The following is a 57,159-nucleotide window of genomic DNA, read 5'->3' on the forward strand; positions in this document are numbered from 1 at the left end:
GAATGGGCATAAAAAATCCGATACCAGAGGACTGGTATCGGATTTTCTAGAAAGCCCGGCTTGGACTCAAATGCTTAAGTGAACAGCATTACGGACTTTGCCGGGCTTTTCTGGAGAACATTCAGCGAGAGTCCATCTCTTGCGAGATATCGGCGGCTGATCTTCCCTTGCGCCTGCGAACCCAGCCAAAGAAAGCGTGAACTGGGTGTAGAGCGGCCGTAAGTTGTAAGCCGCAGGGTAGACGCGTTGATCATGATTGGGATGAACGTATGTTCATCCGCGATCGCCTGAATTGTGCTACGGCAGGGCCTGCCAAACGGGTCGATTCTGATTCGAAAGACCTGTAACGAAGTTCGCGAAACGGCGTGATAAAGTGCGCACGTTTTGGCCGACAGATGGCCTGGGTTCTACGATCAAGGAGCGTTTGAATGTCGTTGTTAAGGATGGCCACACTTTCACTGTGCCTGGCAGGGATGGGTTTTGCTGGCGGGGTCTTCGCGAATCAGCAAGATGAAAAGCATCAGGGAATGGTCGCATTGGTTGCCATGGAGCAGGTGTGTAACAAAACCAATCCAGGCCTGAACGGTGACGTGGAGAATGCTATGGCCGCTGATCCCAGGATCGACGAGGCGACCAGGGCGCAAGTCAGGAAGATAAAGTCCGATCCGGCTTATAAGTTTCAAGTGATGAGCATGGCGAATAACCTTGTCAATTCGCCGCTGGCTGGCGCCGCGCAGGGGATGTGCAAGGATTATGCGCCGAAGTAATCCGGTGCATCGGCGACCCTCATTCAGCCACCAACAACAATGATTGCGGCACCGCACGCTGAGGGTGTTGCGGTTCCTGCAGGCCCGTCAGCCGAAAGCCGGCCATGTCCAGGGCATTGAACCAGCTAGGCAGGGTGCGCAAGTACCACGGCATGGGCTGCCATTGTCCCTTGAAATCGTCGAAGTGTTCCTGCCGCCAGCCATCCTGATAGTCGCCCGCGGCGGCGACCCACGGATGCAAGGTCTGGATCACCAGGGCGCCGCCAGCGACGAGCAGAGCCTTGATGGTGGTGAGCAGGGGGATGATGTCCTGATGCAACAGCGCGAAGTTGGCGCAGACCAGGTCGTAGTCGCTGCCGATATCTACCTTCGCCTGAACCAGCGCTTCATAGCTTGCCAGATGCACGGGGGAAGAGCCGGCCGCCCGTGCGGACTCTACCAGCGTGGCATCGCCGTCCACCCCAACGGCCTGGATACCCCGTCCAGCCAGGGCACGCAATAACCAGCCTTCACCGCAGCCCAGGTCGAGCACGCGCCCGGGTTGGCGGCTGAGTATTGCCAGCAGGATGGCCTGATCGGTGACTTCGCGCCGGCTTGCGATGGCGCCGGTGCGCACGGCGTCGATCCAGGCCTGGGCGTTGTGATGCCAGCTTTGAAGGAGCTCTGATTCGTGGGGCATGTCGGTGTCCGGCGCAGGCCTGAGTGCAAGAATAGAATACATTCTCCAATCGCTTTTATTTTGGATTCGGCTTCACTTAGACCTACGAGTCGGCAAAATGTACTCCGGTGTACATTCTTCGGGCGGCAGGGTACATTCAGCTCACTTTTTTGAATAAGGTGAGCGAGATGTCCCAGTTGGGGAAGGCCCGTGGCAAGGCCCAGGACACCGGTTGGCGCGGGTCGCCGGAGGGCTGGCTGGAGGCTGCCTACGATGCCTTGAAGGAGTCGGGGATCGATGCGGTCCGGGTTATGCCGCTCGCCAAGCGCCTGGGTTTGTCGCGAACCAGTTTCTATTGGTTTTTCGAGGACCGTGAACAGCTGTTGGCCGCCTTGCTTTCCCGTTGGCGCGAGACCAATACGGGAGGCTTGATCCGGCAGAGCGAAAGCTATGCGCAGAGCATTTCCGAAGCGATCCTGAATGTCTTCGAGTGTTGGCTCAACCCGCAACTGTTCGATTCGCAATTCGAGTTTGCCGTGCGCAGTTGGGCGCTGCAGTCGGCTGAGGTGGCTCAGGAGGTCGCCACCGTGGACGAACAGCGTATCAGCGCCCTGACGAGCATGTTCAAGCGGTTTGGCTATGACAGCCAGGGTGCCGATACCCGGGCCCGAACGATTTACCTGACCCAGATCGGCTATATCAGCATGAACACCAGTGAGCTGATCACCACGCGTTTTGAGCGTATTCCTCATTACGTGAGCATTTTCACCGGCAAGGTTCCCAAACAGCGCGAGCTGGATCGTTTTTACGGAAAGTTCGGTTACGCGGAAAAAGAACCTGGGGTTTTCGTTCCCTTGACGGAAACTTTCGAAGAGGTCGTCGCAAAATGATCAGCGAAACGCTCGGTATCATTGGCGGAACGGGTTGGTTGGGCGGGGCGATTGCGAAAGCGATCATGGAGAAGTCCCTGGTGCCACCCGGCAATTTGATCATTTCAAATCGTTCAGGCAGTCATCCGTTGGCACAACAAGGCGTCTGTCTGGTCACGGACAACCAGGCGCTGGTTGCACATAGCGACGTAGTGGTCATCGCGGTACGCCCCGAACATTTCGCCGGCCTGGACATCGACGCGACGGGCAAGACCATCGTTTCTTTGATGGCTGGGATCACGGCGCAGGCGATTGCCGCACAGACCTCGGCTTCGGTGGTCGTGCGGGCGATGCCCAACGCGGCGGTGGAAATCCGGCAATCCTTTACGCCATGGTTTTGTTGGGGGGAGGTGGGCGCGGCGACCAGGGCTCTGGTGCAACGGCTGTTCGAATCCGTGGGCACTGCGGCTGAAGTTCAGGAAGAAGGCTTCATCGACTACCTGTCCGCGCTGTCGGGCACCGGCCCTGCCTTTGCGGCCTTGTTGATGACGGCTTTGACCAACCAGGCGGTAGCGACCGGCCTGCCTTCGGATATCGCGCATATGGCTGCCAAGAACGTCGTGGTCAACAGCAGCCAGCTTCTGCAAAACCATGATGCCTTGGCGATGATCGAGGCCTTGGTTGCTTATCGAGGCGTCACGGCTGCAGCGTTGCAATCAATGATCGACAGTCGCTTCGAAGAACACGTCGGCCGGGCATTGCAAGCCGGCGCGACGGTCGCTCGCAAAGGGCTGCATGCCTGATGGAAACACAGCCCCGCGCCATTGAATGACCTCAAATGTCCTTGAGCAACCGCAGCGCATCGTAGATGGCAGCATGGGTATTACGCGCCGACACGGCGTCGCCAATCCGGAACAACTGGAAACAGCCCTCGGGGTTGGTCACGATGTTCTGGGTTTTCCCGGCGATCAGATCATGTTGTTCAACCGCACCGTTGTTGCGCGAATGAGGACGCAGCTCGAAGTACAGATCGTCGAGGGGCAGGGTGCCGTGGTTGATGACTACCTGATCGACCACTCGCTGTTTATGGACCTGGCCATAATCGCTGCCGAGGTTCGCCACCAATTGCCCGTCGCGTTTCTCCACCGAGTCGACTCGATAGGTAACGGTGAAGGTGACGTTCAGGTCTTGCAGGCTGCGCATGTAGGGCACCAGGTTCATCGCCATCACCTCCGGCGCGAACGAGCGGTCTGGTGTGACGATCTCCAGTTTCGCCCCGCTGTGGGCGATGACCTCGGCCGCTTGTAGCGCCGCGTGGTCGCCCGCGTCGTCAAAAATCAGCACGTTCTGGCCGGGTTTGACGTCGCCGGAAATGATGTCCCAGGTCGACACCACCAGTTCATTGCCGCGCTCGAGCACTTCGGTGTGCGGCAAGCCACCGGTGGCGACGATTACCACGTCCGGGTTTTCCGCCAGCACTGTCTCGGCCTCGGCCCAGGTGTTGAAACGGAACTTCACGCCCAGCCGTTCGCATTGCGCCATGCGCCAGTCGATGATGCTGATCATCTCGCGCCGCCGCTCGCTCTGCGCCGTCAGACGGATCTGGCCGCCGGGTTGATCGGCGACTTCAAACACCGTAACGTCGTGGCCGCGTTCGCCGGCGACCCGCGCCGCTTCCAGGCCCGCCGGGCCGGTGCCGATTACCACCACTTTGCGCTTGACCGATGCTTTGGGGATTTCGTGGGGCATGGTGGTTTCGCGCCCGGTGGCGGCGTTGTGAATGCAGTACGCGGCACCGCCCTGATAGATGCGGTCCAGGCAGTAGTTGGCGCCGACGCAGGGACGGATGTCTTCTTCGCGCTTCTCGATGATCTTGCGCACGATGTGCGGGTCGGTCATGTGCGCCCGGGTCATGCCGATCATGTCCACCTTGCCGGAGGCGATGGCATGGCGCGCCGTGGCAACGTCGGGAATCTTCGCGGCATGGAAAGTAGGGAAGCCGGTGGCCGAACGGATCTCGCCGGCAAAATCCAGGTGCGGGGAATTGCGCATGCCCTGGATCGGAATCACATCGGTGAGGCCGGCATCGGTGTCGATGTGGCCGCGAACGACGTTGAGGAAGTCGACCAGGCCACTGTCCTTGAGCATGTGCGAGATCTGGATGCCGTCCTTGGCACCGAAACCGCCGGGCAGATCTTCATCGCCGGTGTAGCGAACCCCCAGCAGGAAATCCTCGCCGCAGCGCTGGCGGATGCCGCGCAGGACGTCGAAGGTAAAGCGCAACCGGTTCTCCAGCGAACCGCCGTAGGGGCCGTCAAGGTCGTTGGTCAGTGGCGACCAGAACTGGTCCATGAGGTGCCCGTAGGCTTGCAGTTCCAAGCCATCCAGCCCGGCGGCCTTCATCCGTTCGGCGGCGTCCACATAGTCCTTGATGATGCGATCGATGTCCCAGTCTTCCAGTTTTTTCGGAAAAGAGCGGTGCGACGCTTCCCGACGGTGTGAAGGCGAAACCACCGGTAGCCAGTCAGCCTTGTCCCAGCGCGTGCGCCGCCCCAGGTGGGTCAGCTGGATCATGACCGCCGCGCCGTATTCGTGGCATTCGTCGGTCAGCTCCTTCATCCATTTGACCACTTCATCCTTGTACGCCAGCACATTGTTGAACACCGGCGGGCTATCGCGGGAAACCGCGGCGGAGCCGGCGGTCATGGTCAGCGCCACACCGGCCTTTGCCCGTTCAACGTGGTACGCCCGATACAGGTCCTTCGGCATGCCGTCGACAGGGTAGGCTGGCTCATGGGAGGTGGTCATGATCCGGTTTCTGAGCGTCAGGTGTTTGATCTTGTAGGGCTGCAGCAAGGGATCGCTGGACATGGGTTGCGCTCCGGGAACAGAACATCAGGTTGGGTTTTGACATAACCGTATGTTCAATGTTCATGTGTGTCAATGTGGTTTGACACAGGTGTACATTTTTTCTTGCGTGACAAAAAAGCCAGGATTAGTATCGGTTCGCAACCAGGTGGAACGACCTGAATGCCTGATTCATTTGCATAACCAGATCCAAGCGTTTCCTCGAGGTGCAGGACCCTGCGCTTCATGAGGGAATATGAGTCTTTCTGCTGCCCTGCTAATAACTATTAATACAGACGCGGAGATGCATCATGATGACGTTACCCAGAAAAACGTGTATCGGTTGGCTCGCAGGCTTGGCGATGGCGTCCGGTTGCCTGACGGCTCACGCCGAGGAACCCACGCCCATCCGGATTGGATGGGTGAATTGGTCGGATACGGAAATCGCTGTAAAACTGGCAGACACGGCACTGCGGGACCAGCTGAAACAGCCGGTCAAATTGGTCCTGGCCGATATCGGTATTCAGTTCCAGGCGCTGGCGAACGGCAGTATCGACCTGATTCCGATGGTCTGGCTGCCGAGCACTCACAAGTCTTTTTATGACAAGTACAAGAACAAGCTTGAAGACCTCGGCTCCTTGTACGAAGGGCGAATCGGCATGGCAGTGCCGACGTCCATTCCCACCAGTGAGATCGCCAGTGTCGAAGACCTCAACAAGCCCGAAGTGCGGGAAAAACTCGGCGGCAAGATCCTCACCTCCGAAGTCGGTAATGGTCAGTACAAACTCACGGAGAAAGCCATCCGGGAGTACAAGCTCGATGGCTACAAGATGGTCGCTTCTTCCGAGTCAGGCATGCTGAGTGAGCTGGATCGTAATCTCAAGCGTGATAAATGGTCGTTGATCAACGCCTGGAGCCCGCACTGGATGTTCTCCAAGTGGTCGCTGCGCTACCTGGATGATCCGAAGCAGATTTTCGGTGGTGCCGAGCAGATCCACGCGGTTGCCCGCAAAGGTTTCAGCGCCGAACATCCCGATGTGGCCCGGTTCTTCGCCAACTTCAAGATCCCACAGACCGATCTTGAGAAGCTGATGGCGACTGCCCGTGACAGTTCTGCCGACGAGGTGGTGGCTGAATACTATGCTGCCAACAAGCCGCGTTTCGAGGCGATGTTTGGCAATCGAACGGCGTCCGCGACAACTGCTCAGCCATGACTGCTGCGGTCTTCCAGTGTTCGCAGGAGGTCGGGATCGCTGCTGGATGAGTGAGCAGCGTTCAATCCACTTCGGAGCCGGGCTCAGAACGGCGCATGATCAGCACCGATACCTCGTAGGTGAGAACTTTTCTAAGGTTGTCGGTAAAAACTTCAACCGCCAGGACGACCCAGCCTCGGTCATTTCTCCGGGGGTGGGACGTTGAGGTCAGCACCTTGGCGCCAATGCTGATCACATCCCCCGGTAGTACTGGGGACAGCATCCGGAGTTTATCGAACTGTCCACCCGCGACAATGCGGGTCCGCAGATACAAGACCTCGCACATGAGGCGTTGCACGATCGCGAAGGTTTGTATCCCGCTGGCACAGTGAACGCCGAGAGGGCTTTTGCGAGCCTGTTCTGGATCGACATGAATGTCCAGGGGGTCATATTCCGAGGCAAAGGCGATGATCTCTTCCTCACTCATCGCTTCAGACCGCGATGCCGTCCACGTATTGCCTGGTTTGAAGTCTTCCCAGAAGAGCATTGCTTGCATCATGGGGCCAATCCCGTCATTGATTTTCCATACCACGATTCTTCCGCACACGGCTCTGATCCTGGAGCGCGTACTTGACCGCGGCAATGTTCAAATACCTCAGCCCAAGTGAACGTTTTGGACGTTGACAGCAGGGCGCGGGCAACGGAACGTAGCGATGATCGAGCCGGCCAAGCCATGTAGCGCGGACCGCTGAAGGCAGTCTCGTCCGCACATGGCTTTAATGGAGAAGAGATGACACAGGTTCAATACAAGGGAACCACTTCAATCGGTTTGGTACATGAAGCGTTGTCCGGGGCGATTCGACGTGGCCTGGATGTACAACCGATTCTGCAGTTCGCCCGTATTGATCCTGAACTTCTGCAGGCCCCGCAAGCGCGAGTCGAGGCGTCCGCTTTTTCACGTCTGTGGATCGCCTTGTCAGACCAGTTGGATGACGAGTTTTTCGGGATCGATAGTCATCCGATGCGCAGGGGTAGTTTCCAGTTGATGTGTCATGCGGTCATCGGATGCCGCTCCCTGGAACAGGCTTTACAGCGCATGTTGGCCTTTCTTCGCAGCATCCTGGATGACATTTACGGGACGCTGGAGATCGAGGGGGACGAAGCGCGGATCATCATTCATGACCATGGGATCGAGCGCCGCCTATTCGCCTACGGCACCTGGTTGATCCTGGTGCATGGCCTGCTTTGTTGGCTAGCCAATAGACGAATTCCACTGCAAGAAGCGCGCTTTCGGCCCTCTCGTCCAGAGGACGACAGTGACTACCGGATGCGGTTTTGCGCCGACATTGAATATGATTCGGCGAGCACCTGGGTTTGCTTTGACCGTAGCTTTCTGAACCTGAAAATTGCCCAGAACAACAGTCATCTGTCCGCCTTCCTTCGAGAAGCACCGGCTAATCTGTTAGTGAAGTATCGCAACGATGAAAGCCTGAGTGCGTTGATTCGGCATCGTCTGCGGGAACAAAGCCCCGACGATTGGCCGGAGTTGGAGGCCATCGCCAAAGACCTTCGAATCTCCAGTTCGACACTCCAGCGCCGTCTCCAGGCTGAGGGCACCAGTTATCAACACCTGAAAGACGATCTTCGACGGGACATGGCCATCAATCTTTTGGGCCAGGCTGCGCTGAGTGTCAGCGACGTGGCGGCCCTCACCGGATTTCAGGAAACCAGTGCGTTTCACCGCGCCTTCAAGAAGTGGACGGGCGTCAGCCCTGGGGCCTATCGCAGTCATCCTGGCGCTCCCTAGTGGGGAGTGCGGCTGGAGCGGCGCGCTGCGTCATATCACCGATAGATAAATTGAACGGGGTCAACACCATCGAGTGCCCGGATCGGTCATGCACAACGATGTCTTCGGGCATGGGCCAACTTCATTTTGAATCTTAGGATGCGTCACAGGTAGCCCATCAGATCGGCCACCCCCTGTGCTCTTCTCCAATAAGAACAAGATCGAAGGAGATACCCTATGCAATCGGTCAATGTGTATGCGCTCACGGGCAACTCAACGTTCAATCGCTTCCATGGATTTATTCTGTTCTGGTGTGTGCTCATTCTGATTATCGATGGGTATGACCTTGCTGTCGTAGGTGCCGCACTGCCCGCGATCATGGCTGACATGAACATTGATCCGACCAGTGCCGGCGTCATGGCCGGTTCCGCTCTGTTCGGAACGATGCTCGGCGCAATCTTTCTCGGGACGCTGGCAGACCGGATCGGTCGGCCGAGGATGGTTGCCATTTGCGTGGCGCTGTTCAGCCTTTTCACCGCAGCAGCGGGCCTCACGAGCGATCCGATCAGTTTCAGCATCGCGCGGTTTATCGCCGGTCTTGGCATTGGCGGTGTCCTGCCGATCTGTACGGCGCAAATGGGTGAGTTCTCTCCCATCAAGCTGCGTACCCGCCTGGTGACGCTAGTATTCGCAGGTTATTCGATCGGGGGAATTCTGGTGGCCCTGACCGCCAAGCAACTCATCGAAAACCATGGCTGGCAGTCGGTTTTTTATGTCGCGGGTCTGCCGGTGTTCTTGATCCCATTCATTTTGAAAAGCATGCCCGAGTCCATCGCAAATCTGCTCAAGCAGGGGCGCCAGGGCGAGCTGCGTGCAATTGTCCGGAAAATCGATCCGGGGCTGGTGATCAGCGATGACGCGGTAATGACCGGTCATGCAGATGTCTTGGACAAGCAGGAGGCGCCGGTTCGAAATCTCTTTCGAGACGGCCGCGGGTTCAGCACCGTGATGATCTGGGGGGCTTTCATGACCGGCCTGTTCATGGTCTATGCACTCAACGCCTGGCTCACCAAGTTGATGGCCATGGCCGGGTTCAGCCTTGGATCAGCGCTGAACTTTGTCATCGTCTTCAACCTGGGGGCGATAGTGGGTGCGCTCGGGGGCGGCTGGCTCAGCGACAAGCTGAACATCAAGCATGTCCTGGTCGCGTTCTATCTGATCGGCGCTATCGCCTTGACGCTATTGGGTTACACCCGGTCCACCACCTTGTTATTTGCCGTTGTGTTCATCGTCGGTGCATCGACGCTTGGAACACAGCTTCTAGCGTATGCCTACGCGGGCGATTTCTACCCCTCCACCATTCGTTCCACCGGCGTTGGTTTCGCCTCCGGGGTTGGCCGGGTCGGCGCTATCGTCGCGCCGGTGCTCATCGGTTGGTTGGTGTCGATCAAGCTGCCCCTCGAACAAAACTTCATGGCGATCAGCCTGGCCGGTCTCATTGGCGCCGCCGCCGTTTCCCTGATCAATCAGACCCGCGCCGACTCGGCCCGCGCGCGAAATACCGCTGCGTTGCCTGGCTGACTTTACGATTGAAGCGCCAGCGTTTTCCTGAATCCGTCACCCATGGGACAAGAGCATGAACCGCTTATCACAGCCTCCACTCTCGCCTGAATTGTTGAGTCGAACGGTGGATTGGGCGATTACCACGCGTCGCAGCATGAGGGCCTATTTGCCGACCCCGGTGCCGCTTGAAGAGGTCGAATCGATTCTCGACATTGCTCGTTTCTGCCCCACTGGTGTGAACATGCAGCCGTGGCGGGTCCACGTGGTGACGGGGGAGGTCAAGGAACGGCTATCCCAGGTCATCGCCCAGCTCGATGACGACCCTGCGTTGAACCTTCGTCTTGCAGATGCCTACGAGTATTACCCGCGCCAATGGGTCGCTCCTTACATCGACAGGAAAAGACAGGTGGGCTGGGCGTTGTACGGCCTGCTGGGTATCGAAAAGGGTGACAAGCAACGCATGCATCAGCAGCACGGCCGCAATTATCGCTTTTTCGATGCGCCGGTTGGCCTGTTGTTCACCATCGATCGAGTGCTTTGCAAAGGGAGTTTGCTCGACTATGGCATGTTCCTGCAGAGCGTGATGGTCGCGGCCCGTGGCAGAGGGCTGCACACCTGTCCCCAAGCCGCCTTCTTGAAGTACCACCAAGTGATTGCCGAGTTACTCGCCATCCCATCCGACCAGATGCTGGTGTGCGGGATGAGTCTCGGCTACGCGGACGAGGCCAGCATAGAAAACAGCCTGGTGACTGATCGAGAGCCGGTAAGCGCGTTCGCAACGTTCCATCACAATAATAAGGAGTCAATGGTATGAGTCGTGAAGCCTATGAGTACGGTCTCGACCGGAGTTCTGCGAACCATCTGCCGCTCACGCCTCTCGGGTTCCTGGACCGCGCGGCACTGGTGCACCCGAGTCGGGTTGCGGTCGTTCATGGCGATCTACGAAGAACCTGGTCTGAAACCCGTGACCGTGCCTTTCGTCTTGCATCTGCGCTCGTTGCCAGGGGAATCGGGAGGGGCGACACCGTTTCCATCCTGTCTCCTAACACGCCCGCGATGTTCGAAGCACATTACGGCGTGCCTTTATCCGGCGCGGTTCTGAACTGCGTCAACTATCGGCTGGATGCGGAGGGCGTGGCGTTCATTCTCCGCCATGCGGAGTGCAAGGTGCTCTTTGTCGATCGCGAATTTGCCGCGCTGGCCGCGGCGGCTATCGAACTGCTCGCAGAGCGCCCGACAGTCGTCGATATCGACGATCATTTGGCGCCTGTGGGCCCAGCGATCGGTGAGATCGATTATGAGTCGCTGCTGCATGAAGGCGATCCTGGGTTTGCTGGCGTGTGGCCGGTTGATGAATGGCAACCCATCGCACTCAATTACACCTCTGGCACCACCGGCGACCCTAAAGGGGTTGTCGCCAGTCATCGGGGAACGTACCTGATGAGCCTGCTGCAACTCACCAACTGGCCGGTATCCAACGCGCCGCGCTATTTGTGGACGCTCCCCATGTTCCATGCCAACGGATGGTGTTTTACCTGGGCAATCACAGCGGCGGCGGGTACGCACGTGTGCCTTCGCAAGGTCTCGGCAGACGCCGTGTTCGAGGCGATCGACCGCCATGGGGTCGATCATTTCTGTGCCGCGCCCATTGTCATGGCAATGATTGCCAACTCGACGGAGCGACCACCATTGGCGTCTCCCGTTCGTGTATTGACTGCAGGTTCCCCGCCACCTGCGGCGGTACTGAACGCGGTCGCCTCTCTGGGTTTTGATGTCGACCACGTCTACGGCATTACCGAGGTCTGTGGCACGCCTGTCAGTTGCGTATGGCAGGACGGCTGGTCTGATCGCCCATCGTCTGAGCAGAGTTCGCTTCGGGTGCGCCAGGGCGCGCGAGCGGCAGCATTCGAAGGGTTGATGGTTGCGGATGCCGAGAGCTTTGAACCTGTACCGCACGATGGTCGAACCACCGGCGAGCTATTGCTTCGCGGCAATACGGTGATGATGGGCTATCTGAAAAATCCACGTGCCAATGAAAAGGCCTTTGCCGGCGGTTGGTTCCATACGGGCGACGTCGCAGTCGTGCATGAAAACGGTTATGTGCAGATCACCGATCGCTGTAAGGACGTCATCATCTCGGGCGGGGAAAATATCTCCTCCATCGAAATCGAGGACGTGATTCATGGCCACCCGGCTGTGTTGCACGCCGCAGTGGTTGCCCAGCCCGACGATAAATGGGGCGAGGTGCCTTGTGCCTTCATCGAACTGAAGGTCGGCGCAACGCCCCCCGACGAAGCGCAATTGATTGCCTTCTGCCAGGAGCGTCTGGCACGGTTCAAGTGTCCACGCAGGGTCATGTTCATGGAACTGCCGAAAACGGCGACGGGGAAAATCCAGAAATTCATTCTTCGCGAGCAGGCAGGAAGCCGGGAAGCGATTGTTCGACTGGCGTCGGGAGGGTAAGTCCTCGGCTGTAGAGCGAGAACCGATTCAGGGTTCGCGCTGCCGGGGACTGTTCAGAGGTAGGTGCCCGTTTGGCTGAAGGTGTCCTGAACGAGCCAGGGACGTCGCGACATGTTCAACCTTTGAGCCGTCCCTGGCTCTTTCAGGCAACCTTGCTTAGAACTTGAACCGTCCGACCAGGCCCCTCAGTTGACCGGAAATGTCCGTCAGGCGGCCCGAACCGGTCTGCGCCGAATGAGCAAATTCCTCGACCAGTTGCGCATCGGCATGGATCTGCGCGATGTGCCGGTTGATGTCTTCGGCCACCTGGTGCTGTTCCTCGGCGGCGGTGGCGATCTGAGTGTTCTGGTCGCGGATCGAGTCCACCGAGTTGCGGATCTTGTCGAAGCTGTCGCGGGCCTGCTGGATACGTTCCACGCTGGTTTGTGACACTTGCAGGCTGCTCTGCATCTGATGGGTCACTTCCTGGGTGCGGCGGGCCAGGTTACCGAGCAGGCTGTCGATCTCGCCGGTGGAGTCGGCGGTGCGTCGCGCCAGGGCCCGCACTTCATCGGCCACGACGGCGAATCCGCGGCCTTGGTCGCCGGCGCGCGCGGCTTCGATGGCGGCGTTGAGGGCCAACAGGTTGGTCTGCTCGGCAATCGAACGGATGGTGTCGAGGATGGTATTGATGTTCTTGCTGTCTTGCTCGAGCGCCTGCATGGTCTGGGTCGACTGCTGCAGGTCTTCGCTCAGTTTCAGCACGCTGCCGGTGGCTTCGCCGATGTGATGCTGGCCGTCGTGCACGTCACGGTAGCCGGTGTCTGCGCTGGCGGCGGCCTGGCTGCAGGAGCGGGCCACTTCGTTGGCGGTCGCGACCATTTCATTGAAGGCGGTACTGACCAGTTCCACTGCCTGGCGCTGGCGACCGGCGGCTTCGTTCATGTTGGTGGCGACTTCGCTGGTGTCGGCCGCCGCACTTTGCAAGTCGGAGGAGGCACTGCCGATTCGCTGTACCAGCTGAGCGATCATGCCCAGGAACTGGTTGAACCAGCTTGCCAGGGTGGCCGTTTCGTCCTTGCCTTGTACCGAGAGTTGACGGGTGAGGTCGCCTTCGCCTTCGGCGATTTCCTGCAAGCCGTTTGCAACGCCGCGAATCGGTCGCACGATGACGCTGGCAAAACTTGCGCCGACCACGGCGAAGATCACCGCCAGTACCGCAGCGATAATGGCGATCAACCAGGTCAGGCTGGAGGCTTCGGCCATGACTTCGTCGCTCTTGATCAGCCCGATGAAGCGCCAGCCAAGGCTCTTGGAGGTCACGATGTTGACCATGTAGGACACGCCATCGATCTCGACCTGGGTCACGCCATCGCTGCTCTTGGCCAGCGCGGCATAGTTGGGGCCGAGGTCGGCGAGGGGCTTGAAGTTGTGCTTGGCATCGCTGGCGTCGACCAGGACGTTGCCGTTCCCCTCGATCAGCATCAGGTAGCCGCTTTCGCCCAGCTTGATGTTCTTGACCAGTTCGGTCAGTTGCTTGAGCGACACGTCGAGGCCGACGACGCCTACCAGTTTGCCGGCAGCGTCGGATACCGTGTGAACGATGCCGATCAGCGATATATCATCCGGCGCCCAGTAATAGGCGTCTGTGCGCACAGTCACGCCAGGCGAGGCGATGGCGGCCTTGTACCAAGGGCGCACGCGCGGATCGTAGTTGGAGATCTTGGGGTCGTCCGGCCAGCTGGCATAGCCGCCATCGGCAAGGCCCACGGAAAGATAGGCCGTGGTCGGATGGCTCTTGGCGAAGCGGTCGAAGATATCCAGGATCTGTTTATTGGTTTCTGGGAGTGGCGTTTGCGCAGCGTCGGCGGAGGAATAGTTTTTCAGGTCCTTGGCCGCCACGATCCGCGGGTCCTTGGCGAAGAATTCGACGTTCTGGCTGATGCCATCGAAGAAAGTCTTCATGCCATTGTCGATCTGACGGATTTCCCGGCCGCTGCTGTCGAGGAAGTTGGTTTTCGCCGCGTCCCGCAGGTTCAGTACGACGAGCACTGCCACCAGGATGACCGGAAGGCAGGCGATGGTCGCGAACGCCCATGTCAGCTTCTGTTTGATATTCATGACTTCTCCCGCGGGTTTTATAAGTGTTGGGTCGGCGGAAACAATGGCAGTGCGCGTTGCGAGTGCTGGAAGGGAAAGCGCCCATGTCTACGTTCAGTCTATCGACTAAAGGCGTACAGACTTTAGAGCGGCAGGTATTTAGGGGGCGTCGATAGGCATCCGCGTCGCTAATCCATACGATAGCGACGTTCCCCATACCATGGCCCTTTGTCCGAGATGCGAGAGTGACGCCAGTCTGATCGTCTTCAGGAAGAGGCCCTATGCCAAGCGCATTCGAGAGCGTACTTAAAAACAAGAACATGGCTTATCGGCCACTCGGCTCGCCGGGGGTTGATCAGGCGCCGACCCGTGTCGCATTCGTGTTGATGGACAATTTCTCGATGATGTCCTTCACCGGTGCGGTGGACGCTCTGGTGACGGCCAACCTGATGTGTGATATGCCCCTCTACGAGATCCTGACGGTAGGGGTGTCGGGTAACCAGGTGACGAGTGACCTGGGTATTGTCATTTCCACCGACATCGAGCTGGCGCAATTGCCGGAAAACCAGGACATTCTCATCGTCGCCGGCGGCTTTCGCGTGAAGCTGCAAGGGGTGCCCCTGCTGCGGCGCAAGCTACGCGCCAATGCGGCATACGGGGCGATCATGGGCGGGCTGTGGAATGGCGTATTCTTCGTCGCCGATGCCAGCCTGCTGGACGGTTTCGAATGCGCCGTCCACCCGGAAAGCCGTGCGATGATGATGGAGGTCTTCCCCCATGTGAAGGTGTCGAGCCGGGCCTATGTCGTCGATCGCGGACGGGTCAGTTGTGCCGGTGCCAACAGTTCGCTGCGCATGATGCTCCAGCTGATCCGTCAGACGGGAGGGGAGGCCCTGGTGGGGGCCATCGAGGAAATCCTGCGGTGTGACGAATCGGGCGATGCGTCGGATCTGCCGCCGGTCTTCGTCGAGACGGACCCGCGGCTGCCGGAAAGCCTCAAGCTGGCGCTGGAGTTGATGTGGCAGAACATCGAAGAGCCGTTGACCATCGATGAGCTGGCGGCCTGCGTCAAAATTTCCAAGCGCCAGCTGGAGCGGCGCTTCTGCAGTTTTCTCGGGGCGACCCCGACGCGTTACTACCTGGAGTTACGCCTGACCCGGGCACGCCAGCTCATCCAGCAGACCAATCGATCGATGACAGAAGTCGCGGTGGCGACGGGCTTCGTCAGCTCTCCGCATTTCCAGCGGCGATTCCGGGATTTCTTCGGCGTTCCGCCTGGCAGCTATCGTTCGTCGTTTGGGCGAAAGCAAACGTCGGTGTGAGCGTCGCGGCTGGACGCCTTTTGCGGAGGGCGAAACCTGGCTCGCGCTCATCGGTGGGGCAAGCCAGGTGTTGTGCTCAGGTCCTGCGCATTTTCTGGGCTATGTACAAGGCAATGCAGCCCGTAGCGCACAGCCATATAATCGAACCGGCGGCGGCGAGGATCAATGAGAGGTCGGAGTCGTAATCGATCATGCCGGGAACCGCATAGACAAACCAAAGCAGCGTGACAAGGACGAAAGCCAACAGCGACATCAGGAACTCGAATATCTTTCTTGCGTGCATAAGTGTTTCCTACCCGCTGGTGAAGGGGCGGGTACTTCAGGTTGTCGGTCAGGGACCTCTTTCTGTCTACGCAGAAATAAAGGGGCTCAGCAGTGGAAGGCGAATCGCCGCAAGGCTTCGTCATCCACTATGCAGACATTCCATGTCCGAGAACTTCACTCAGCAGTGGCCTTCGCACGGAGGCGAAGGTGTAATGCGCGTTGGGCTCAGGTTCTATCGTCCGTTTGTTCTTCGGCAGGCGGATTATCGGCTTGCGATGCGCTCAGGGTCGTGCCTTTGCACAGCATCTTGCCCACTTCACCGGCGATGGAGCCTTCAACTATTCGCTCTTGCATCTGGTCGAACTGGACGTTTTCCAACCCCTCCAGGCTGTTGTACATCCCCGTGTGGCGAGCATTGCGATTGGCGCAATCGAGCTCCACTTTTGTATAACTGGTGAAATACGCGCCTTCCCTTTGCACGATGGCCTGAATGGCGGTACCACTCTCGACAAACGAAACAAGGGAGTATTCGGCGTCTGAATCATCGTAGCTGTACTGGATTTTCTGCATGTCCGCTGTCGCATGACACGCTACGCAAAAAGTAACGAGTGAGATAACCGTTTTCATGCTTCTTCCATGAATAAGCAATGCCAGAGATTAGTGGCCAAGTGAAATCATTTTGCTTGGCTTGTAACATTGAGTCAACATTGCGCAGCGAGCGCACAGTTCACCGCTGTTCAGACAGCCTTGGTTTGTAGGCAATTTCACCTACTTTCTGGTTGTCGGAAACGATCCTACGTTAGCGGTGCCTCTCAACGTTGGCTATCCAGGGCTTTATCGGCACCAGACATGAAAACGTGAGGCCTGATCATCATTGAAAGCGAGCCAGAAGGCTTGATGCAGGCAACCAGACCCCGGGTTTGTGAAGCTCCGCGGGTTGCCCCGCGGAAAAATCATGGCATTTGTGGCAACTCCCTGGGTCGCAGGTCGAATACCAGCACCTCGGCATCCTGGCCATTGCTCAGCGTCAGTACCTGTTCTTCCCGTACTCGCACGCCGTCACCTTCCTGTAATGACACGCCATTGAGCTCGACATTGCCCCGGGCGACATGCACGTAGGCATAGCGTTCAGGCGTCAATGTCAGGGTGGCGCTTTCGCTGCCATCGAACAGTCCGGCATAGACCCGTGCGTCCTGGCGCACTTCGAGGGAACCATCGGCGCCGTCCGGGGAGATGATCAATTGCAGGCGACCGCGTTTCTGCCCGGTGCTGAAATGCTCCTGCTGGTAGCGTGGCTTGGCACCGCTGACATTCGGCACGATCCAGATCTGCAGGAAGTGCACTGGCTCGTCCGCGCTGTGGTTGAACTCGCTGTGGGCCACGCCACTGCCGGCGCTCATCAGTTGCACGTCGCCTGGGCGAATGACCGAGCCCGTGCCCAGGGTGTCCTTATGCTCCAGCGCACCTTCGAGTACGTAGGAGAAAATCTCCATGTCCCGGTGGGGGTGTTGGCCGAAACCCTTGGCGGCGGCGACTCGGTCGTCATTGATGACCAACAGGTCGGAAAAGCCTTGTTGATTGAGGTCACGGTAGTTGGCGAAAGAAAAGGTGTGGAACGAGGTCAGCCAGCCGTGACGGGCGATTCCGCGGTCCGCAGCTTTGCGAAGGGTCAGCATGGTAGTTCTCCTGGTTCAGTGGGCGACGGCTTTGGCCGTTCGCCGGGGACAGAAGAAAGGTTAATGGTTATGCTGCTGATTAATAAGTAGGTGAAAAACGAAAGACTGTCACCTATAGGTGGACAATAGTAGAACCATCGGCCGGCGCGGTGCGCTAACATGTCGAAGCCGCGTCTGATGTCACATCGGACCTGTGGGCCTGCTCGCTCCTACAGGGCTCATCAGGCGAGCTAGAATTTTGCTGCGTTCCTCTGGATTTTTTGGCGTGTTAATTGATGAAAACCATTGCAATGGTGCTGTTCCCGGATTTTTTGCTACTCGACATGGCCGGGCCGATGGAGGTGTTCTCCATCGCCAACCGCTATCTTGAGCCGGACCAACGCTACCAATTGCTGACCCTGGGCACAGAGCGCGGCGCGTTGCGCGCGTCCAACGGTGTGGCGGTGGAAGCCGACATGCATATCGACCAGGCCTGGGCCGCTTATGATGTATTGCTGGTGCCGGGCGGGCCAGGGGCCTACAACGATCGGCATCCGGGGTTGCATATCTGGCTGCGCGCCGCGACGCAACGGGCCACGCGCTACGGCTCCATCTGCACAGGGGCCTTTGTACTGGGTGAGGCGGGGCTGCTCGACGGCTACCGCGTCACCACGCATTGGCATTACACCGAACGCCTGATCCGGCGTTTCCCCAAGGCACGGGTGGAAACCGACAAGATCTTCCTGCAGGACCGGCGCCTGTTCACTTCCGGGGGCGTCACCGCCGGTATCGACCTGGCATTGGCCATCGTCGCCCAGGACCATGGCCGCAAAGTGGCGCTGGATGTGGCGAAGGTATTGCTGGTGGTCATGAAGCGCCAAGGCGGGCAAGCCCAGTTCAGTCCCCTGGTGGCGGCGGTGGCGGCCCAGGAGTCGGCCATCACCCGGGTGCAGCATTATGTGATGGAGCACCTGGAAGAGCCGTTCACCGTCGAGCGCATGGCAACGCTGGCCTCCATGAGCCCGCGGCATTTCGCCCGGATGTTCGCCCGCGAAGTGACAATGACGCCAATGGAGTTCCTGCAAGGTGCGCGGATCGACCGGGCCCGCCAGTTACTCGAAAGCACCGATTTGCCTCTGAAGACCGTGGCGTTTCGCAGTGGGTTTGGCAGCGTCCGGCACATGCGCTCACTGTTCAGTGAAAAACTCGGCCTGACCCCCGTGCAGTATCGCCAGCAGTTCAGTTGAGCCTCCGGTGTCCGTCCAGGGCACCGTGATGTCCGTCATGGACCCTGTGCCAGCATTGTTCTCCGGTCGTGGGCTGCCAAGATAACGGCGAACCCTCTGGAAAGGATGCAAGAGAGCCAGGGCAGACGCGTCCGCTGACCGCGACGCCATGCCCATACCGGTTCTTCGGCGCTGAATCAGCATGAACAGTTTCGTCAAACCCGATACCGAAATGGCGGTGGGCTTTGGTCCGTTTGCCTTCTACCGGCAGCAGCGGCTGGTCACCCGAAACGGCGAACCCCTCACCTTGGGCGGGCGGGCGCTGGACGTTCTCCAGATACTGGTGGATCACGCCGGCAGCTATATCAGCAAGCAAGCGCTGATAGCCGAGGTCTGGCCGGACAGTGTGGTGGAAGACATCAACCTGCGGGTGCACATTGCGGCACTGCGTCGGGCGTTCGGTGACGGGCGGGACGGATGCCGGTACATCCTCAACGATCCGCGGAGGGGCTATTGCTTTGCCGCGCCACTGGCTTCGTCCATCCGCGAAACGCACAACCTGCCTGCGCGGCTGAGCCCGGTGATCGGCCGCGATAAAGTGCTGGGCCGGTTGTTGGCCCAGGTGCCGCGCCAGCGCCTGACCACCGTGACCGGTCCGGGTGGTGTCGGCAAGTCCACCGTGGTGCTGCGGGCCGCGGAGCTGTTGCTGGAACACTTTGACGACGGTGCGTGGTTCGTCGACCTGGCGGCCGTCACCGAGCCTTGCCAGGTACGGGCACGGATTGCTTGCACGCTGGGCCTGGAACCCGACTCGCTGAATGAGCGACTCGAACATCGCCGGATGCTGCTGGTGCTCGACGGCTGCGAGCACCAACTCGAGGCCTGTCGTGAACTGGCCCTGGCGCTTCGGGCGTCGGCAGCGGGCGTGTCGCTGTTGCTGAGCAGTCGTGAGCCACTGAGCCTCACCGACGAACATATCGTGCAGCTGCCAGGCCTGACGGTGGCATCGCCTCTTGAGCCCGAGCAGCAATTGTTGGCGTGTCCGGCGGTGCAATTACTGAAGGAGCGGATCGGCGCCCGGCAGCAGGGTTTCAAACCCAGCGACCGCGACCTGGTGGCGATGGCGCAAATCTGCCAGCGCCTGGACGGTTTGCCGCTGGCCCTTGAACTGGCGGCAGCCCAAGTCTGTGCCTTGGGTGTGGCCGGGGTACTGGAGCAACTGGACTTCGGGCTATCGCTCCTGAGCTTTGGCCGGCGCACGGCCGTGCCCCGTCACCGGAGCCTGGAAGCCTTGCTGGACTGGAGTTTCGAGCGTTTGAGTGCGCCGGAGCAGAAGGTATTGCAGCGCCTCTCGGTGTTCGAGCGGCCTTTTACTGCCAAGGCGGCCATTGCCGTGATCAGTTGTCCGGAACTGGGTGTCGAGCAGTTGCCCAGGCTACTGTCACGGCTGGCCAACCAGTCGCTATTGAGGGTCGAACAATGCGCCCGTGGAGTGCGTTTCCACTGGCTTCACACCACGCGTGCCTATGCCATGGAAAAACTGCGGCGCAGTGGTCAATGGCATTTGTATCATCGGCGTTATGTGTTGCAGAACGCATGGAAGCCTGTCCGCTCAAGCCTCGCACCGTCGAGGCAACGTGTGGAGCAGCGCGTCGGCCTCCACTAAATCCGGGGTATCGAAGCCTTCGGTGAAGCGGCGATAGACCGGCTCGAGCAGTTCTCGTGCGCACCGTTCCCGGCCCTGGCGTTGCCATAGCCGCGCCAGGGTCATGGCGCTGCGCAGCTCCCAGGCCAGGGCACCCTGACTGCGGGCCACGCCCAGGGCGGTTACCAGTTGTTCCTCGGCGCTGTGGTCAAGGGCGGGGTCGTTGCGTGCCAGCAAGACCTGCGCCTCGGCCCGCAGGATCTCGGCCGTGCACCAGCCCGCGGCCCCGTTGCGGGCGCGAGCGAGTTGCCCGGGGCTGACCCGATCGGTCCGCAGGGTCACGACAATGTCCTGGATCAGCCCATTGACCGGATTCGCCTCGAGGGACGCGTCATTGAATGCACCGTCATAGTGGTGGGCCCAGTCATGAAACAGCATCACCGAATGTTTCTTGGCCTGGTAGCGCAACGTAGCGAGCCTTTCCGTCGCGACTGAATGATCGCCGTTGTAGCGTGCAATCACGCAACCGGCCAGCGCGAGGGTGTAGCAGATTGAGGTGCCGTGATTGATCTGCAAGGCAATTTGCAGGGCAAGATTAGCGGCTCGCCGGGCTTTTTCGGCAAAGCCTTGCAGCCAGAGAATGCGCGCCAGTATGGTCAGCGACGCGACGCTCTGGTCGTATTGCACGCCGAACCCATGGGTGAAACGGCTGAGATGGCCGCTCTGGGCCAGGCGCTGGATGACCTGCTCGGCATCTTGTCGGGCGGCACCCTGGTCGCCGGCAAAATGCAGCGCCAGCACCCGCAAGCGTTGGGCGCTCAAGGACAGGAGCGGGTCGCCCTGGGTACCCAGGCGGTCGAAGTCCTGGCTCCGTTCCAGTGCCTGTTGGTAATGGCCGCAACTGAGGTTGACCGCCATGTGCCCCGACACCGCCCTGAGCTCGCCGGCGCGGTTCTGGCATTGTTGCGCCAACTGCCGGGCGGTGACGAAGGCGCGAACCGTGGCCGGTGTACCGCCCTCGGTGTGGTAGTTGAAACTGGCGTGGGCCAACTCCAGGGCGAGGCTCAGCCTGGGGCATGGCGACGGGGTGGCTCGCAGCAGTTGCAGTGCCTTGTTGACGTAAAGCCCATGCTCCTTGAGCAATGACAGCTCCTGCCAGAGGGGCAGGGTGCTTGCGGTCAAGCGGATCGCCACCTGATGGGCGCCCTGCGGGCCCAACCCCCGGTCGAGGGCCGCCCGGATGTCATCGCGATAGGCCGCGTAGCGCGCAATCCACACCGGCGTGGCGGTGCTTTCCCAATCCTTTTCGGCTTGCTCCATCAGGGCCAGGCAGCGTTCGGCATGGCGTTCCTGGCTGGCGGCCAGTTCGCCGGCTTCGGCCAGCTTCTCCAAGGCATAGCTGCGAGTGGTGTCCAGCAGGCGATAGCGCACCTCTTCATCGCCGACCTCGACGTTGAGCAGGGATTTGGCGACCAATTGGCTGATCGACACCAGCACCTGATCGGGCGCGACGTGCGGGCCGATGATTACCGCGGCGGCCGACGCCAGGTTGAAGCTGCCCATGAACATCGACAGCCGCCGCAGGCAGATCTGCTCGCACACCGTGAGCAGTGCGAAGCTCCAATCCAGGGTGGCGTGCAGGGTTTGTTGGCGCGGCGCAACGTCGCTGTCGTTATGGAGCAGGGCGACGCTGTCTTGCAGCTGCCGATGAAGCGCCTCCAGCCCGAAGCGGCCCACTTGCGCGGCGGCCAGTTCGATGGCCAGGGGAATCCCGTCCAGTCGCTGGCAGATGTCCGCCACCAGGGGCACCTCGCGGTCGGTCAGTTCGAAGTCGTCATGGCTGGCCATGGCCCGCTCGGCAAACAGTTGCAGGGCCGGGTATTCGAGGGCCGGGTAACCTTCGATGGAGGTCCCTCGGGGCGGGAAGGCCAGGGCGTCCAGGTGCTGCACGTGTTCGCCCTCGGCTCGCAGGCCTTCACGGCTGGTCGCCAGGATGTGCAAGTGCGGGGCACCGCGCAGCAGGGTTTCGCAGAGCTGGGCGGTGGCGTCGATCAGATGTTCGCAATTATCGATTACCAGCAACAGATGCCGGTCCTTGAGCTGTCGGGCGATGGTCGCCAGCGTATCGCTGTCCGGCGGCAGATCCAACAGCGCGCACAGCTCCGGGGCGATCGAGGCCGGATCGTTGAGCAATGACAGGTCCAGCAGATAAGTGCCGTCGCGGTAGTGATCGATCAGCCGCTCGGCGACCCGCAGGGCGACCGTGGTCTTGCCGATGCCACCGGTCCCGACCAGGGTGATGAAGCGTTTGCGCGGCAGGTGGGCCACCAGGTTTTCCACCACCGCCTGGCGCCCGATCATCCGGTTACGACGCGGTGGCAGGTTGTGAGCCAGTGACGCAGGCGCGATATCCGCCATGGGGACGAGCGGCTCGGTCGACACCGGCGCGACAAAACTGTAGCCGCGCTGCGCCACGGTAACGATGTAGCGTTGTCCGGCCTGGCCATCCCCCAACGCCTTGCGCAATGCCGCGACGTGCACCCGCAGGTTGGTGTCTTCCACGACACTCCTGGGCCAGACACGGGCGATCAGCTGTTGCTTGCTTACCACCTCTCCAGCGTGCTCGAGCAGCACCAGCAGGATCGCCACCGCCCGTCGCCCCAGGCGCAACGGCTGCCCGCCCTCCAGCACCAGGCGCTGGCGCGGATGGACATGGTACGGGCCGAAATGCAGCGTCTGTTCGACGGGCAAGGCAGAGGGGGGGCTCATTGTGTTCTCGATGTCTGGTCTGGTGCAAAAGGTATATCCGAGTATGTTCCTCAGGTTCGGCTTCAGGCGCAACGGTTAGAGCCTTCTCTCATAGCCAGCAGTGATACACCCTGTGGCGAGGGGATAAATCCCCTCGCCACAAACAGCACCCACAGTCCTGACCTCAATCAAAAAAATTAACAACGTTTAACTCACACATACATCCCCTCTGACCGGACCATGGAGGCCTCCACCCCCAAGGAAGTCATGTCATGAGCACCTTCATCACCCGCGACGGCACCGAGATCTACTACAAGGATTGGGGCAATGGTCAGCCGGTTGTCTTCAGCCATGGCTGGCCGTTGAACTCGGACAGTTGGGAAGCGCAGATGATGTTCCTGGCGTCCAACGGTTACCGGGTGATTGCCCATGATCGCCGTGGGCATGGGCGCTCCAGCCAGCCGTGGGATGGCAACGACATGAACACCTACGCCGATGACCTGGCCGAGTTGATCGAGCGGCTGGACCTGAAGAACGCCGTGTTGCTCGGTTTTTCCACCGGCGGTGGTGAGGTGGCACGCTATATCGGCCGGCATGGCGCTGCTCGCGTCGCCAAGCTCGGGCTGATCTCGGCGGTAACGCCACTGATGCTCAGGACCCCGGCCAACACCGGCGGCTTGCCCATCGAAGTGTTCGACGGTTTCCGCCAGGCCTCCCTGGTCGACCGTTCTCAGCTATACAAGGATGTGGCCAGCGCGTTTTTCGGCGCCAACCGTCCGGGCGCCAAGGTGTCCCAAGGCATGATCGACTGGTTCTGGATGCAAGGCATGCTCGCCGGCCACAAGAACACGTACGACTGCATCAAGGCGTTCTCGGAGACCGACCTTACCGAAGACCTGCGCAACATCGAGGTACCGACCCTGGTGGTCCATGGCGATGACGACCAGGTGGTCCCCATCGAAGCCGCCGGCATCGCCGCCGCCAAGCTGCTCAAGAACTCACAGTTGTTGGTGTACCCCGGCGCGCCCCATGGCCTGACCGATACCCACAAGGACCGACTGAACGCCGATTTGCTGGCGTTCATCCGCGGCTGAAGCGTATCGGTGCGGGTTTCACCCTGATGCTGAGGCAGGCCACAAACCTGAATGTGGGAGCGGGCTTGCTCGCGAATGCGGTTCGACATTCAACACCTTCGTCGACTGACGCACCGCTTTCGCCAGCAAGCCCGCTCCCACAGGTCAGCATCCAACATGATCGGTATTCCACAGGACTCTAACCGATGAATCGCAACGACTTACGCCGTCTCGACATGAACCTGCTGGTGATCTTCGAGGCGTTGATGTTCGAGAAGAACCTGACCCGCGTCGCGGAAAAGCTGTTCATGGGCCAGCCGGCCGTGAGCGCGGCGCTGGGGCGGCTGCGGGACCTGTTCGATGACCCGCTGCTGATCCGTCACGGGCGCGGCATGGAGCCGACCCCTCGGGCGATGGCCATCCTCAAAGAGCTACAACCGGCCATGGACACGATTTCCGGGGCGGTCAGTCGGGCCAAGGCCTTCGATCCGTCCACCAGCTGCGACGTGTTTCGCATCGGCCTGTCGGACGACGCCGAGTTCGGCCTGTTTCCGCCCTTGCTGAGTCAACTGCGTGAAGAGGCGCCAGGCATCATCGTGGTGGTGCGCCGGGCCAACTACCTGTTGATGTCGTCGTTGCTGGGCAGCGGGGAAATCAGCGTCGGGGTCAGCTACACCACTGATCTGCCGGCCAACGCCAAGCGCAAGAAATTGCGCGACATCCCCTGCAAGGTCTTGCGCGGCGACAAGCGTCCGGGCCCGCTGACCCTGGACGAATACTGCGCGCGACCCCATGCCATGGTGTCGTTCTCGGGCGACCTGAGCGGCAACATCGACCTGGACCTGGCGCGCATTGGTCGGACCCGCAAGGTGGTGCTGGGCGTCCCGCAGTTCAGTGGCTTGCGGGCCTTGTTAGCCGGCACTGAGCTGATCGCCACCGTGCCCGACTACGCGGCCTGCGCGCTGGTGGAAGGCTGCGCGTTGCGGGCCGAGGATCCACCGTTCGAGATCAACGCGGCCGAGTTGTCGATGGTCTGGAGTGGCGTGCATGACAACGACCCGGCGGAGCGCTGGTTGCGCTCACGCATTGCTACTCATATGTCCCAATCATTACCGGCCGCCGCCTACGCGGACCAGGACGGAGCACACCGATGAACGTCACCGACGAACGTACCCTGCAGGACTGGGGACTGCTGTTCCTGCGCCTCAGTGGCGCGCTGTTTCTGCTGTGGGTCCACGGGTTGCCGAAGTGGCTGCACTACAGCGACGAACTCACCCGCATCGAAGACCCGTTTCACCTCGGTGCGAGCCTCACCCTGATGTTGGCGATCTTCGCCGAAGTGCTGTGTCCGTTGCTGATCGCGGCCGGTGTCCTGGTGCGCTTGGCGTGCCTGCCCGTCCTGTTCCTGTTGGCCGTTGCACTGTGGGTGGTCCACCCGCAATGGAGCCTCGAAGAAGGGCAGTTCGGCTGGCTGCTGCTGATCATCTTTACCGGCGTGTTCATCGCCGGGCCGGGTCGCCTGGCGCTGAACGCGCGTTTTACCGGAGTGTTACGCCATGTCTGAATCTCAAGCTGTCGAGTCCACAACGGGCGCTGCCTCACCCGGCTCCGACGAAATCGTCACCCTGATCGTCAAACACCGGATCAAGGCCGGCCAGGACGCGGCCTATGAGGCCTGGTTACGACGCATCGTGACCGTGGCCGGTCGTTGGCCGGGCCACCTGGGGGTGGATGTGGTGCGGGGCAAGCAGGGTGGGTTGTCGCTGTTCACTTGCGTGCTGCGCTTCCTTTCCACCGAGGCCCTGCAGCGCTGGCTCGATTCGCCTGAGCGCCGCGAACTGGTGGAGGAGGCCGCGCCGTTGCTGGCCGACGGCGACCAGACCGAAGTCGCGCCCCACAAGGAGTTCTGGTTCACCCCGCTGGCGGATGCCGCTACACCGCCACCGCGCTGGAAGCAGGCCGTGGTGACGTTGCTGGTGATCCTGCCACACACCTTGCTGGTGCCGCTGATCTGGGGGCCGGTGCTGCAGCTCAACGCATTTCTATCCAACTATGTCGTCGCCACGTTCCTGATCACCCTGACCATCGTGCTCTCGGTCTGCTACGTGTGCATGCCGCTGGCGACCCGTTTGTTCGCACCCTGGATGGAGGCCTCCAAGGCCCATGAACACCTGGAGCCCTGAACATCACCGAGTTCTCTTGGCTAGCGCAGTTGTGGCGAGGGGATTTATCCCCGTGAGGTCGCGAAGCGACCTCTCTAACTCTCACCACCCATTTTTTCATCTGCACATCTATCGTTAAAGGAAACCCTATGAACGCCGATCTGATTCTGTTCAATGGCCAGTTCCACACCGTCGACCGGGAAAAGCCCCGCGCCAGTGCTGTGGCCATCAGCCAGGGCAAGTTCGTTGCCGTGGGCACCGACGCCGAGGCCATGGCCCTGCGTGGCGGCAGTACCCAGGTCATCGACCTCAAGGGCCGCACCGTCATCCCCGGGCTTAACGACTCGCACCTGCACCTGATCCGCGGCGGCCTGAACTACAACCTGGAACTGCGCTGGGAAGGCGTGCCGTCCCTGGCCGATGCTCTGCGCATGCTCAAGGACCAGGCTGACCGCACGCCGACGCCACAATGGGTGCGCGTGGTGGGCGGCTGGAACGAATTCCAGTTCGCCGAAAAACGCATGCCGACCCTGGAAGAACTCAACCAGGCCGCCCCCGATACCCCGGTGTTCGTGTTGCACCTGTATGACCGCGCCTTGCTCAACCGCGCCGCGTTGCGGGTGGCCGGCTATACCCGTGACACGCCGAACCCGCCGGGCGGTGAGATCGTGCGCGACAGCAAGGGGGAACCCACCGGCATGCTGGTGGCGCGTCCCAACGCGATGATCCTCTACTCGACGTTGGCCAAGGGGCCGAAGTTGCCGCTGGAGTATCAGGTCAACTCCACTCGCCAGTTCATGCGCGAACTCAATCGCCTGGGCCTGACCAGTGCCATCGACGCCGGCGGTGGTTTCCAGAATTACCCCGACGATTACGCGGTGATCGAGCAATTGGCCCGGGAAGAACAGTTGACGGTGCGCATCGCCTACAACCTGTTCACCCAAAAGCCCAAGGAAGAGCTCAACGACTTCAAGAACTGGACCGGCAGCGTCAAGCTGCACCAGGGCGATGACTTCCTGCGGCACAACGGCGCCGGTGAAATGCTGGTGTTCTCGGCAGCGGATTTCGAAGACTTCCTGGAACCACGCCCGGACCTGCCGGCGAGCATGGAACAGGACCTGGAGCCGGTGGTCCGGCACCTGGTGGAGCAGCGTTGGCCGTTCCGCCTGCATGCCACCTACAACGAGTCCATCAGCCGCATGCTCGACGTGTTCGAGAAGGTCAACCGCGACATCCCGTTCAACGGCCTGCCATGGTTCTTCGACCACGCCGAAACCATCACCCCGCAAAACATCGAGCGGGTCCGTGCACTGGGCGGCGGCATCGCCATCCAGGACCGCATGGCCTTCCAAGGCGAATACTTTGTCGACCGCTACGGCGCCAAGGCGGCCGAAGCGACGCCGCCGATCAAGCGCATGCTGGCCGAAGGCGTGCCGGTGGGTGCCGGCACTGACGCCACCCGGGTATCGAGCTACAACCCCTGGACCTCGCTGTACTGGATGGTCAGCGGTCGCACCGTCGGTGGCCTGGCGCTGCACGAAGAGGGCCTGCCGCGCCTCACCGCGCTGGAGCTGTTCACCCATGGCAGCGCCTGGTTTTCGTCAGAGCAGGGCAAGAAGGGCCAGATCAAAGTCGGCCAACTGGCGGACCTGGCGGCACTGAGCGCCGACTTCTTCAGCGTCGAGGAAGAAGCCATCAAGTGGATCGAGTCCGTGCTGACGGTGGTCGACGGCAAGGTGGTGTATGCCGCCGACGACTTCGAAAAACTCGGCCCTGCCAGCGTCCCGGTACTGCCGGACTGGTCCCCAGTGGTCAAGGTACCAGGCCACTGGCGCCCGACCTCGCCGTTGCAGGCCCAGGTGCACCAGTGCAGCGGTCCTTGCACGGTGCATTCCCATAGCCATGAGCGGGCGCGGCTGTCGAACGTCCCGGTCAGCGATTTCCAAGGCTTCTGGGGCGCGTTTGGCTGTTCCTGCTTCGCTTTCTGACAGACATCAACATCCCCCCCTGTGGGAGCGGGCTTGCTCGCGAATGCGTCGGCACATCCGACGACGTCGCAAGCTGACACACCGCTTTCGCGAGCAAGCCCGCTCCCACAGGGTCTGTAACATCCATCCCAAAGGAGTCATCCCATGAGCAATGCCCCTGTCTACAACCGCCTGAACAAAGATGATGCAGTCGTCCTGCTGGTCGATCACCAGACCGGCCTGATTTCCCTGGTCCAGGACTTCTCGCCCAACGAGTTCAAGAACAACGTGCTGGCCCTGGCCGACCTGGCGAAGTTCTTCGGTTTGCCGACCATCCTGACCACCAGCTTCGAAAAAGGCCCTAACGGCCCGCTCGTGCCGGAGCTCAAGGAAATGTTCCCGGACGCGCCGTACATCCCACGTCCAGGCCAGATCAATGCCTGGGACAATGAAGACTTCGTCAAGGCGATCAAGGCTACCGGTCGCAAGCAACTGATCATCGCCGGTGTGGTGACCGACGTCTGCGTCGCGTTCCCGACCTTGTCGGCACTGGCCGAAGGTTTTGACGTGTTCGTGGTCACCGATGCCTCGGGCACCTTCAACGAAACCGTGCAGCAGGCTTCCTGGGCCCGCATGACCGCTGCCGGCGCGCAACTGATGAACTGGTTCTCGGTGGCTTGCGAACTGCATCGCGACTGGCGCAACGACATTGAAGGCCTGGGCAACCTGCTGTCCCAGCGCATTCCGAACTACCGCAACCTGATGAACAGCTACGCGGCGCTGACTGCCAAGTAAGCATCAGTGGTTGTCGCTGGACGACGCCCGCCTTGTGCGGGCGTTTTTGGTTTTTTGGTCGACTGACAGGTCGCCATCGCGAGCAGGCTCGCTCCCACAGGGGAATCGGGCGTTCTCAGGTGCAATGTTCAGAACAAAATTCGTGTGGGAGCGAGCCTGCTCGCGATGGCGTCAGCCCACCCAACCCTTCCCAACCTGTCTCACCCCGACCACAATGCTCAGCTGAGCCCTCTCACTGTCCACCCCTGGAGTGACAATGAACCCCTTCGAAGAAATGCGCATTTTTGCCCAGGTCATGGAGTCGGGTAGCTTCACGGCGGCGGCGGACCAGTTGGGGTTGTCCAAGCAATTCGTCAGCCGCAAGCTCATGGCGCTGGAACAGCGACTGGGGGTGCGCCTGCTCAACCGTTCGACGCGGCGGCTGGACGTTACCCCGTTGGGCCAGCGCTATTACGAAGCGGCCTTGCGTCTGCTCAGCGAAATCGAGCAGGTGGAGCAGGGCATCAGCGGCCAGACCAGCGAACCTCGCGGTACCCTTCGGCTCAGCGCGCCGCTGTCTTTTGCGGTGGCACACCTGGGCTGCCTGCTGCCGTTGTTCTTGCAGCGTTATCCGCAGGTCAGCGTTGAAGTGGACCTGAGTGACCGCTCGGTGGATTTGCTGGGGGAGGGTTACGACCTGGCGCTACGAATCGGCGTGCTGGAAGATTCGACTTTGATCGCCCGTCGCATTGCGACCATCGACCGAGTCTATTGCGCCAGCCCGTCCTACCTGGCGCAACGGGGCACACCCTCGCGCCCCGAAGACCTGCGCAACCACGAATGCCTGCCCTATGGCCACAGCCGTCAGGTTCAGTGGCGTTTTGGAGGAGGGGGGAAACCGCTGGTGTTGGAGGTCGCCGGACGCATGCGCGCCAACAACGGTGATCTGCTCAGGGATGCGGCCATCGCCGGCATGGGCATTACCTATCTCCCGACCTTCATCCTCGGCGATTCGCTGAAGGACGGACGGTTGGTCAAGGTACTGGAGGGTTTCGAAACCGAACCCCTGGCACTGTCGGCGGTGTATCCGCAACATCGCCAGAGCTCGCGCCCGGTGCAGGCGCTGGTGGCATTTCTACGGGAACACATGCGCTAGCTGAGCTTTCAGCCGTCCCGGGACGGCTGAAGACATCGGCAATGCCTGATCAGGCGGCCATGTTGGCGCTGCTCAGTTCTTTCTTGTACTGCGCCTTCATGGTTTCCATCTGTTCACCCAAGGCATCCAGCTTGGCTTTGCCCAGCACCTTCTTGGCTTGCGGGAACATCTCTTTCTCTTCTTCTTCGATATGGTGCTCAAGCAGTTCCTTGACTACTTTCACCCGCCCGGCGAATTCAGGTTGGGAAGGATCGGTGGCCTTCAGGTCCGGCAGCACCAGCGAATCGACCGTGCGATGTTCTTCCTTGGCTTCGTAATACATTTCGGCCTCATCCTTGCCACCTGCCTGCTTGAAGGCCGGGTACAGGATTTCTTCTTCCAGCCGGGTATGAATGGTGACTTCCATTTCCAGCTTCGCCAACAGGTCGGTGCGTTTCTTGACGCCGCGTTCGGTGGATTCGCTCAGTTGAGCAAGAATGCCCTTGACGCGTTCATGGTCAGCTTTCAACAGATCGATGGCGTTCATATACAGCTCCTCGGCAATTCACGGTTACGAGCCGGCTTCAAGCGCCGACGTCGTGTTAACCGAGAGTTGCATCGGCCGTGCCAGCCAGGTGGCTTTATAAAGTCCTTTTAAAACAAAGAGTTGAAATGATCGCCATTTTTGTCATCGTGCAGGCTGCATGAAGAGGGGCCAAAGCGCCTTGCACTTTGCGCTGCGCTGACCAGAACTCTCTGTGGGAGCGGGCTTGCCCGCGAATGGGGACTGACATCCAACATCTTCGTCAACTGACACACCGCTTTCGCGAGCAAGCCCGCTTGTGACAGTCAGTCATCGAGCAACTGCCGCACCCGCCCGGCAATTGCCAGGCAAGATGTCAGTCCCGGCGATTCGATGCCGAACAGGTTGATCAGCCCGGGTACCTGGTGCTCGGCGGCGCTGCTGATGAGGAAGTCGTGGGCGGGTTCACCGGGCGCGGAGATCTTCGGGCGGAGGCCGCTGTAGGCTGGTTGCAGGCTGTGATCGGGCAGGTCGGGCCAATAAGTGCGAATCGCTGGATAGAAGGCTTCGGCGCGACCGGGATCGACCCGGTAGTCCTCGTGTTTGACCCATTCGACGTCGGGTCCGAAACGGGCCTGGCCCGCCAGGTCCAGGGTCATGTGGATGCCCAGCCCGGCGGCTTCCGGGGCTGGGTAGACCAGATGCCGGAAGGGCGCACGTCCGGCAAGGCTGAAGTAATTGCCTTTGCACAGATAGTCAGGGGGTACCGTTTGCGCCGGCAGGCCTTCCGTGCGACGGGCGAGGGCAGGCGCCTGGAGGCCGGCGGCGTTGATCAATTGGCGGCAGGACAGGTTCATCTGGGCGGTGCCACCCAATTCCAGCACGAAGCGCCCGGTGCCGATGCGAGCCCCCAGCAATGGCGTGTGGAAAGCAATGGTCGCGCCGGCCGCTTCGGCATCGCCTTGCAAGGCCAGCATCAATGCATGGGAGTCGACAATGCCCGTGGAAGGCGAATACAACGCGGCGACACACGCCAGCGCCGGCTCCAGGGCCAACGCCTGCTCCCGATCGAGCAGGCGCAGGTCGTCCACGCCATTCAACAAGCCGCGTTCCAGCAACCCCTGGAGCCCGGCCACCTGCGCCGGGTCTTTGGCGACGATCAGCTTGCCGAGCCGGCGAGTCGTCACACCGTGGCTTTCGCAATAGGCATAGAGTCGGTGCCGACCTTCGACGCACAACCGGGCCTTGAGGCTGCCCGGTGGGTAGTAGATGCCGGCATGGATGACTTCGGAATTGCGCGAGCTGGTGCCCATGCCGATGGCGCCACCGGCTTCGATCAACAGTACCTCATGGCCGGCCTGGGCCATCTCTCGGGCCACGGCCAGACCGACAACCCCCGCGCCCACCACCACGCACTCGATATCGACGCTCAACCTCATGTCTCCTCAGGACTCTTTGGCGTTTCAGGGTAGTCCTGCCTGGGCAACGGGTGAAGTGCAATAAGCGTGTTAAAAAATGTTAGATTGAAAAAATACTTCACAAGATCTGTTCATTGGTGGATGATCGAAACCAATCTGTAGGACAAAGCTCGCTACAAGACCCACAGAACGGTTCGCTGTCTTTTCCGGAGTGCCTCATGAATAACAAGAATGTCGGTGTGATCGGGCTCGGCGCGATGGGCCTGGGCATTGCCCGCTCGTTGCTGCGCGCAGGCTTCAATGTGCATGCCTGTGATGTGCGCGCCGCCGTTACCGAGCAATTTGCCGGCGAGGGCGGCGTGGCCTGTGTGTCGCCTGCCGACATGGCGGTTCAATGCGATGTGATCATCACGGTGGTGGTGAATGCCGAGCAGACCGACACCGTGTTGTTTGGCGAGAACGGTGCCGTGCAAGCCTTGCGCGAGGGCAGTCTGGTCATTGGTTGTGCCACGGTGGCGCCGACCTTTGCCGTGGAACTGGGTCAGCGCCTGACGCAGACCGGCCTGTTGTACCTCGACGCGCCCATCTCCGGCGGCGCGGCCAAGGCAGCGGCCGGCGAGATGACCATGATGACGTCGGGCCCGGCCCCGGCCTATGCCAAGGCCGAAGCGGTCCTGGCGGGCATGGCGGGCAAGGTCTATCGCCTGGGCGATGTCCACGGCCTGGGCTCCAAAGTCAAAATCATCAATCAGTTACTGGCCGGCGTACACATTGCCGCCTCGGCCGAAGCCATGGCGCTGGGGCTGCGCGAAGGCGTGGATGCCGATGCGCTGTACGAAGTGATCACCCACAGTGCCGGCAACTCCTGGATGTTCGAGAACCGCGTGCCGCACATCCTCAAGGCTGACTACACGCCGCTGTCGGCGGTGGACATCTTTGTCAAGGATCTGGGCCTGGTGCTCGATACCGCCCGCGCCAGCAAATTCCCGTTGCCGCTGTCGGCCACCGCGCACCAGATGTTCATGCAGGCCTCCAGCGCCGGCTTCGGGCGGGAGGATGATTCGGCGGTGATCAAGATTTTCCCGGGCATCGACCTGCCGACCGCCAACCCCGACGCGATTTGAGGAGCCGCCATGACCCCTTCCAACGCACGCCCGCTGCTGGGCTGCATTGCCGACGACTTCACCGGCGCCACGGACCTGGCCAACATGCTGGTGCGCGGCGGCATGCGCACGGTGCAGCGCATCGGCATTCCCGGTGCCGAAGACGCTGAAGGCCTGGCGGCCGATGCGATCGTCATTGCCCTCAAGTCGCGGACCCTGCCTGTGGCCGAGGCCATCGACGAATCCCTCGCGGCACTGGCCTGGTTGCGTGAACGCGGCTGCCAGCAGATCTTCTTCAAATACTGCTCGACCTTCGATTCGACCGCCGCAGGCAATATCGGCCAGGTGAGCGAAGCCTTGCTCAAGGCCCTGGACAGTGATTTCACCTTGGCCTGCCCGGCGTTTCCGGAAAACGGCCGAACGATTTTCCGCGGCCATCTGTTCGTGCAGGACCAATTGCTGAACGAGTCGGGCATGCAACACCACCCATTGACGCCGATGACCGACGCCAACCTGGTGCGTGTGCTGCAAGCCCAGACTTCCCTCGAGGTCGGCCTGTTGCGCTACGACAGTGTCGCCCAGGGCGTGGACGCCGTGCGGGCGAAGATCGCCGGGTTGCGTGCCCAGGGCGTCGGCATGGCCATCGCTGACGCGTTGTCCGATGCGGACCTGTACACCCTCGGCGCGGCCTGCGCGGACCTACCGTTGCTGACGGGCGGCTCCGGGCTGGCCCTGGGGCTGCCGGACAACTTCCGGCGAGCCGGCCAGCTGAGGGATTTCGATGTGTCGACGTTGCCCCAGGTCCCTGGCGGTGAAGTGGTCTTGGCCGGCAGCGCGTCCATCGCCACCAATGGACAAGTGGCCGCCTGGCTCGAAGCTGGGCGGCCAGCCTTGCGCATCGATCCCGTGGCGCTGGCGGCCGGTGAGCCGGTGGTGGCCCGAGCCCTGGCGTTTGCCCGTGACGCGGCGGACACCGTGCTGATCTATGCCACCAACAACGCCGATGAAGTCAGGCTCGTACAACAACAGTTGGGCGCCGGGCGGGCCGGTGCGCTGGTGGAGAATGCCTTGGGCGACATCGCCCGAGGTTTGCGCGAGCAGGGTGTACGGCGTTTCGTGATTGCCGGTGGCGAAACCTCCGGCGCGGTGGTCAAGGCGCTGGAGGTGACGCTGCTGCAGATCGGTGCGCAGATCGATCCCGGTGTGCCAGCCACCCTCAGCAGCGGCCCGCAACCGCTGGCTCTGGCGCTCAAGTCGGGTAATTTCGGCGGTCGCGATTTCTTCGCCAAGGCCCTCGCGCAATTGTCCGGAGGCGCTCGATGAGCCCGGAAAGCGCCTTGCGCGAAGAAATCTGCGAAGTCGGCCTTAGCCTCTATCAACGCGGCTATACCGTCGGCAGTGCGGGCAACATCAGCGCCCGGCTCGACGATGGCTGGCTGATCACGCCGACCGATGCCTGCCTGGGACGTCTCGATCCAGCGGCCATCGCCAAGGTCAGTAGCGCCGGCGATTGGCTGTCCGGGCACAAGCCCTCCAAGACCCTGGCGTTGCATCGCCAGGTCTACGACCGCAACCCGACGGTCGGCGGCGTGGTGCACACCCACTCCACCTACCTGGTGGCGCTGACCCTGGCCGGGGTCTGGCGCCACGATGACATTTTGCCGCCGCTCACGCCTTATCAGGTGATGAAGGTCGGGCATGTTCCATTGATCGGCTACCAGCGCCCCGGCTCGCCCAACGTGGCCGAGCAGGTGGCGCAACTGGCCAATCGGGTTCGCGGCGTGATGCTCGAACGCCTGGGCCCGGTGGTCTGGGAAAGTTCGGTGTCCCGGGCCAGCTACGCCCTGGAAGAGTTGGAAGAAACCGCGCGGCTCTGGCTGATGAGCAATCCCAGACCCGAGCCGCTCGATCAGGCGGCACTGGATGAGCTGCGCGCGATCTTCGGCGCCGATTGGTAAGGGATCCGCCACAAGAACCAAAGCCTTGCACAGCCAGTGTCGAGGGAATCGATTCCCTCGACAGCGGTACCGTGCGGGCTGGCTGAAAACACAATAACAACAGGGTTCACTCCATGATCCATTTCAACCGCAGTGTTTGTCGTGCAAGCGTTCTCCCGTTCCTCTGCGGAGGGGAGCGCCCATGAGCCCGGTCATCCTGATGATCACGGCCGGTGCCGGGATTGCGCTGTTGCTGTTCCTGGTGCTCAAGTACAAGTTCCAACCGTTCGTGGCGCTGATGCTGGTGAGCATCCTGGTGGCGCTGGTGGCCGGGGTGAAGCCGGCCGACCTGGTGGCAACCATCGAAGGCGGCATGGGCAAGACCCTCGGCCATATCGCGATCATCATTGCCCTGGGCGCGATGATCGGGCGGATCATCGAGCTGTCGGGCGGCGCCGAGGCCCTGGCGAGAACCCTGATCGAACGTTTTGGCAACCGGCGTACACCGCTGGCCCTGACCATTGCCGGTTTCATCATCGGCGTGCCGGTGTTCTTCGAGGTGGGTGTCATCATCCTCATGCCGCTGGCCTATGGCGTGGCCCGCAGCGCCCGCAAGCCGTTGCTGGTGTTCGCCTTGCCGATGTGCGCGGCATTGCTCACGGTGCATGCGTTCCTGCCGCCACATCCGGGGGCCGTGGCGGCGGCCAGCCAGTTAGGCGCGGACCTGGGCAGGGTGTTGATGTTCGGCCTGCCGCTGACTGCATTCCTGTGTTTTGTCGGCTATAAAGTGGCGGGGCGCATGACCCGTCGCTTCTATCCGATGACCGACGACATCCGCGCCGAAGTCTACGGTCCCCATGTCACCAACGAAGACCTCGCCGCCTGGAGCAATGGCAACGGCAGGGATCCGCTGCAAGCCGCCATCGCCGTGTCCCATATGGGGCTGGAAGAATCCACCGGCTCGCTGGTCGCCAGGCTGCCAGCGGCGCCGCCACCGGGCTTCGGTCTGATTGTCGGGCTGATCCTGTTGCCAATCGTGCTGATCCTGCTGGGCACGCTGTCGACCACGCTGCTGCCGGTGGAATCCACGGTTCGCGGTGTCATGACGGTGTTGGGGGCGCCGCTGGTGGCTTTGCTGATCGACACCTTGCTTTGCGCCTGGCTGCTGGGCTCACGGCGGGGCTGGAGTCGCACCCAAGTGTCCGATGTGATCGGCTCGGCGTTGCCCGGGGTGGCGATGGTGATCCTGATCGCCGGTGCCGGTGGCGTCTTTGGCAAGGTCCTGGTGGACACCGGGATCGGAGCGGTGGTGTCCGACATGTTGCGCACCACCGGGCTGCCGGTGTTGGCGCTGGGCTTCTTGCTGACCATGTTGCTGCGCGCCGTGCAGGGTTCGACCACGGTCGCGCTGGTGACCACCGCCGGTATCATCAGCCCGTTGATCGCTACGCTCGGTCTGACCCCCAATCACCTGGCGCTGCTGTGCCTGGCCATGGGCGGTGGCGGACTGGCGATGTCCCACATCAACGATGCCGGCTACTGGATCTTCACTAAACTGGCAGGGCTCAACGTGGCGGACGGCCTGCGAACCTGGACCGTGATCACCACGCTGCTCGGTACACTCGGTTTTGGTATCACCTTGTTGATCTGGCCTTTCGTCTAACCTTTTTATTCCAGGAGCGTCGGTATGCCTCGTTTCGCAGCCAACCTCAGCATGCTCTACCCGCAACATGATTTCCTCGACCGTTTCGCGGCTGCGGCGGCCGATGGTTTCGATGCCGTGGAGTACCTGTTCCCCTACGAGTACAGCCCCGAGGTGCTCAAGCAGCGGCTGGATGACAATGGCCTTGTCCAGGCGTTGTTCAACGCACCGCCCGGGGATTGGGCGGCAGGGGAGCGGGGTATTGCGACTCTGCCAGGACGTGAGCAGGAATTCCGCGAGGGTTTCGACCGGGCCCTGAGCTATGCCGCGACGCTGGGCAATTCAAACGTTCACGTCATGGCCGGCTTGCTGCCGTCCGAAGCCGAGCGTGCCCGGCACCACGCTGTGTACCTGGAAAACCTCGCCTACGCCACGACCCAGGCGGCGAAGGCTGGGATCACGGTGTTGCTGGAGCCGATCAACACCCGGGACATGCCGGGCTTTTTCCTGAACCGCCAGGACCAGGCCCATGCCATTTGCCGGGAGGTGGGGGCCGATAACCTCAAGGTGCAGTTTGATTGCTACCACTGTCAGATCGTCGAGGGTGATCTGGCGAGCAAGTTGCGGCGTGACTTCAATGGCATCGGCCACATCCAGATTGCCGGCGTGCCGGATCGCCATGAGCCGGACCTGGGGGAAGTCCATTATCCGTTCCTGTTCGAGCTGCTGGATGAGCTGGGGTATGACGGCTGGGTGGGTTGCGAATATCGGCCGCGCGGAGATACTTCGGCCGGCTTGCAATGGTTGCGGGATTGGAAGGCACGCTGATTTTGTCTGCTCCACAAAAGGGGGTGAACTCGCCTTTTGTGGGAGCAAAGCTTGCTCGCGATGGCGGTCTGATGTTGACCGTGTACATATCCATTATTGCGTAACGGCCACCTATGGTTTCGCCCTTACGGCGACCTACTTTCTTTCAAACGCCAAAGAAAGTAGGCAAAGAACGCTCCGCCCCAGCGTACGGCCCCTCGCCAAGGCTCGGGGTTCCTTCGCTCCGGCATTCATCAGGGGGGCATCGGCTCCGGTCCGCTGCGCTTGACCTCCACTCGATGGGTTCGACTGCGTCGAACGGCGCTGTGCGCCATCCCCCTGCTGAACGCCTGCGCTCAGCCTGCCGAAGGGGCGGAAGATCAAAAGCCGCGGCGTGGCTTATGGATAGGTTTGGTTCTAACGGGCGTGCACTGGCCCATTGTGGGAGCGGGCTTGCTCGCGAAGACGGAGTGTCAGTCAAACAGATGTTGCTGACCCAGCGCTTTCGTCGGATCGCCCACCCGGAGCAGGCCCCTCACGGCAACAGCAATTCAACCCCCTGCTTGCGGATGCCATCGGCCGCCGCCTGAGCCAGGGCGTTGTCGCTGATGATGAAGTCGAACTGTTCCAGCCCGGCGATGCGGTACATGCTGAAGGTGCCGTACTTGGAGCTGCTGGCCACCAGCACCACTTGCGAGGCCGACTGCATCGCTACCTGCTTGACCTCCACTTTCAAGGCCGATGGCGTGGTGATGCCCCGTTGCAGGTCCCACGAACTGGTGGACATGAAGGCAATGTCCGTCACTATCTGACGTAAGGTCGCCACCGCCAGCCCGCCGACGCAGGAGTGATTGGAATGATCCAACTGCCCGCCGGTATGAATCACGGTCACCTGCGGTGCTTCCATCAGCGCCTGGACCACGCCGAAATCGTTGGTCACCACCGTCATCCCCGACAACGCCTTGATGTAAGGCACGATCTCCAGCGTGCTGGTGCCGGCATCCAGGTACACCGTCATGTCATCCTTGAGCAGCCTGGCCGCCAGTTTGGCCATGGCCTGTTTCTGCGGCAGTTCCACCACGGCCTTGGACTGGTGGCTCGGCTCGCTGTGCAACTGGCTGGCGATGCGCACCCCACCCGTCACCGAATAGGCTCGACCTTCCTGCTCCAGCAGGGCGATGTCGCGGCGCACGGTCATGTGCGAGCAATCGAACATCTCCATCAACTGATGAACGCTCAGCACCTGATGCTTGCGCAACTGACGCAGGATCTGTTCCCGACGCTGCTCGGGAATCATCGGTGCAGGGCTGTCGTTGGCCATGTCCTTGGAGGTGGGCATTGGTGTGGGCTCGGTGACTGATAGGGCAGGGGAGCGTACATAGTAGCGAATCCGCGGGAGGCGGACGAGGCACAAAGCCGAGCAAGCTCCCTCGCCACGATTGTCTTGTACAGATTGTTTATCCGCTTCAATTCCATCAGCGCGGTACTGGCAACGGAGTGTCAGTACTAAGGCTATCAGTCCAGGCTAGGACCGATAAGTGATCTGTCACTCGGTCGGCGTCGACATCAGCCAAGGCCTCGAGGGTCAGGCAACTGCGTTCAGTTATCTGATCAAGGTTCTCGGCCAGTTGTACGCCCAGCGGGGATAAACCCCCTCGCCACAGATCTCCGGTTGCTTTCAGGAATACAGGCATAAAAAACCCGCATCTCGCGACGCGGGTTTTTTTCACAACGACACTGCCCAGGCGATCAGCCCGTCAGGCCCGCCTGCTGGACCAGGGTCAGCAACGGCTGCGGGTACACGCCGAGGAAGAACGCCAGGATGGCGATGGCCAGCAGCATCACGCCGCCTGCCTTCTGTTCCCAGTGCAGCTCGGCATCGTGACGACGCAGGTTGGGTTCCATCAGGTACAGGGTGACCATGACGCGCAGGTAGTAGAACACGCCGATGGCACTGCCCAGCACCAGGGAGCCGACCAGCCACCATTGGTGAGCCTCGACGCCGGTGGCGACGATGTAGAACTTGCCGATGAAGCCGGCGGTCAGCGGGATGCCGGCCAGGGACAGCATCATCACGGTCAGCACGGCGGTCAGGTACGGACGGCGCCAGAACAGGCCGCGGTATTCGTACAGCGCGTCGGCGTCGCGGCCGTTGTACGGCGAGGACATCAGGGTGATCACGCCGAAGGCGCCGAGGCTGGTGATCACGTAGGTGACCAGGTAAACGCCGATGGCTTCCACCGCCAGGCCCTTGCTGGCGATCAGGGCGATCAGCAGGTAACCGAAGTGGGCGATGGACGAGTAACCCAGCAGACGCTTGAGGTTGCTCTGGGTCAGTGCCAGCAGGTTACCGAACAGGATCGACGCAATGGCGATGATGGTCAGTACGTTGCTCAACACACCGCTGCTGGCCACGGGCGAGATCTGGAACAGACGCACCATGACCGCGAACACTGCTACTTTCGAGGCAGTGGCCAGGAACGCCGCCACCGGCGCCGGGGCGCCTTCGTAGACGTCCGGGGTCCACAGGTGGAACGGCACCAGCGACAGCTTGAACGCCAGGCCGATCAGCATCATGCCCAGGCCCAGTTGTGCGATCGGGCTGGGCAGGCCGGTGGCCGCCAGGGCCTGGCCGATGCCGACGAAGCTCAGGGTACCGGCTTCCGCGTAGAGCAGCGCCATGCCGAACAACAGGAACGCCGAACCGGCGGCCGACAGCACCATGTACTTGATGCCGGCTTCCAGGGAGCGCTTGTTGAAGAAGGCGTAGGCCACCAGGCCGTAGACCGGCACCGACAGCAGTTCCAGGCCGATGAACAGGCTGGCCAGGTGCTGTGCGCTGACCAGGACCAGGCCGCCGGCGGCGGCCATCAGGATCAGCAGGTACAGTTCTTCGCGGTTGCCCGGGTAACCCGAACCGCCGTCGCCGAGGTAGGCGTGGGCGAGGGTGACGCAGGCGAGGGTGGCGACCAGGATCAACGCCATGTACAGGCAGGCGAAGCTGTCGATCTGCAGCAATGGCGTGACCGCCAGAGGCGCGACTTTCAGGGCCGGCAGGATCGACAGCAAGGCCAGGTTCAGCCCTGCCACCGACAACAGGAAGGTCTGTGAGTGATTGCGCCGCCAGGCGATCGCCAGCATCACCACGATGATCGTGGCGCTGGTGATCAACAGCGGTGCAAGCGCGATAAAGTGTTGAATCGTGAATTCCATAGCGCTCTTACCGGGCCGAAGCGAGTTGAGAGAAGGCGGTGCCGAGCCACTGCTGCACGCCATGCATGGTGGCGGCAGACGTGTCGAGGAACGGCTGCGGGTAGACGCCGAGGTAGACCAGCAGCATCGCCAGGCCCAGCACCATGATCAGTTCGCGACCGTCCATGCCGCGCAGCACTTCGTCCGACTTCGACGGGCCGAAGTAGGCGCGGTGGATCATGATCAGTGAGTAGACCGAACCGAACACCAGGCCGGAGGTGGCGATGGCGATGATCCACGGCGAACTGGCAAACGTGCCGATCAGGATCAGGAACTCGCCGACGAAGTTGCCGGTGCCCGGCAGGCCCAGGGAGGCGGCTGCGAAGAACAGGCTGATGGCCGGCAGGTAGGCGATGCGCGACCACACGCCACCCATCTCACGCATGTCGCGGGTGTGCAGGCGCTCGTACAACTGACCGCTGAGAATAAACAGCGCCGCCGCCGACAGGCCGTGGGCGAGCATCTGGATCACCGCGCCTTGCAGGGCGAGCTGGCTGCCGGAGTAGATCCCGATCAGCACGAAGCCCATGTGCGAGACGCTGGAGAACGCGATCAGGCGCTTGATGTCGGTCTGGGCGAACGCCAGGAACGCACCGTAGAAGATTCCGATCAGGCCCAGGGTCATCGCAATCGGCGCGAACTCGGCCGAGGCGTTGGGGAACAGCGGCAGGGCGAAACGCAGCAGGCCGTAGGCTGCCGTCTTCAGCAGGATACCGGCCAGGTCCACGGAACCGGCGGTCGGCGCCTGGGCGTGGGCATCCGGCAGCCAGGAGTGGAACGGCACCACCGGCAGCTTCACCGCGAAGGCGATGAAGAAACCCAGCATCAGTACGTACTCGGTGCTGCGCGACATCTGTACTTTCAACAGGTCGGCGTAGTTGAAGGTAATCACGCCGGTGTTGTTGAAGTTGACCAGCACCAGGCCCAGGATCGCCACCAACATGATCAGGCCGGAAGCCTGGGTGAAGATGAAGAACTTGGTCGCCGCGTAGATCCGGGTCTTCTTGCCGTCCGAAGAACTGTGACCCCAGAGCGCGATGAGGAAGTACATCGGCACCAGCATCATTTCCCAGAAGAAGAAGAACATGAACAGGTCCAGCGCCAGGAACACGCCGACGACACCGCCCAGGATCCACATCAGGTTGAGGTGGAAGAAGCCGACGTGACGCTGGATCTCTTTCCAGGAGCAGAGGACCGAGAGGATCCCCAGCAGGCCGGTCAGCAGGATCATCAGCAGCGACAGGCCGTCGAGGGCCAGGTGCACGCTGATGCCGAAGCGTTCGATCCAGAGGTGCTTGAATTCAAGCGCCCAGGTCGGGTTGGCGCCGGGGGCAGGGGCGAATGAATAGTCGCCGGTCGCCCACAGCCAGAGGCCGAGCGCGAGTTCCAGGGACATGGTCAGCAGCGCAATCCAGCGCGGGAGCGTGGAGCTGGAGCGCTCCGCGATCCAGCACAGCAGGCCGCCGATGAAGGGGATCAGGATTAGCCAGGGCAGAATCATGACGGGCTCGTTTCCTTTCGCAAGTTCGCAAGGTTCATATCAGACCGCTACCAGCACGATGGCGCCGATAACCAGCACGGCGCCAGCCGCCATGGAAGCCGCATACCAACGCAGTTGACCGGTCTCGGTACGGCTCAGGGCGGTGTGGCTGCCCTTGGCCATGCGCGGGATCAGGCCAATGGTCTGGTCGAGCGGGTCTTTGCGCAGAATGTGGCTGATCGCAAGGTATGGCTTGACGAACAGTTTGTCGTAGATCCAGTCGAAGCCCCAGGCAGCGAACCACCAGGCCGAAAGGACACGGCCAAGGCCGCTGTTGGCGATCGCGGTCACGAAGCGACGCTTGCCCAGGAACAGCAGGGCGGACAGCAGGATACCCGCCAGGGCGATGGCGCCGGAGGCGATTTCCAGGCTGTGCTTGGCTTCGCCGCCGGCATGGCCGACGCTCTGCGGCAGTACACCGTGCAGCGGCGGGGTGATCATGGCGCCGACGAAGGTCGACAGCACGATCAGCACCGACAGCGGCAGCCAATGGGCAATCCCATGGCCGGCGTGGGCTTCGGTCTTGGCTTCACCATGGAACGCGATGAAGATCAGGCGGAAGGTGTACAGCGAGGTCATGAACGCACCCACCAGGCCGGCATAGAGCAGGCCCTGGTTACCGCTGGCGAACGCTTCCCAGAGGATCTCGTCCTTGGAGTAGAAGCCGGCGGTGACCAGTGGCAGGGCCGCCAGGGCCGCGCCACCGACGATGAAACTGGCGTAGGCCAGCGGCAGCTTCTTCCACAGGCCGCCCATCTTGAAGATGTTCTGCTCGTGGTGGCAGGCCACGATCACCGCGCCGGAGGCAAGGAACAGCAGCGCCTTGAAGAACGCGTGGGTCATCAGGTGGAAGATCGCGCCTTCCCAGGCACCGACGCCCAGGGCCAGGAACATGTAGCCGATCTGGCTCATGGTCGAGTAGGCGAGGATCCGCTTGATGTCGGTCTGCACCAGGGCGGCGAAGCCGGCCAGGACCAGGGTCACGCCACCGACGATGCCCACCAGGTGCAGGATGTCCGGCGCCAGGGCGAACAGACCGTGGGTACGGGCGATCAGGTAGACGCCTGCGGTCACCATGGTGGCGGCGTGGATCAGGGCCGAGACCGGGGTAGGGCCGGCCATCGCATCCGCCAACCAGGTCTGCAGTGGCAGTTGCGCGGATTTACCGACGGCGCCGCCCAGCAGCATCAGGGTCGCCAGGACGATCCAGAAGTCGCCGACCTTGAAGTGCTCGGGTGCCTTGACCAGCAGTTCCTGGATATTCAGCGTGCCCAGTTGCTGGAACAGGATGAACAGGCCGATGGCCATGAACACGTCGCCGATGCGGGTGACGATGAACGCCTTGAGTGCCGCGTTGCCGTTGTTGCGGTTGCTGTAGTAGAAACCGATCAACAGGTACGAACACAGGCCCACGCCTTCCCAGCCGAAGTACAGGAACAACAGGTTATCGCCGAGCACCAGGAACAGCATGCTGGCGATGAACAGGTTGGTGTAGGCGAAGAAACGCGAGTAACCGGCTTCACCGCGCATGTACCAGGAGGCGAACAGGTGGATCAGGAAACCCACGCCGACCACGACACCCAACATGGTGATCGACAGGCCGTCGATGTACAGGGCGAAGTTCGGCGTGAAGCCTTCCACCGCCATCCATTGCCACAGCACCAGGGTGTAGTGGCCACCTTCGGGCGGTGCAACGTTGAACTGCCAGATCACGTAGGCGGCAACAATCGCCGACAGGCCGATGGAGCCGACGCCAACCAGCGCCGAGAGGTTTTCCGACCAGCGTCCACGGGAGAACGCCAGCAGCAGGAAACCGATCAGGGGAAATACGAAAGTCAGAAAGATCATGTTCATCCGCGCATCTCACTGGCAGCGTCGATATCGAGCGTGTGGAAGCGGCGATACAGCTGCAACAGGATCGCCAGGCCGATACTGGCCTCGGCGGCTGCCAGGCTGATCACCAGGATGAACATGATCTGTCCATCGGGCTGCGCCCAGCGAGCGCCCGCGACGATGAAGGCCAGGGCGGCGGCATTCATCATGACCTCCAGGCTCATCAGCACGAACAGAATGTTGCGGCGGACCATCAGGCCGACCAGACCGAGACAGAACAGGATGCCGGCAACTGCCAGACCGTGTTCGAGAGGGATAGCAGGCATGTGATTACTCCTTCGCCTCGTTACGGCCCAAATGGAACGCCGTGACGGCTGCGGCAAGCAGCAGCATCGAGGCGAGTTCGACCACCAGCAGGTACGGACCGAACAGGCTGATGCCCACGGTCTTGGCGCCTACGGTGGTGTGGCCGATGGCCTGGCCGCTCTGGTGAGCGAACAGCACATACAGCAGTTCACCCAGCAGCAGGGCGGCGAGAATCACCGGCCCCGCCCAGATGCCGGGCTTGAGCCAGTTGCGCTCCTGCTGGACCGAGGCCGGGCCGAGGTTCAGCATCATCACCACGAACACGAACAGCACCATGATGGCGCCGGCGTAGGCGATCACTTCCAGGGCCCCGGCGAACGGCGCGCCGAGAGCGAAGAAGGTCATGGCCACGGCGATGAGCGAAATGATCAGGTAGAGCAGGGCATGTATGGGATTGGTGTTGGTGACCACACGAAGCGTGGACACCACAGCGATACCCGATGCGAAATAGAAAGCGAATTCCATCTTTCTTCCTTAAGGCAGCAAGCTCTTCACGTTGATCGGTTCGGCTTCGTTCTGCGCGGCGCCTTTCGGCTTACCGGCAATGGCCATACCTGCAACACGATAGAAGTTGTAATCAGGGTTTTTACCGGGACCGGAAATCAGCAGATCTTCTTTCTCGTACACCAGGTCCTGACGTTTGAAATCCGCCATTTCGAAATCCGGCGTGAGCTGGATCGCGGTGGTCGGGCATGCTTCCTCGCAGAGGCCGCAGAAAATGCAGCGCGAGAAGTTGATGCGGAAGAAGTCCGGGTACCAGCGACCGTCTTCGGTTTCAGCTTTCTGCAGCGAGATGCAGCCCACCGGGCAGGCCACGGCGCACAGGTTGCACGCCACGCAGCGCTCCTCGCCGTCGGGGTCGCGGGTCAGGACGATGCGGCCGCGGTAACGCGGCGCCAGGTAGACCGGCTCTTCCGGGTATTGCAGGGTGTCGCGCTTGCGGAAGCCATGGCCGAAGATCATGACCAGGCTACGCAGTTGGGTACCGGTACCCTTAACGATGTCGCCAATATATTTGAACATGGGTCAAATCCTCACTGAACCGCGGCCGCAGGCGTGTTCATCAACACGATCGCAGCGGTCACCAGCAAATTGATCAGGGTCAGTGGCAGGCAGAATTTCCAGCTGAAGTCCATCACCTGGTCGTAGCGCGGGCGCGGGATGGCGGCGCGCAGCAGGACGAACAGCATGATGAAGAACGCGGTCTTCAGGGCGAACCACACGAAGGACAGTTGCGGCAGGATGTCGAACGGACCGTGCCAGCCGCCGAAGAACAGCGTCACCAGCAATGCCGAAATCAGGACGATACCGATGTACTCGCCCACGAAGAACATGCCCCATTTCATGCCGGCGTATTCAATGTGGTAACCGTCGGCCAGTTCCTGTTCCGCTTCCGGCTGGTCGAACGGGTGACGGTGGGTCACGGCCACGCCAGCGATGAAGAAGGTACAGAAGCCGAAGAACTGCGGAATGATGAACCACAGGTTCTGGGCCTGGTACTCGACGATGTCGCGCATGTTGAACGAGCCGACCTGGACCACCACGCCCATCAGCGCCAGGCCCATGAATACCTCGTAGGACACGGTCTGGGCCGATGCCCGCAAGCTACCCAGCAGGGCGTACTTGTTGTTGCTCGACCAACCGGCGAACAGCACCGCGTACACCGACAGGCCGGCCATGGCAAAGAAGAACAGCAGGCCGATGTTCAGGTCCGCCACACCCCAGGTCGGGGTGATCGGGATGATCGCGAAGGCAATCAGCAAGGCGCTCATGGCCACCACCGGCGCCAGGGTGAAAATCACCTTGTCGACAAAGGGGGGTGTCCAGTCTTCCTTGAAGAACATCTTGATCATGTCGGCGGCGATCTGGAACATGCCGAACGGGCCGACGCGGTTAGGACCGTAGCGGTCCTGCCACCAGCCCAGCAGGCGACGTTCGACAAAGCTCAGCAACGCGCCTGTGACCACCACGGCCAGCAGGATCACGATGGCCTTGAGGACCGTCAGGATCACATCGATCACTTCAGGGGTGAACCAGCTCATTGCGCTGCCTCCTGCAGACCGTCGACGGTTTTACCGAACACCGCCGGTGGAATGCCCGCCAGGCCGGCCGGCAGGGCCACCAGGCCGGCGCCCAGTTCTTCATTGATGCGCAGCGGCAGACGCAAGGTCTGGCCGGCGACGTTCAGGCTCAGCAGGGCGCCGTCGTTGACGCCCAGGCGATCGGCTTCGGACTTGGCCAGGGCCACGTAGGCAGCCGGGATGCGTTCCTGCACCGGCGCGGCCTTGGAAGAGTTCTCTTCGCTGCCGAACAGGTGATGGAACGGCACGACCTGCCAGGTGCCTGGTGCCGGGTTGAAGGCGCGCGGTACGCTGGCGAACCAGCTCAGGCCATCGCCCTGGCTTTCGATCAGGCGCGTGCCCGGGTCACCGGCACGCAGGTGACCGCCGACTTCGTCCTGGAACTTGTTCCAGGCCTGCGGCGAGTTCCAGCCCGGCGACCAGGCGAACGGCACTTGCGAGCGCGGTTCGGCGGAGCCCGAGTAACCTTCCATGGAGAAGGCGAACGCGGTGTCCGTGTCCTGCGGGGTGCGTGGTTCGTGAACGTTGATGTTGGCGCGCATGGCGGTGCGGCCGGAGTAGCGCAGCGGTTCACGGGCCAGTTTCAGGCCCTTGATGCGGAACGAAGCGGACGGTGCGGCGTCGACGATGCCGGCCAGTTGCGCGGTGCTGGAGGCACAGGCAGCGGTGACGTGGTCCAGTTGCGTCCAGTCGATCGGCTGGTTCAGCAGGGTGGCGCGCAGCGCATGCAGCCAGCGCCAGCCTTCGTGGACCAGGATGCTGGCGTCCAGGTATTGCGGGTCGAAGACCTGGAAGAAGCGCTGGGCGCGACCTTCCTGGCTGACCAGCGTACCGTCGCCTTCGGCGAAGCTCGCCGCCGGCAGCACCAGGTGGGCGCGGTCGGTGGTGGCGGTTTTCTGGTGGTCGGCCACGATCACCACTTTAGCGGCGTTCAATGCGGCGTCCACACGGGCTTTGTCGGTGCGGGTGTACAGGTCGTTCTCCAGCACCACCATGGCGTCGGCGCTGCCGTCGATCACCGCTTGCAGGGCGGCATCCACCGATTCGCCACCGAGCATGGCCAGGCCGAGGCTGTTGGCTTCCGGCACGATCAGGCTGATGGAACCGTTCTTCTCGCGCAGCTTCAGGGCCTTGGCGATATTGGCGGCGGCCTCGATCAGGGCCTTGGAGCCCAGGGAAGTACCGGCGATCACCAGCGGACGCTTGGCCGCCAGAAAGGCATCGGCGATGCGCTGGACCAGGGCGGTCGCTTCGCTGTCCAGGCCTTCGACGGCCGGGGCGCTGGCGTCCAGGGCGTGGGCCACGGCAAAACCGATGCGCGCCAGGTCGTCAGGGGCAGCGTGGACGCATTCCTCGGCGACGTCGTCGAGCTTGGTTTCGGCCAGGCTGGCGATGAACAGCGGGTTCAGCTCATGCTGGCCGATGTTCTTCACGGCTGCGTCGAGCCACGGCTGGACGCGCATGGCGTCGGCCATGTCCTCGGCCTTGCCCTTGACCGACTGGCGCAGGGCCAGGGCCATGCGGGCGGCGGTCTGGGTCAGGTCTTCGCCGAGGACGAACACGGCGTCGTGGTCTTCGATGTCGCGCATCGTCGGCACGGGCAGCGGGCTGTCCTTGAGCACTTGCAGCACCAGGCGGATGCGCTCCAGCTCAGCGGCTTCGATACCGCTGTAGAAGTGCTCGGCGCCGACCAGTTCGCGCAGTGCGTAGTTGCTTTCCAGGCTGGCCCGTGGCGACCCGATGCCGACGATGTTGCGGCCGCGCAGCAGTTCGGCGGCCTTATCCAGGGCTTCGTCCAGGCTCAGCTTGGTGCCGTCGGCCAACAGCGGTTGGCGAGGGCGGTCCGTGCGGTTGACGTAGCCGTAGCCGAAGCGGCCACGGTCGCAGAGGAAATACTGGTTCACCGAGCCGTTGTAGCGGTTCTCGATGCGACGCAGTTCGCCATAGCGCTCGCCCGGGCTGATGTTGCAACCGCTGGAGCAGCCGTGGCAGATGCTTGGCGAGAACTGCATGTCCCACTTGCGGTTGTAGCGCTCGGAGTGGGTCTTGTCGGTGAACACACCGGTCGGGCAGACCTCGGTGAGGTTGCCGGAAAACTCGCTTTCCAGGGTGCCGTCTTCAACGCGACCGAAGTACACGTTGTCGTGGGCACCGAACACGCCCAGGTCGGTGCCGCCGGCGTAGTCCTTGTAGTAGCGCACGCAGCGGTAGCAGGCGATGCAGCGGTTCATCTCGTGGGAAATGAACGGACCCAGTTGCTGGTTCTGGTGGGTGCGTTTCTTGAAGCGATAACGGCGCTCGTTGTGGCCGGTCATCACGGTCATGTCTTGCAGGTGGCAGTGACCGCCTTCCTCGCAGACCGGGCAGTCGTGCGGGTGGTTGGTCATCAGCCATTCGACGACACTGGCGCGGAACGCCTTGGATTCTTCATCGTCGATGGAGATCCAGGTGTTGTCGGTGGCGGGGGTCATGCAGGACATGACGATCCGACCACGGGTGTCGTTTTCGTCGGTGTACTGTTTGACCGCGCACTGGCGGCAGGCCCCGACGCTACCAAGCGCGGGATGCCAGCAGAAATATGGGATGTCGAGGCCTAGCGACAGACATGCCTGTAACAGGTTGTCTGCCCCGTCGACTTCGAGCGCTTTGCCGTCTACGTGGATAGTGGCCATGGTTCAAAGTTCTTCGTTGGCCCGGTGTCAGCGGGCGTGGCTAATGGAATCTTGTCGTTCGTCCGAATCCAAACAGCCTGCAAAGGCGTCATCGGACGAAAGGCGAAGGGCACGGACCCTTCGCCTTCTTAAGCGTGTTACGCGCCGACCATGGTCGGCGTGACCACCTGATTGAGATCGCCTGCGCGGGTAGGCGCGATGCCGGCCTCGAATTCAGAGCGGAAGTATTTGATCGCGCTGCCCAACGGCTCCACGGCACCCGGTGCGTGAGCACAGAAGGTCTTGCCTGGGCCGAGGAAACCCACCAGACCCAGCAGGGTCTCGATGTCGCCGGGCTGGCCTTCGCCGTTCTCGATGGCCATCAGCAGCTTGACGCTCCAGGGCAGGCCATCGCGGCAAGGGGTGCAGAAGCCGCAGGACTCACGGGAGAAAAACTGCTCCATGTTGCGCAGCAGCGACACCATGCTGACGCTGTCGTCCACCGCCATGGCCAGGCCGGTACCCATGCGGGTGCCCACCTTGGCGATGCCGCCGGCGTACATCTGCGCGTCCAGGTGTTCCGGCAACAGGAAGCCGGTACCGGCACCACCGGGCTGCCAGCACTTGAGTTTGTAGCCGTCGCGCATGCCGCCAGCGTAATCCTCGAACAGCTCGCGGCCAGTGATGCCGAAAGGCAGTTCCCACAGGCCGGGGTTCTTGACCTTGCCGGAGAAGCCCATGAGCTTGGTGCCCATGTCTTCGCTGCCGTCGCGGGCCAGGGATTTGTACCAGTCCACGCCGTCGGCGATGATCGCCGGCACGTTGCACAGGGTCTCGACGTTGTTCACGCAGGTCGGCTTGCCCCACACGCCCACGGCTGCCGGGAAGGGTGGCTTGGAGCGTGGGTTGGCGCGGCGGCCTTCCAGGGAGTTGATCAGTGCGGTTTCTTCACCGCAGATGTAACGCCCGGCGCCGGTGTGGACGAACAGCTCGAAATCGAAGCCGCTGCCCAGGATGTTCTTGCCCAGGAGGCCCGCGGCCTTGGCTTCTTCCACGGCACGGTTCAGGTGCTTGGCGGCGGTGGTGTATTCGCCGCGCAGGAAAATGTAGCCACGGTAGGTTTTCAGCGCACGGGCGCTGATCAGCATGCCTTCGATCAGCAGATGGGGCAGTTGCTCCATCAGCATGCGGTCCTTCCAGGTGTTGGGTTCCATTTCATCCGCGTTGCACAGCAGGTAGCGGATGTCGATGGATTCGTCCTTGGGCATCAGGCCCCACTTCACGCCGGTAGGGAAGCCCGCACCGCCGCGACCCTTGAGGCCGGAGTCCTTCACGGTCTGGACGATGTCGTCCTGGGCCATCTGGGTGAACGCCTTGCGCGCAGCGGCGTAGCCGTTTTTGGCCTGATACTCGTCCAGCCACACCGCTTCGCCGTCGTCACGCAGACGCCAGGTCAGGGGATGGGTTTCGGCCGAACGCTGGATGCGGTTGGCGGGCCCGAAGGAAGTCAGGGTCATACGTAGCCCTCCAGCAATTTGGCGACGCCGTCTGGTTTGACGTCACCGAAGGTGTCGTCGTCGATCATCAGCGCCGGGGCCTTGTCGCAATTGCCCAGGCAGCACACCGGCAGCAGCGTGAAGCGGCCGTCGGCGGTGGTCTGGCCCAGGCCGATGCCCAGCTTGCTCTGGATTTCGCTGACCACGGATTCGTGGCCACCGATGTAGCAGACCATGCTGTCGCAGACGCGAATGATGTGGCGGCCTACAGGCTGGCGGAAGATCTGGCTGTAGAAGGTGGCGACGCCTTCGACGTCGCTCGCCGGGATGCCGAGGATCTCGCCGATGGCGTAAAGCGCGCCGTCAGGCACCCAGCCACGTTCCTTCTGGACGATCTTCAGGGCTTCGATCGACGCCGCGCGCGGGTCTTCGTAGTGATGCAGCTCGTGCTCGATGGCCGAGCGCTCGGTTTCGCTCAGGGCGAAACGGTCTGTCTGGATAAGCGTGCTGTTCATGCTTAGCGGTCCACGTCGGCCATAACGAAATCGATACTACCCAGGTACGCGATCAAGTCCGCGACCATGCTGCCTTTGATCACCGAAGGGATCTGCTGCAGGTGCGGGTAGCTTGGGGTGCGGATCCGGGTGCGGTAGCTCATGGTGCCGCCGTCGCTCGTCAGGTAATAACTGTTGATGCCCTTGGTCGCTTCGATCATCTGGAAGGACTCGTTGGCCGGCATGACCGGACCCCACGAAACCTGCAGGAAGTGCGTGATCAGGGTCTCGATGTGCTGCAGCGTGCGCTCCTTGGGCGGCGGCGTGGTCAGCGGGTGATCCGCCTTGTACGGGCCTTCCGGCATGTTGCGCAGGCATTGCTCGATGATCTTGACGCTCTGGCGCATTTCCTCGACGCGAACCATGCAGCGGTCATAGGCATCGCCGTTGGCCGCCAGCGGTACTTCGAATTCGAAGTTCTCGTAGCCGGAGTAGGGGCGTGCCTTGCGCAGGTCGAAGTCGCAACCGGTAGAACGCAGGCCAGCACCAGTGACGCCCCATTCCAGAGCTTCCTTGGTGTTGTAGGCGGCGACGCCGATGGTACGGCCCTTGAGGATGCTGTTCTGCAGGGCGGCCTTGGTGTATTCGTCCAGACGCTTGGGCATCCACTCGACGAAGTCCTTGACCAGCTTTTCCCAGCCACGTGGCAGATCGTGGGCCACGCCACCGATGCGGTACCAGGCCGGGTGCAGGCGGAAACCGGTAATGGCTTCGATCACCGTGTACGCCTTCTGGCGGTCGGTGAAGGTGAAGAACACCGGCGTCATGGCGCCGACGTCCTGGATGTAGGTGCCCAGGAACAGCAGGTGACTGGTGATACGGAAGAACTCGGCCATCATGATGCGGATGACGTCGACCCGGTCCGGTACCTTGATCCCGGCCAGTTTCTCGACCGAAAGCACGTACGGCAGGTTGTTCATCACGCCGCCGAGGTAGTCGATGCGGTCGGTGTACGGAATGTAGCTGTGCCAGGACTGGCGCTCGGCCATTTTCTCGGCGCCACGGTGGTGGTAGCCGATGTCCGGGACGCAGTCGACGATCTCTTCGCCGTCCAGTTGCAGGATGATGCGGAACGCACCGTGGGCCGAAGGGTGGTTCGGGCCCAGGTTGAGGAACATGTAGTCCTCGTTGGCGCCCGAACGCTTCATGCCCCAGTCTTCAGGCTTGAAGCGCGCGGCTTCTTCCTCGAGCTGCTGCTTGGCCAGGGACAGGCTGAACGGGTCGAACTCGGTGGCGCGGGCCGGGAAGTCCTTGCGCAGCGGGTGACCTTCCCAGGTCGGCGGCATCATGATGCGCGACAGGTGCGGGTGGCCGGGGAAATCGATCCCGTACATGTCCCACACTTCACGTTCGTACCAGTTGGCGTTCGGCCAGATGCCGGTCACGGTCGGCACGCTGAGGTCGCTCTCGGACAAGGCGACCTTGATCATTACGTCACTATTACGCTCGATCGACATCAGGTGATAGAACACGGTGAAGTCGACGCCGTCGGGCAGGCCCTGGCGCTTGGTGCGCAGGCGCTCGTCCACGCCGTGCAGGTCATAGAGCATGACGTACGGCTTGGGCAGGTTGCGCAGGAAGGTCAGGACTTCGACGAGTCTGGCGCGAGCAACCCAAAGCACCGGCATGCCGGTGCGGGTCGGCTGGGCGGTGAACGCCTCGGGGCCAAAACGGTTGTTCAGTTCGACGACCACATCCTGGTCGTCTGCCTTGTAGGGCGGGATGTACAGAGCACTGCCTGTAGTCATGGTTATTTATCGCTTTCGGTCAACGTAAAGAATGAAGCCAGGTTCGTGTTTCTTGTTCAGGAACAGAGCTGGATCAGACTTCGTCGGGGCTGCGCAGGTTGGTGACTGCGATACGCTGTTCGCGGCGCTGTTCCTTTTGCGATGGCATCTCGGCGCGATAGACGCCTTGATCGCCAACGACCCAGGACAGTGGGCGACGCTCCTGGCCAATCGATTCCTGCAACAGCATCAGGCCTTGCAGGAAAGCTTCGGGGCGGGGCGGGCAGCCAGGCACGTAGACGTCCACGGGCAGGAACTTGTCCACCCCTTGAACGACGGAATAGATGTCGTACATGCCACCGGAGTTGGCGCACGAACCCATGGAGATCACCCATTTCGGTTCGAGCATTTGCTCATAGAGACGCTGGATGATCGGCGCCATCTTGATGAAGCAGGTACCGGCGATAACCATGAAATCCGCCTGACGCGGCGATGCCCGGATTACCTCGGCGCCGAAGCGCGCGATGTCGTGGGGCGCCGTGAAGGCGGTGGTCATTTCCACGTAGCAGCACGAAAGGCCGAAGTTGTACGGCCACAGGGAGTTCTTGCGACCCCAGTTGACCGTGCTGTTCAGCACATCTTCGAGCTTGCCCATGAAGATGTTCTTGTGGACTTGATCTTCTAACGGATCGGAGACGGTTTCCCGTTCGCCAATCGGATACTGCTCGTTAGGAGCATCGGGGTCGATCCTGGTGAGATTGTATTGCATTGCCAAAGCCTCATTGTTTCAGCTTCGCTTGCCGCTTGCGCCGAGCTTCCGGAGCCCAATCAAGTGCCCCCACCCGGAATAGGTAGACAAGACCTGCCAACAGAATTGCTATGAAAACGAGAGCTTCGACAAATCCGGTCCAGCCGCTTTCGCGGACGGACACAGACCAGGCAAAGAGAAAGAGGGCTTCGATATCGAAGATCACGAAGAGCATCGCGACCAGATAGAATTTGGCTGAGAGCCGCAAGCGGGCGCCACCGGTAGGCAGCATGCCGGACTCGAACGGTTCGTTTTTGCTGCGGCCCCAGGCTTTTGACCCGAGCAGGCTCGACAGCCCGAGCATGAAGGCACACAGGCCGACGACACCCAGAAGGAAAATGGCAAAGCCCCAGTTGTGGGCCATGAGTCCTGTCGCTTCGGGCATGCTGGAAATCCTTAACAGAGGGCAAAGGGCCTCTGAGCTTGAAAGAAATAACGCAGTGACGATATGTCGCAGCAATCAATCGCGGTGATTTTATGGCTAAACACCGGGCAAGTAAAATTCCTATAGCGAAATTATTTATTGGAATAAGGACATAGCGCTCCTCCAAAGCTGCGCAACCCCGGCCCTGCGGGCATTGGCCGACTATTCATCCATTCTGCTTTATTCGTGCTGCAACAATGATAATGCCCTTCAAATGATAATTATTATTGTTTGTCCGGGTTTTTCATCAATAACCCGGCACAGTAGCTGAGAACTTTTCTTACAGGGTTGCGACTGCAATTGTCAGCGCTGGCCGTTTTACTCTTTTTCAGACTGCCTGTTACTGCGTTCGATCAATTTTTCTATCGGCGCGCCAAAGGGAAAGGGTCGGTAAGGGGTTGGATCTGCATGAGGGGTCGCTCCCATAGAAGCCAGGCTTGTTCGCGCCGTCAGCGGCGCGGTCCCGGAGCATTGGAGCGTCAAGCGAAACCTCTTTGCCAACAAAAATCGGCACGAGGCCTAACCTAGAGCCTTGAACGATTGGTGGCAAATGGCTATCTTTGCAGCTCACTTATCTAATCATCTATATCAATATTGGTTAGGTAATCGCTCCCTTAATAGCTGCGTCAGTCTTCATCGTTCGCGGCTGATTACCAAAGGAATGTCATGAATTCTTGGATCGCGAATATCAGCGTTATGCTCAAGTTGGCTTTGGGCTTTGCCGTTGTGCTGCTTCTGACCGCTGTCCTTGCCGCGACCGGCTGGTTCAGTCTGGGAAAAATGATCGAGCGCACTGATCGAATGACCAGCATTACCGAACTCGGCAACCGTCTTGATGAGTTGCGCACGGCTCGCTTGCAATACCAGCTGGACAAGGGCGATGAACAAAAGGGGGCACTGATCCAGGCGGCGCTGGAGCAGTTTGTCGCCAAGCAGAAAAGCCTCGCAACCGAGTTGAAGAAACCTGACAACCTGAAAAAACTTGCGCTGATCGAGCAGGCCAGCGCGCAGTATCAAGTGGCACTGAATACGATGCGTGAGGCTTATCGCAAAGACGCAGCCATGCGCAAGGAGATGGGGGTCAATGCGGTCAAGGGGGGCGCGCTGATTGCCAAGGTCATCAATGACGTAGAAGCAATGCCTGCTTCGGATGAGCGACGTTTCGAGTTGTACAGGATCATCCTCAAGGCCAAGGAGGACGTGGCGTTGGTGCGCTATGAAGTGCGTGGCTACACCGGCAACCCCAACAGCGCCACCGAACAAGCCGCCAGCCGCCAGATCGAAAATACGCTCAAGGGCATTGAAACCCTCAACGGCGCTTTCGGCCCGGCCTATGCCGACACCATCAAGCAGCTGGAAACCGCACTGATTGCTTACCGCCGTTCGGTGCAGGACTTCACCGCCAGCAACCAGGCCATTGGCAAGGCTGTGCAGGACACCATCGACTTGGGTGGCACCATTACCCGTCTGTCTGAAGAAATGTATGCCAGCCAACTGGTCTCCCGTGACGAAGACAGCGCCCAGGCCCGCATCCTGCAACTGAGCTGTACTGCCTTGGCGATGCTGTTGGGGATTCTTGCGGCCATGATCATCACTCGCCAGATTACGCGGCCGTTGCAGGACACATTGGCTGTGGTCGATCGCATTGCAGCAGGCGACCTCACGCAAGACATGGTCGTGACCCGTCGTGATGAACTGGGTGTCTTGCAGCAAGGTATCCAGCGCATGGGCGCCACGTTGCGCGACTTGATCGGTGGCATCCGCGATGGCGTCACTCAGATCGCCAGCGCCGCCGAAGAGTTATCGGCCGTCACCGAGCAGACCAGCGCCGGGGTTAATAGTCAGAAGACCGAGACCGACCAGGTGGCTACCGCCATGCACGAAATGTCGGCCACCGTGCATGAAGTCGCGCGTAATGCCGAACAGGCTTGCACGGTTGCCTCAGAGGCCGATGCACAGGCGCGTATTGGCGACCAGGTTGTCGCGCAGGCCATCGTTCAGATCGAGCGCTTGGCCAGCGAAGTCGGGCGCTCCGTCGACGCCATGGATGAGTTGGAACAAGAAAGCGCACGCATCGGCAAGATCATGGACGTGATCAAGGCGGTGGCTGAGCAGACCAACTTGCTGGCCCTTAACGCCGCCATTGAGGCTGCCCGCGCGGGTGACGCCGGGCGCGGATTTGCCGTGGTCGCCGACGAAGTACGTGGGCTGGCCCAGCGTACCCAGCATTCCACCGAAGAGATTGAAAGCCTGGTGGCGGGCTTGCAGAACGGCACACGCCAGGTGTCGAGCATCATGCGAAATAGCCGCGAACTGACCGATAGCAGCGTGGAATTGGCCGGCAAGGCTGGCGTCTCTCTGGGCAACATCACCCAGGCGGTTTCTGGCATCCAGGCCATGAACCAGCAGATTGCCGCTGCTGCGGTGCAACAAAGCTCGGTGGCCGAGGACATCAGCCGCAGTATCCTGAGCGTGCGCGATGTGTCCGAACAGACCGCCTCGGCCAGCGAAGAAACCGCCGCTTCCAGCGTCGAGCTGGCGCGCCTGGGTAACCAGTTGCAGCAACTGGTCAGTCACTTCAAAGTGTAAAAAAAACGGCAAAAAAAAGCCCCGAACCAGTCGGGGCTTCAAATCGTCGGCTTTGCGGTTAGTTTTTATCCGGTCCGCAAGGGCCGTTACTCATCGATCAGTGGAACTGCTCTTCTTCGGTCGAGCCGGTCAGTGCGGTCACCGACGAAGCGCCGCCCTGGATCACGGTGGTCATGTCGTCGAAGTAGCCGGTGCCCACTTCCTGTTGGTGA

Annotated in this window: 49 protein-coding genes and 3 pseudogenes (1 of these 52 only partly in view); 25 read left to right on the forward strand and 27 right to left on the reverse strand. The window is 61.3% G+C overall.

Annotated elements, in window-relative coordinates; genetic code table 11:
• Positions 1–428 precede the first annotated feature (428 nt).
• A complete protein-coding gene (locus FBY02_RS22415; protein ID WP_144930310.1) occupies positions 429–767 on the forward strand; it encodes a hypothetical protein in 339 nt (112 codons plus the stop codon).
• A gap of 19 nt (positions 768–786) precedes the next feature.
• On the opposite strand, the gene FBY02_RS22420 is transcribed toward FBY02_RS22415, so the two are convergent.
• Positions 787–1,446: a bifunctional 2-polyprenyl-6-hydroxyphenol methylase/3-demethylubiquinol 3-O-methyltransferase UbiG gene (locus tag FBY02_RS22420; protein ID WP_144930311.1), complete on the reverse strand. Its 660-nt coding sequence runs from the start codon at positions 1,444–1,446 to the stop codon at positions 787–789.
• Between the two features lie 167 nt (positions 1,447–1,613).
• Here FBY02_RS22420 and FBY02_RS22425 point away from each other — a divergent pair, with 167 nt between their 5' ends.
• On the forward strand, positions 1,614–2,315 hold the full coding sequence (locus FBY02_RS22425) for a TetR/AcrR family transcriptional regulator (RefSeq protein ID WP_144930312.1): 702 nt from the start codon (positions 1,614–1,616) through the stop codon (positions 2,313–2,315).
• Positions 2,312–3,097 (forward strand): pyrroline-5-carboxylate reductase, encoded by a 786-nt coding sequence (locus FBY02_RS22430; protein ID WP_144930313.1) that lies wholly within the window; start codon positions 2,312–2,314, stop codon positions 3,095–3,097. The genes FBY02_RS22425 and FBY02_RS22430 overlap by 4 nt, the downstream gene beginning before the upstream one ends.
• Positions 3,098–3,128: 31 nt before the next feature.
• Here FBY02_RS22430 and FBY02_RS22435 read toward each other — a convergent pair whose 3' ends face one another.
• A complete protein-coding gene (locus FBY02_RS22435) occupies positions 3,129–5,165 on the reverse strand; it encodes an NADH:flavin oxidoreductase (RefSeq protein ID WP_144930314.1) in 2,037 nt (678 codons plus the stop codon).
• A 287-nt stretch (positions 5,166–5,452) separates the two neighbouring features.
• Here FBY02_RS22435 and FBY02_RS22440 point away from each other — a divergent pair, with 287 nt between their 5' ends.
• Positions 5,453–6,355, forward strand: a complete 903-nt coding sequence (locus tag FBY02_RS22440) for a glycine betaine ABC transporter substrate-binding protein (RefSeq protein ID WP_144930315.1) — start codon at positions 5,453–5,455, stop codon at positions 6,353–6,355.
• A 61-nt stretch (positions 6,356–6,416) separates the two neighbouring features.
• On the opposite strand, the gene FBY02_RS22445 is transcribed toward FBY02_RS22440, so the two are convergent.
• Complete coding sequence (locus FBY02_RS22445; protein ID WP_178112010.1) at positions 6,417–6,893, reverse strand: MaoC/PaaZ C-terminal domain-containing protein; 477 nt, start codon at positions 6,891–6,893, stop codon at positions 6,417–6,419.
• A gap of 231 nt (positions 6,894–7,124) precedes the next feature.
• On the opposite strand from FBY02_RS22445, the gene FBY02_RS22450 reads away from it, so the two are divergent.
• From FBY02_RS22450 to FBY02_RS22465, 4 genes are all read left to right on the forward strand, one after another.
• Positions 7,125–8,141, forward strand: coding sequence for an AraC family transcriptional regulator (locus FBY02_RS22450; RefSeq protein ID WP_144930316.1), 1,017 nt, complete (start codon positions 7,125–7,127; stop codon positions 8,139–8,141).
• 216 nt (positions 8,142–8,357) lie between these two features.
• Positions 8,358–9,701 (forward strand): MFS transporter, encoded by a 1,344-nt coding sequence (locus tag FBY02_RS22455; protein ID WP_144930317.1) that lies wholly within the window; start codon positions 8,358–8,360, stop codon positions 9,699–9,701.
• 55 nt (positions 9,702–9,756) lie between these two features.
• Complete coding sequence (locus tag FBY02_RS22460) at positions 9,757–10,497, forward strand: nitroreductase (protein ID WP_144930318.1); 741 nt, start codon at positions 9,757–9,759, stop codon at positions 10,495–10,497.
• Positions 10,494–12,146 carry an AMP-binding protein gene (locus tag FBY02_RS22465; protein WP_144930319.1) on the forward strand — a complete coding sequence of 551 codons (1,653 nt, stop codon included), beginning with the start codon at positions 10,494–10,496 and terminating at the stop codon, positions 12,144–12,146. The genes FBY02_RS22460 and FBY02_RS22465 overlap by 4 nt, the downstream gene beginning before the upstream one ends.
• Positions 12,147–12,302: 156 nt before the next feature.
• On the opposite strand, the gene FBY02_RS28860 is transcribed toward FBY02_RS22465, so the two are convergent.
• Together FBY02_RS28860 and FBY02_RS28865 are read right to left on the reverse strand one after the other, a co-directional pair.
• Positions 12,303–13,157 carry a methyl-accepting chemotaxis protein gene (locus tag FBY02_RS28860; protein ID WP_371921434.1) on the reverse strand — a complete coding sequence of 285 codons (855 nt, stop codon included), beginning with the start codon at positions 13,155–13,157 and terminating at the stop codon, positions 12,303–12,305.
• Positions 13,158–13,163: 6 nt separating this feature from the next.
• Positions 13,164–14,246, reverse strand: a pseudogene (locus FBY02_RS28865) (cache domain-containing protein); the annotation flags it as partial.
• A gap of 260 nt (positions 14,247–14,506) precedes the next feature.
• Between FBY02_RS28865 and FBY02_RS22475 the strand changes: the two are divergent.
• Entirely contained in the window at positions 14,507–15,547 is a 1,041-nt protein-coding gene (locus tag FBY02_RS22475; RefSeq protein WP_144930321.1) for a GlxA family transcriptional regulator, read from the forward strand.
• A 76-nt stretch (positions 15,548–15,623) separates the two neighbouring features.
• Here FBY02_RS22475 and FBY02_RS22480 read toward each other — a convergent pair whose 3' ends face one another.
• From FBY02_RS22480 to FBY02_RS22490, 3 genes are all read right to left on the reverse strand, one after another.
• Entirely contained in the window at positions 15,624–15,830 is a 207-nt protein-coding gene (locus FBY02_RS22480; RefSeq protein ID WP_144930322.1) for a hypothetical protein, read from the reverse strand.
• Positions 15,831–16,036: 206 nt separating this feature from the next.
• On the reverse strand, positions 16,037–16,438 hold the full coding sequence (locus FBY02_RS22485; protein ID WP_144930323.1) for a hypothetical protein: 402 nt from the start codon (positions 16,436–16,438) through the stop codon (positions 16,037–16,039).
• Positions 16,439–16,764: 326 nt separating this feature from the next.
• The gene (locus FBY02_RS22490; RefSeq protein WP_144930324.1) at positions 16,765–17,487 is read right to left on the reverse strand and encodes a pirin family protein; all 723 of its coding nucleotides are present in this window, start codon (positions 17,485–17,487) and stop codon (positions 16,765–16,767) included.
• A gap of 275 nt (positions 17,488–17,762) precedes the next feature.
• On the opposite strand from FBY02_RS22490, the gene FBY02_RS22495 reads away from it, so the two are divergent.
• Complete coding sequence (locus FBY02_RS22495) at positions 17,763–18,713, forward strand: GlxA family transcriptional regulator (RefSeq protein ID WP_144930325.1); 951 nt, start codon at positions 17,763–17,765, stop codon at positions 18,711–18,713.
• A 181-nt stretch (positions 18,714–18,894) separates the two neighbouring features.
• Positions 18,895–20,358: a winged helix-turn-helix domain-containing protein gene (locus FBY02_RS22500; protein WP_144930326.1), complete on the forward strand. Its 1,464-nt coding sequence runs from the start codon at positions 18,895–18,897 to the stop codon at positions 20,356–20,358.
• Here FBY02_RS22500 and FBY02_RS22505 read toward each other — a convergent pair.
• Positions 20,305–23,106 (reverse strand): winged helix-turn-helix domain-containing protein, encoded by a 2,802-nt coding sequence (locus tag FBY02_RS22505; protein ID WP_144930327.1) that lies wholly within the window; start codon positions 23,104–23,106, stop codon positions 20,305–20,307. The genes FBY02_RS22500 and FBY02_RS22505 overlap by 54 nt on opposite strands.
• Positions 23,107–23,357: 251 nt before the next feature.
• Here FBY02_RS22505 and FBY02_RS22510 point away from each other — a divergent pair, with 251 nt between their 5' ends.
• The 7 genes from FBY02_RS22510 (at position 23,358) to FBY02_RS22545 (ending at position 30,217) form a co-directional block, all read left to right on the forward strand.
• Positions 23,358–24,179 (forward strand): alpha/beta fold hydrolase, encoded by an 822-nt coding sequence (locus FBY02_RS22510; RefSeq protein WP_144930328.1) that lies wholly within the window; start codon positions 23,358–23,360, stop codon positions 24,177–24,179.
• A gap of 185 nt (positions 24,180–24,364) precedes the next feature.
• On the forward strand, positions 24,365–25,312 hold the full coding sequence (locus tag FBY02_RS22520) for a LysR substrate-binding domain-containing protein (protein ID WP_144930329.1): 948 nt from the start codon (positions 24,365–24,367) through the stop codon (positions 25,310–25,312).
• The gene (locus tag FBY02_RS22525) at positions 25,309–25,722 is read left to right on the forward strand and encodes a DoxX family protein (RefSeq protein ID WP_144930330.1); all 414 of its coding nucleotides are present in this window, start codon (positions 25,309–25,311) and stop codon (positions 25,720–25,722) included. The genes FBY02_RS22520 and FBY02_RS22525 overlap by 4 nt, the downstream gene beginning before the upstream one ends.
• Positions 25,715–26,341 carry an antibiotic biosynthesis monooxygenase gene (locus FBY02_RS22530; RefSeq protein ID WP_144930331.1) on the forward strand — a complete coding sequence of 209 codons (627 nt, stop codon included), beginning with the start codon at positions 25,715–25,717 and terminating at the stop codon, positions 26,339–26,341. Before FBY02_RS22525 ends, FBY02_RS22530 begins: the two co-directional genes overlap by 8 nt.
• A gap of 128 nt (positions 26,342–26,469) precedes the next feature.
• Positions 26,470–28,308: an amidohydrolase gene (locus tag FBY02_RS22535; RefSeq protein ID WP_144930332.1), complete on the forward strand. Its 1,839-nt coding sequence runs from the start codon at positions 26,470–26,472 to the stop codon at positions 28,306–28,308.
• A 144-nt stretch (positions 28,309–28,452) separates the two neighbouring features.
• On the forward strand, positions 28,453–29,082 hold the full coding sequence (ycaC, locus tag FBY02_RS22540; protein WP_041024338.1) for an isochorismate family cysteine hydrolase YcaC: 630 nt from the start codon (positions 28,453–28,455) through the stop codon (positions 29,080–29,082).
• 256 nt (positions 29,083–29,338) lie between these two features.
• A complete protein-coding gene (locus FBY02_RS22545) occupies positions 29,339–30,217 on the forward strand; it encodes a LysR family transcriptional regulator (protein ID WP_144930333.1) in 879 nt (292 codons plus the stop codon).
• A 49-nt stretch (positions 30,218–30,266) separates the two neighbouring features.
• On the opposite strand, the gene FBY02_RS22550 is transcribed toward FBY02_RS22545, so the two are convergent.
• Together FBY02_RS22550 and FBY02_RS22560 are read right to left on the reverse strand one after the other, a co-directional pair.
• The gene (locus tag FBY02_RS22550) at positions 30,267–30,743 is read right to left on the reverse strand and encodes a hemerythrin domain-containing protein (protein ID WP_144930334.1); all 477 of its coding nucleotides are present in this window, start codon (positions 30,741–30,743) and stop codon (positions 30,267–30,269) included.
• A gap of 302 nt (positions 30,744–31,045) precedes the next feature.
• Positions 31,046–32,152: an NAD(P)/FAD-dependent oxidoreductase gene (locus FBY02_RS22560; RefSeq protein WP_144930335.1), complete on the reverse strand. Its 1,107-nt coding sequence runs from the start codon at positions 32,150–32,152 to the stop codon at positions 31,046–31,048.
• 203 nt (positions 32,153–32,355) lie between these two features.
• Between FBY02_RS22560 and ltnD the strand changes: the two genes are divergently transcribed.
• The 5 genes from ltnD (at position 32,356) to otnI (ending at position 37,647) form a co-directional block, all read left to right on the forward strand.
• The gene (gene ltnD, locus FBY02_RS22565) at positions 32,356–33,261 is read left to right on the forward strand and encodes an L-threonate dehydrogenase (protein WP_144930336.1); all 906 of its coding nucleotides are present in this window, start codon (positions 32,356–32,358) and stop codon (positions 33,259–33,261) included.
• A gap of 9 nt (positions 33,262–33,270) precedes the next feature.
• Complete coding sequence (gene otnK / locus FBY02_RS22570; protein WP_144930337.1) at positions 33,271–34,563, forward strand: 3-oxo-tetronate kinase; 1,293 nt, start codon at positions 33,271–33,273, stop codon at positions 34,561–34,563.
• A complete protein-coding gene (locus tag FBY02_RS22575; RefSeq protein WP_144930338.1) occupies positions 34,560–35,198 on the forward strand; it encodes an aldolase in 639 nt (212 codons plus the stop codon). The genes otnK and FBY02_RS22575 overlap by 4 nt, the downstream gene beginning before the upstream one ends.
• A gap of 181 nt (positions 35,199–35,379) precedes the next feature.
• Positions 35,380–36,840 carry an SLC13 family permease gene (locus tag FBY02_RS22580; protein ID WP_144930339.1) on the forward strand — a complete coding sequence of 487 codons (1,461 nt, stop codon included), beginning with the start codon at positions 35,380–35,382 and terminating at the stop codon, positions 36,838–36,840.
• Positions 36,841–36,864: 24 nt separating this feature from the next.
• Entirely contained in the window at positions 36,865–37,647 is a 783-nt protein-coding gene (gene otnI / locus FBY02_RS22585) for a 2-oxo-tetronate isomerase (RefSeq protein ID WP_144930340.1), read from the forward strand.
• 514 nt (positions 37,648–38,161) lie between these two features.
• Here the strand turns inward: otnI and FBY02_RS22590 are convergent.
• From FBY02_RS22590 to FBY02_RS22660, 15 genes and pseudogenes are all read right to left on the reverse strand, one after another.
• Positions 38,162–38,965, reverse strand: a complete 804-nt coding sequence (locus FBY02_RS22590) for a DeoR/GlpR family DNA-binding transcription regulator (RefSeq protein ID WP_144930341.1) — start codon at positions 38,963–38,965, stop codon at positions 38,162–38,164.
• 136 nt (positions 38,966–39,101) lie between these two features.
• Positions 39,102–39,242: pseudogene (locus FBY02_RS28475) on the reverse strand (CopG family transcriptional regulator); the annotation flags it as partial.
• A gap of 133 nt (positions 39,243–39,375) precedes the next feature.
• Positions 39,376–40,839 carry an NADH-quinone oxidoreductase subunit NuoN gene (gene nuoN / locus FBY02_RS22600; protein ID WP_144930342.1) on the reverse strand — a complete coding sequence of 488 codons (1,464 nt, stop codon included), beginning with the start codon at positions 40,837–40,839 and terminating at the stop codon, positions 39,376–39,378.
• A gap of 7 nt (positions 40,840–40,846) precedes the next feature.
• Positions 40,847–42,379 (reverse strand): NADH-quinone oxidoreductase subunit M, encoded by a 1,533-nt coding sequence (gene nuoM / locus FBY02_RS22605; protein WP_144930343.1) that lies wholly within the window; start codon positions 42,377–42,379, stop codon positions 40,847–40,849.
• 39 nt (positions 42,380–42,418) lie between these two features.
• Positions 42,419–44,272 carry an NADH-quinone oxidoreductase subunit L gene (gene nuoL, locus FBY02_RS22610; protein ID WP_144930344.1) on the reverse strand — a complete coding sequence of 618 codons (1,854 nt, stop codon included), beginning with the start codon at positions 44,270–44,272 and terminating at the stop codon, positions 42,419–42,421.
• Positions 44,269–44,577, reverse strand: coding sequence for an NADH-quinone oxidoreductase subunit NuoK (gene nuoK, locus FBY02_RS22615; protein WP_017131317.1), 309 nt, complete (start codon positions 44,575–44,577; stop codon positions 44,269–44,271). Before nuoK ends, nuoL begins: the two co-directional genes overlap by 4 nt.
• A gap of 4 nt (positions 44,578–44,581) precedes the next feature.
• Positions 44,582–45,082: an NADH-quinone oxidoreductase subunit J gene (nuoJ, locus tag FBY02_RS22620; RefSeq protein WP_024779321.1), complete on the reverse strand. Its 501-nt coding sequence runs from the start codon at positions 45,080–45,082 to the stop codon at positions 44,582–44,584.
• Positions 45,083–45,091: 9 nt separating this feature from the next.
• The gene (nuoI, locus tag FBY02_RS22625) at positions 45,092–45,640 is read right to left on the reverse strand and encodes an NADH-quinone oxidoreductase subunit NuoI (protein WP_024779320.1); all 549 of its coding nucleotides are present in this window, start codon (positions 45,638–45,640) and stop codon (positions 45,092–45,094) included.
• A gap of 11 nt (positions 45,641–45,651) precedes the next feature.
• On the reverse strand, positions 45,652–46,659 hold the full coding sequence (gene nuoH / locus FBY02_RS22630; protein ID WP_024779319.1) for an NADH-quinone oxidoreductase subunit NuoH: 1,008 nt from the start codon (positions 46,657–46,659) through the stop codon (positions 45,652–45,654).
• Complete coding sequence (gene nuoG / locus FBY02_RS22635; protein WP_144930345.1) at positions 46,656–49,370, reverse strand: NADH-quinone oxidoreductase subunit NuoG; 2,715 nt, start codon at positions 49,368–49,370, stop codon at positions 46,656–46,658. Before nuoG ends, nuoH begins: the two co-directional genes overlap by 4 nt.
• Positions 49,371–49,507: 137 nt before the next feature.
• Positions 49,508–50,866, reverse strand: a complete 1,359-nt coding sequence (nuoF, locus tag FBY02_RS22640) for an NADH-quinone oxidoreductase subunit NuoF (RefSeq protein ID WP_144930346.1) — start codon at positions 50,864–50,866, stop codon at positions 49,508–49,510.
• Complete coding sequence (nuoE, locus tag FBY02_RS22645) at positions 50,863–51,360, reverse strand: NADH-quinone oxidoreductase subunit NuoE (protein ID WP_053157826.1); 498 nt, start codon at positions 51,358–51,360, stop codon at positions 50,863–50,865. The genes nuoF and nuoE overlap by 4 nt, the downstream gene beginning before the upstream one ends.
• 2 nt (positions 51,361–51,362) lie before the next feature.
• Positions 51,363–53,147 carry an NADH-quinone oxidoreductase subunit C/D gene (nuoC, locus tag FBY02_RS22650; protein WP_144930347.1) on the reverse strand — a complete coding sequence of 595 codons (1,785 nt, stop codon included), beginning with the start codon at positions 53,145–53,147 and terminating at the stop codon, positions 51,363–51,365.
• Positions 53,148–53,220: 73 nt separating this feature from the next.
• The gene (locus tag FBY02_RS22655) at positions 53,221–53,895 is read right to left on the reverse strand and encodes an NADH-quinone oxidoreductase subunit B family protein (protein WP_024779314.1); all 675 of its coding nucleotides are present in this window, start codon (positions 53,893–53,895) and stop codon (positions 53,221–53,223) included.
• 10 nt (positions 53,896–53,905) lie between these two features.
• The gene (locus tag FBY02_RS22660; protein WP_024779313.1) at positions 53,906–54,319 is read right to left on the reverse strand and encodes an NADH-quinone oxidoreductase subunit A; all 414 of its coding nucleotides are present in this window, start codon (positions 54,317–54,319) and stop codon (positions 53,906–53,908) included.
• Between the two features lie 840 nt (positions 54,320–55,159).
• On the opposite strand from FBY02_RS22660, the pseudogene FBY02_RS28870 reads away from it, so the two are divergent.
• Positions 55,160–56,044, forward strand: a pseudogene (locus tag FBY02_RS28870) (methyl-accepting chemotaxis protein); the annotation flags it as partial.
• 198 nt (positions 56,045–56,242) lie between these two features.
• Positions 56,243–56,947 carry a methyl-accepting chemotaxis protein gene (locus FBY02_RS28875; RefSeq protein ID WP_371921435.1) on the forward strand — a complete coding sequence of 235 codons (705 nt, stop codon included), beginning with the start codon at positions 56,243–56,245 and terminating at the stop codon, positions 56,945–56,947.
• 97 nt (positions 56,948–57,044) lie between these two features.
• Here the strand turns inward: FBY02_RS28875 and aceA are convergent, their stop codons facing one another.
• On the reverse strand, positions 57,045–57,159 hold the 3' portion of the coding sequence (aceA, locus tag FBY02_RS22670; protein WP_144930349.1) for an isocitrate lyase. 1,211 nt of this gene lie beyond the right edge of the window; the window shows 115 of its 1,326 coding nt (coding positions 1,212–1,326); its start codon lies off the right edge, out of view; the stop codon is at positions 57,045–57,047.

The organism is Pseudomonas sp. SJZ078, assembly GCF_007828255.1.
Lineage (GTDB): Bacteria > Pseudomonadota > Gammaproteobacteria > Pseudomonadales > Pseudomonadaceae > Aquipseudomonas.

Bases quoted from the DNA above. Each gene is read 5' to 3' on its own strand.
- FBY02_RS22505 (WP_144930327.1), bottom strand. From the start codon at position 23,106: ATGAGCCCCCCCTCTGCCTTGCCCGTCGAACAGACGCTGCATTTCGGC.
- nuoF (WP_144930346.1), bottom strand. From the start codon at position 50,866: ATGACCCTGACTTCCTTCGGGCCCGCCAACCGCATCCAGCGTTCGGCC.
- FBY02_RS22490 (WP_144930324.1), bottom strand. From the start codon at position 17,487: ATGCTGACCCTTCGCAAAGCTGCGGACCGCGGAATCGCCCGTCACGGC.
- FBY02_RS22660 (WP_024779313.1), bottom strand. From the start codon at position 54,319: ATGCCCGAAGCGACAGGACTCATGGCCCACAACTGGGGCTTTGCCATT.
- FBY02_RS22450 (WP_144930316.1), top strand. From the start codon at position 7,125: ATGACACAGGTTCAATACAAGGGAACCACTTCAATCGGTTTGGTACAT.
- FBY02_RS22575 (WP_144930338.1), top strand. From the start codon at position 34,560: ATGAGCCCGGAAAGCGCCTTGCGCGAAGAAATCTGCGAAGTCGGCCTT.
- FBY02_RS22440 (WP_144930315.1), top strand. From the start codon at position 5,453: ATGATGACGTTACCCAGAAAAACGTGTATCGGTTGGCTCGCAGGCTTG.
- FBY02_RS22445 (WP_178112010.1), bottom strand. From the start codon at position 6,893: ATGATGCAAGCAATGCTCTTCTGGGAAGACTTCAAACCAGGCAATACG.
- FBY02_RS22520 (WP_144930329.1), top strand. From the start codon at position 24,365: ATGAATCGCAACGACTTACGCCGTCTCGACATGAACCTGCTGGTGATC.
- nuoC (WP_144930347.1), bottom strand. From the start codon at position 53,147: ATGACTACAGGCAGTGCTCTGTACATCCCGCCCTACAAGGCAGACGAC.
- otnK (WP_144930337.1), top strand. From the start codon at position 33,271: ATGACCCCTTCCAACGCACGCCCGCTGCTGGGCTGCATTGCCGACGAC.
- nuoK (WP_017131317.1), bottom strand. From the start codon at position 44,577: ATGCCTGCTATCCCTCTCGAACACGGTCTGGCAGTTGCCGGCATCCTG.
- nuoN (WP_144930342.1), bottom strand. From the start codon at position 40,839: ATGGAATTCACGATTCAACACTTTATCGCGCTTGCACCGCTGTTGATC.
- nuoL (WP_144930344.1), bottom strand. From the start codon at position 44,272: ATGAACATGATCTTTCTGACTTTCGTATTTCCCCTGATCGGTTTCCTG.
- FBY02_RS22425 (WP_144930312.1), top strand. From the start codon at position 1,614: ATGTCCCAGTTGGGGAAGGCCCGTGGCAAGGCCCAGGACACCGGTTGG.
- FBY02_RS22525 (WP_144930330.1), top strand. From the start codon at position 25,309: ATGAACGTCACCGACGAACGTACCCTGCAGGACTGGGGACTGCTGTTC.
- FBY02_RS22500 (WP_144930326.1), top strand. From the start codon at position 18,895: ATGAACAGTTTCGTCAAACCCGATACCGAAATGGCGGTGGGCTTTGGT.
- nuoG (WP_144930345.1), bottom strand. From the start codon at position 49,370: ATGGCCACTATCCACGTAGACGGCAAAGCGCTCGAAGTCGACGGGGCA.
- FBY02_RS22455 (WP_144930317.1), top strand. From the start codon at position 8,358: ATGCAATCGGTCAATGTGTATGCGCTCACGGGCAACTCAACGTTCAAT.
- nuoJ (WP_024779321.1), bottom strand. From the start codon at position 45,082: ATGGAATTCGCTTTCTATTTCGCATCGGGTATCGCTGTGGTGTCCACG.
- FBY02_RS28875 (WP_371921435.1), top strand. From the start codon at position 56,243: ATGTCGGCCACCGTGCATGAAGTCGCGCGTAATGCCGAACAGGCTTGC.
- FBY02_RS22430 (WP_144930313.1), top strand. From the start codon at position 2,312: ATGATCAGCGAAACGCTCGGTATCATTGGCGGAACGGGTTGGTTGGGC.
- FBY02_RS22480 (WP_144930322.1), bottom strand. From the start codon at position 15,830: ATGCACGCAAGAAAGATATTCGAGTTCCTGATGTCGCTGTTGGCTTTC.
- FBY02_RS22545 (WP_144930333.1), top strand. From the start codon at position 29,339: ATGAACCCCTTCGAAGAAATGCGCATTTTTGCCCAGGTCATGGAGTCG.
- nuoE (WP_053157826.1), bottom strand. From the start codon at position 51,360: ATGAACAGCACGCTTATCCAGACAGACCGTTTCGCCCTGAGCGAAACC.
- nuoH (WP_024779319.1), bottom strand. From the start codon at position 46,659: ATGAGCTGGTTCACCCCTGAAGTGATCGATGTGATCCTGACGGTCCTC.
- FBY02_RS22435 (WP_144930314.1), bottom strand. From the start codon at position 5,165: ATGTCCAGCGATCCCTTGCTGCAGCCCTACAAGATCAAACACCTGACG.
- FBY02_RS22510 (WP_144930328.1), top strand. From the start codon at position 23,358: ATGAGCACCTTCATCACCCGCGACGGCACCGAGATCTACTACAAGGAT.
- FBY02_RS22655 (WP_024779314.1), bottom strand. From the start codon at position 53,895: ATGCAATACAATCTCACCAGGATCGACCCCGATGCTCCTAACGAGCAG.
- FBY02_RS22460 (WP_144930318.1), top strand. From the start codon at position 9,757: ATGAACCGCTTATCACAGCCTCCACTCTCGCCTGAATTGTTGAGTCGA.
- otnI (WP_144930340.1), top strand. From the start codon at position 36,865: ATGCCTCGTTTCGCAGCCAACCTCAGCATGCTCTACCCGCAACATGAT.
- ltnD (WP_144930336.1), top strand. From the start codon at position 32,356: ATGAATAACAAGAATGTCGGTGTGATCGGGCTCGGCGCGATGGGCCTG.
- FBY02_RS22465 (WP_144930319.1), top strand. From the start codon at position 10,494: ATGAGTCGTGAAGCCTATGAGTACGGTCTCGACCGGAGTTCTGCGAAC.
- FBY02_RS22530 (WP_144930331.1), top strand. From the start codon at position 25,715: ATGTCTGAATCTCAAGCTGTCGAGTCCACAACGGGCGCTGCCTCACCC.
- FBY02_RS22580 (WP_144930339.1), top strand. From the start codon at position 35,380: ATGAGCCCGGTCATCCTGATGATCACGGCCGGTGCCGGGATTGCGCTG.
- FBY02_RS22420 (WP_144930311.1), bottom strand. From the start codon at position 1,446: ATGCCCCACGAATCAGAGCTCCTTCAAAGCTGGCATCACAACGCCCAG.
- FBY02_RS22475 (WP_144930321.1), top strand. From the start codon at position 14,507: ATGCCAAGCGCATTCGAGAGCGTACTTAAAAACAAGAACATGGCTTAT.
- nuoM (WP_144930343.1), bottom strand. From the start codon at position 42,379: ATGATTCTGCCCTGGCTAATCCTGATCCCCTTCATCGGCGGCCTGCTG.
- FBY02_RS22590 (WP_144930341.1), bottom strand. From the start codon at position 38,965: ATGCCCACCTCCAAGGACATGGCCAACGACAGCCCTGCACCGATGATT.
- FBY02_RS22415 (WP_144930310.1), top strand. From the start codon at position 429: ATGTCGTTGTTAAGGATGGCCACACTTTCACTGTGCCTGGCAGGGATG.
- FBY02_RS22495 (WP_144930325.1), top strand. From the start codon at position 17,763: ATGAAAACCATTGCAATGGTGCTGTTCCCGGATTTTTTGCTACTCGAC.
- FBY02_RS22485 (WP_144930323.1), bottom strand. From the start codon at position 16,438: ATGAAAACGGTTATCTCACTCGTTACTTTTTGCGTAGCGTGTCATGCG.
- FBY02_RS22550 (WP_144930334.1), bottom strand. From the start codon at position 30,743: ATGAACGCCATCGATCTGTTGAAAGCTGACCATGAACGCGTCAAGGGC.
- FBY02_RS28860 (WP_371921434.1), bottom strand. From the start codon at position 13,157: ATGATCGCTCAGCTGGTACAGCGAATCGGCAGTGCCTCCTCCGACTTG.
- ycaC (WP_041024338.1), top strand. From the start codon at position 28,453: ATGAGCAATGCCCCTGTCTACAACCGCCTGAACAAAGATGATGCAGTC.
- FBY02_RS22535 (WP_144930332.1), top strand. From the start codon at position 26,470: ATGAACGCCGATCTGATTCTGTTCAATGGCCAGTTCCACACCGTCGAC.
- nuoI (WP_024779320.1), bottom strand. From the start codon at position 45,640: ATGTTCAAATATATTGGCGACATCGTTAAGGGTACCGGTACCCAACTG.